Raw genomic sequence first — 57671 nt, 5'->3', positions numbered from 1 at the left:
CGCACCCTCAGCGTTGGACGATGTCCTAAGCTGCTCGCAATCGCGAGGCGGGATAGATTGCCAGAACGTTCTCTTTTAGAAAGGAGGTGATCCAGCCGCAGGTTCTCCTACGGCTACCTTGTTACGACTTCACCCCAATCATGAATTACACCTTGGGCGGCTGCTCCCTTGCGGTTAGCGCACCGACTTCTAGTGCAACCCACTTTCGTGATGTGACGGGCGGTGTGTACAAGGCCCGGGAACGTATTCACCGTGGCATGCTGATCCACGATTACTAGCGATTCCAGCTTCATGGAGTCGAGTTGCAGACTCCAATCCGAACTGAGGCCGGCTTTTTCCGATTAGCTCACCCTCGCGGGGTTGCAGCGGTTTGTACCGGCCATTGTAGCACGTGTGTAGCCCTGGACATAAAGGCCATGAGGACTTGACGTCATCCCCACCTTCCTCCCCGTTATCCGAGGCGGTTTCGCCAGAGTGCTCAACTAAATGGTAGCAACTGGAGATAAGGGTTGCGCTCGTTGCGGGACTTAACCCAACATCTCACGACACGAGCTGACGACAGCCATGCAGCACCTATATACAGACCCATTGCTGGGAGATCGTATTTCTACGACTGTCCTGTACATTTCGAGCCCAGGTAAGGTTCTTCGCGTTGCGTCGAATTAAACCACATGCTCCACCGCTTGTGCGGGCCCCCGTCAATTCCTTTGAGTTTCAGCCTTGCGACCGTACTCCCCAGGCGGATTGTTTATCGCGTTAGCTTCGACACGGGAGGATTGGGTACCCCCCACATCAAACAATCATCGTTTAGGGCTAGGACTACCAGGGTATCTAATCCTGTTTGCTCCCCTAGCTTTCGTGCATCAGCGTCAGTTATTGTCCAGTGAGCCGCTTTCGCCACAGGTGTTCCTTCCGATATCTACGCATTTCACCGCTACACCGGAAATTCCACTCACCTCTCCAATACTCAAGCCCGACAGTTTCCCATGCAGACTTCGGGTTGAGCCCGAAGATTTCACATAAGACTTGTCAAACCGCCTACGCACCCTTTACGCCCAATAATTCCGAACAACGCTTGCCCCCCTCGTATTACCGCGGCTGCTGGCACGAAGTTAGCCGGGGCTTCTTCTATAGGTACCGTCATTATCTTCCCTATCGAAAGGAGTTTACATCCCAAGGGATTTCATCCTCCACGCGGCGTTGCTGCGTCAGGGTTTCCCCCATTGCGCAAAATTCCCCACTGCTGCCTCCCGTAGGAGTCTGGACCGTGTTTCAGTTCCAGTGTGTCCGTGCGCCCTCTCAGGCCGGATACAGATCATCGTCTTGGTGGGCCATTACCCCGCCAACTAACTAATCTGCCGCGAACTCCTCTCCAAGCGCATTGCTGCTTTGACTCGTAAGTGTTATGCGGTATTAGCTAAGATTTCTCTCAGTTATTCCCCACTCGGAGGTAGATTATTCACGTGTTACTCACCCGTGCGCCACTGTACTCAGGACCGAAGTCCCTTTCTCGTGCGACTTGCATGTGTTAGGCACGCCGCCAGCGTTGATTCTGAGCCAGGATCAAACTCTCGTTTAATCTTGGTTTGGTTGCTCTTGTAGGACAGGGGTCCCAAGAGTCAACCGCCTCCGCCAGCTCGAAAAGCAGCGGAGGTTTAATACTAGTGAGAATGACACAACCAAACTTCACGTCATCTCACGACTGGCACGTTCAACTATGTTGTCAAAGATCCTGACTGTTCTCGCCTAAGCGGACAGTTTTGGATCAAGGACCAACACTGGGCAAAGCCACAGTATTTGTGTCCTCGAACTTGATTGCGCTGTTTGAACTGGGGGAGTGTCCGGGGATCGCTTGTCATCATCACAAGTCCTACTCGCCGGCCTCGCTGCAGTATTTTGCGCGAACTTACCAAGTCTATCGGAGTTCGCATCGCCTGTCAACAGAAATTCTCCAATTTCTTTCGGAGACCTCGTTTCGGGCTGCAACAGCGCAAAATGTCAAAACATCGGTACGACTCGAAATCGAATCGCGAAGCTCTAAGCTTCTGATTCCCTGAGACTTACGCCTCGGGATTTGATGCAGTGGCTTGGGCTTGGTTACGGTCGGCTTTAGAAGCTCTTACACCGCGTTCAAACGCTTGGACTGCGCTCCGGCTTGCCATCATCACCCTGCTTGAACTTTCCAAGCCGGCTCCGGCGCGAAGCTTTGTGCAACTCACCTAGAGTAACCCAATCGAATCGATTGTGCAAGCTCAGGGTGGTTATCGCATCCCGTACTGCAGTTGCGACTTCCTGAGACTAACAACCTAATGCCGGAAGCGCAACCCGTCCCCTGTGGACTGGCGGTGGAAAAGGAGAGAATTTCCAAGAAATTCTCCCCTCGCGTAGAATCCCTTCACGATGGAACCTACTGAAATACACGAGTTTTCGGAAGAGATGAAAGAGGCTGGCGAAAAAGGAATGCGCCACGTTTCTCTCGCGATCAGCGTACTTGCGGTACTCGTAGCCATGGTGACTGTGCTTGGGCATCGCTCGCATACCGAAGCCATCCTCATGCAAACGCGTGCAGCTGACCAATGGAATCAGTACCAGGCAAAGAAAATCCGCCAGGAACAAGTCAGCACGACAGCGGATCTTCTCTCGTTGCAACCCAGCTCAAATGACGAGGCTGTCCAGAAGAAGCTCGCGGAATATCGATCACACCTGCAGAAGTGGGACGGCGAGATCAACGAGGAACAAGAGGCAGCTCACGATCTTGAGCGTGAGGTAGCTGGCGCCGAACGCCGCGCGAACCGCTACGACCTCGGCGAGGCATTGCTGGAGATTTCTGTCGTTCTATCGTCGATCACGTTGTTGACGCGGCAGAGGCGCTTCTTCTTCTTCGGATTGTGCCTTGGACTCCTAGGCGTTATCGAGGGAGCAACCGCGTTACTGATGCATTAGTCGCGCTGTCAACACGATCCTATTGCGAGCGCTCGATGCAGCAGGAGCTCGCGCCTGCGAAATCAGCCGACACTTGGCCGGCTCAGCACGCCGAGATCGACAAAGCCGTTGACGAAATACTGCACGGCCAGCGCGACCAGCAGAAGCCCCATGACGCGGATCAGGATGCGAATGCCGGTCTCTCCGAGAGCAGTGGCAACGCGCGACGCACTAGCAAGGACCAGGAAGCAGATGGCGGCGGTCACTGCAATCGCCCCGAAGATCGCGGCCATCTGCCAGTAGCCTTCGGACTGATGCGCTTGTCCGACCAGCACCATCACGGACGTGATCGCGCCGGGACCCGCGAGCATGGGAATGCCCATGGGTACGATACCGACGTCGTCTTTGGTGGCAGCGGCGGCGGTTTCCCCGCTGGATTCCTGCGTAGGGGAACGTTTCGCGGCGAGCATATCCAGACCGATCAGCAGCAAAATGATACCGCCTGCGATCTCGAAAGCCGGAAGGGTGATTCCGAACAAACGGAAGATATAGGTACCGGCAAGTGCGAAGGCGCTAAGAATCACAAAGGCCGTCAGGGAGGCCTTGCGGGCGGTACGAACACGCCTGGCGTTGTCCTGGCCTTCGGTTACGGCGAGGAACGTGGGGAGAGCAGCAAAGGGGTCAACGAGAAAGAAGATCGAGCTAAGTGCAAGCAACGAGAATCGAACGTAGACCGACCCCTCCAGATGCGTGAGAGCTGTGGTGCTGGGACCAAACATCATGATTTGATTCTTTCACGCAGAGCGGGATGCAGCGAAGCGCCGTAAATACGCGCAGAATCCGCAAATCACGCGCATATCCGCTGCTCATCGGCTGCGACGGCAACGTATAATTTTGGAAAGCGAGGAAACGTATGCCGATCGAAGCAACCAAGAATATCTGGCACAATGGCCAGTTGATCCCCTGGGAGAAGGCCAATATCCATGTGATGAGTCACGTCATTCACTATGGGTCTTCGGTGTTTGAGGGCATTCGCTGTTATACGCAGCCCGGCGGCGCAGGAATCTTCCGGCTCACCGAGCACATGCAGCGGCTCATTCACTCGGCAAAGATCTACCGTATGCCGTTGGCCTATTCCGTCGAGCAGCTCAATGAGGCCGTGATCGACGTGGTGGAAGCCAACGGAGTCGCACCTTGTTATGTCCGTCCAATCGCCTTTCGTGGCTACGGAGAGATCGGCGTCAATCCGCTTCGTTCGCCGGTGGATGTATACATTGCGAACTTCCCTTGGGGCAAGTATGTTGCCGGCAACGACGGCGCGGATGTATGCATTTCCAGCTGGAATCGCCTCGCGCCGAACACGATGCCTTCGCTCGCCAAGGCTGGTGCGAACTATATGAACTCGCAGTTGATCCGCATGGAAGCCGAAGTCAATGGCTACGTAGAAGGCATCGCCCTCGACACCAACGGTTATCTCTCCGAAGGTTCGGGCGAGAACTTGTTCGTCATTCGCGGCGGAACAATTTATACCGCGCCCCTCGCTAACTCGGTGCTGAACGGAATCACGCGCGACTCTATCCTCGTGCTTGCGCGCCAGTTGGGGATTCCGGTCGTCGAGCAGGCGCTTCCACGCGAACTGCTCTACATTTGCGACGAGGCGTTCTTCACTGGGACGGCCGCCGAGGTTACGCATCTGCGCTCCGTCGACCGCATCATGATTGGCGACGGAACCATGGGTCCTGTGACCACGGCGCTGCATGATGCGTTCTTCAACATCGTGAATGGACTGGCCGAAGACCGCTACAACTGGCTTACCCCGGTCACCGTTCGCGAGACAGCTACCGTTTAGTCCCTTTGCCGGGTCATACCCATGCGGCAGTTTGCGACTGCCGCTCTCCCAGCCAGGATTAGGATGTACCCGGCTTATGCAACTAGACTGGTAGCTGTGCTTGCTCGCTTGCGAACAAGGCTCCAGGTTTATCTTTTGAGGATTGTTACTCGATGAAATTGCGGTTTCTTGTTCCAGCACTTGCTTTGGCACTTACGACCATCGCTGCTCATGCTCAGGTAGGCATCTACGTTAACCCGGTCGTCAGCCGCATCAGCAACAGTGTCGCCGATACCGGCCCATTTGCCTTTCTGGGCAGCGGCGAGACCGCGCAGACATTTGGCGGCGTCGACTTCGGCGCCTACTACGATCTTGCACACTTCTCAAAAGCCGATGTGGGCGTGGATCTGCGCGATGCGTTTGAGCACGGCAACAACGCTTCCCTGAACAGCTTTCTGGTGGGACTGCGCCTCGCCGCAAAGCCGATGTCCTTCGGTGGTCTGAAGCCATATGCGCAGTTCTCGGTTGGGGCTGGTCGCACGAAGGCGCCTAAAAGCAACGCAACTATCGAAAGACTGCAGTATGGCATCTTCGTTGGCGCCGACAAAGCGCTCGCCAAGCATGTGGACTGGCGCATCATTGAAGTTAGCTACGGTTCCGTCGATACCATCAGCAGTCATACCTTCGGCGGCCCAACCCCCATTCCGGCAGCTCGCATCCTTACGTTCAGCACGGGCTTCGTCTTCCGTTTCAAATAAGAATGAGCGCTCAGGTCTTACCCACTGGATGATTTTTGGCGGTACTGTCGTTACAGCGGCATCACCACAGTTTCGTTCTTCGGGATTTTCTTTAAAAAGTCATCGCCGGTGCGAAGGTGTTCATCCACCAGTCGCGTCGGCGTATGCGCAAGCCATTCGGCAGCCGAGATGTCCTGGTACGTTCCAATCGGAAACACTTCAAGGAACAGAAGATCTTCGTCGCCAGTGTTTTCGATGTAGTGTGGCCGCGAAACCTGGATGTACCCGACGTCTCCCGCTTGAAAGTCCATCGTCCTCGCCTTGCTGCCGGAGTCAAAGACGGTCATCCGGCCTTTGCCTGACACATAGTACTGCCACTCATCCGACATCGGATGCCAGTGCAACTCGCGCAGCCCGCCCGGCTTGAGCCGCACAATTGCTGCAGCAATATCGGTCACCGGGAAATTCTTGTTGTCGATGATCTTGACTTCACCACCCGCAGTCACCTTGCTGGGCTTCATGTCACCGGGGCGGAAGATAAACTTTTCGTCGATCGTTCCTGTTCCCATACCGGCCTGCTGTTGCTCCTCCGCGAGCGGTCGTGGCAGATCGCTTTGAAAGATGTACAGCTTCTCTTTGGGAATGTTGTCGAAGGTAGAGGCTGGCACACCGAAGTTCTTCGCCAGAACTTCCTTTGGAGTGTGCTTGAACCAATCACTCAAAAGGAATGTGCTGAACTCATCGAAATCTCCCTGGTTGAATACCAGCAAAAACTTGCAGCCGTTAGGCCCAAGGCCTTGGATGGAGTGCGGAACTCCGCCCGGAAACAGCCACAAGTCGCCAGCCTTCACATCGTTCACGAAACTCTTCCCATCCGAATCCACAGCCGTGATGCGGGCTGATCCGTAGATCATGTAGGCCCACTCACCCGATACGTGCCAATGAAGTTCGCGGATGCCTCCCGCCGTCAGTCGCATCTCCACGCCGGCCATTGTCTTCGAGATGGCGAGATCCCGCACCGTCACCTGGCGTGTCCAACCGCCCGAGTCGATCTCTTTGTGCGAGAGATCGAAAGAATACTTGAACGGCAACATCGTACCGTTGTCTGTTTCGGACGGCCACACCGAATCAGGATTGAGCGAATCGTTGACCGTGTTATTCGGCCCTGGCTGTTGCTCGTTTGGCAGGTGATGATCGCTCGATCGAATCTGCTGATTAGCCTGTTGCGCGGCCAGCGGAACAGCCGAAGCCGCCGCCAGGGCAGCTCCGCTTACGGACAGAAAATGCCGCCGGGTAACCGCGGCCGAGTTATTCGACTTGGACATTGGGTGAACTCCTAACTAATTCTTGGACGACCTTGCCACAGCGCGAGTCGCTGGAATCTTCCATTGACCGATCCCCCTGCTTAGTTCTTGTCGCTATTGTCCGTCGCTGCCAGCAGCTCCCAGCCGGGCAGGTTCTGCGATCCCACAATGAGCCGAACTCCATCTTGCTCAGTGATATAGGTAAATGCCCAGCTTAGAAAGACGGAGTAGCGATTACGGAAGCCGATAAGGAAAAAGATGTGAACAAACATCCAGGTCATCCACGCAATGAAGCCGCTCCAGTTCGCATGGAACGGCCAAACGATGCGGGCGACCGCTGCCTTGCGGCCGATGGTCGCCATGTCGCCCTTATCGAAATAACGAAATGGCTTCTGATAAGCCGCTTTGTCTGACCGTGCCGCAAGCAACCCAATCCGCTTGGCCGCATAGTCGCCCATCTGCATGGCGGGCTGCGCCACTCCGGGAACCTGTTTCCCATCCTGCTCGAAGTGCGCCAGATCGCCGCAGACAAAAATCTCGGGCCGATTCTTAGGGTTGAGGCGTTCATTCACCAGCACGCACCCCTTTTTGTCGAGCTCCACCCCGAGCATCTTCCCCAGGGGCGAAGGCGCCACACCCGCTGCCCATAACGTGCAAACGCTCTCAATGCGCTCCTCGCCCACCATCACGAAGCCGGGTTGAATGTCGGTAACGCGAGCGCCACAGCGAACTTCCACTCCGAGCCCGTGTAGCTGCTCAAGCGCCTTCTTCTGCAGATCTTCCGGATACATCCCCAGAATCTGCGGCCCGCCTTCGACGATCAGTACCTCGGCAGTCTTGGTGTCGATGTGCCGGAAATCTTTCGTCATATACAGCTTCGAGATGTCGGAGATTGCGCCCGCCAGTTCCACTCCCGTCGGCCCTCCTCCGACGACAACGAACCGCAGCGGTGGATGCGCACCAGTCTCGAGCATCTGTCGCTCGGCATACTCGAACGCGAGCAACACACGGCGGCGAATGTCGGTAGCATCTTCAATTGTCTTCAGGCCTGGCGCTATCTTCGCCCATTCCTCGTGACCGAAGTAGCTATGCGTCGACCCAGTGGCGACGATTAGATAGTCGTATGCCATGATCGCGCCGCTGGCCACCGAGACCTGCCTCGCTGTTGTGTCGATCGCAAGCACCTCGTCCATGACCACTTCAGTATTGCGATTTTTGTGCAGAATCGCACGGATTGGCTGGGCGATGTCGCCAGGCGAAAGCACCGCAAGTGCCACCTGGTACAAAAGAGGTTGAAACGTATGATGGTTTTTTCGATCAATGATCGTCACATCGACCGGAAGTTTTCCGAGCTTCTGCGCTGCCTTGATTCCGGCAAATCCCGCACCGATAATCACGACTCGCGATCGTTCGCGGTTTGGATTTGCAGCAGGCATCTCGGTCTAGCCTCCGTAACTCTATCGTTCGGAAAGTCTTTCAGTATTTTGATGCTTGATCGCGCGGATGGATATCGCTTTTTCAATCATACGGGCATTGATCTCATGAAGCCCCGGCCCGCTCCTGTGCATCCAAAATAGGTATGAGTTCATCATCTGCAACAGAATCTCGCGCTCACGTCCTGGGAAGCACCCGACAACTCGGAAACTCCGATCTGCAACTGACGGCCATCGGCTTTGGAGCCTGGGCCATTGGCGGCGGCGATTGGCAGTACGCCTGGGGACCGCAGGAGGATAGAAAGTCGATCGAAGCGATCCATCGTGCGCTTGACGCGGGGATCAACTGGATTGATACAGCCGCAGTTTATGGCCTGGGACACTCGGAAGAAGTTGTAGGCACCGCGCTAAAGTCCACCGGCGCCAAGCCGTTGATTTTTACCAAGTGCGCCATGACCTGGGGCGCCGACCGCAAGATCGTTCAAACGCTAAAGAAGATTCGCGAAGAAGTTGAGGGAAGCCTGCGGCGCCTGAAGGTCGACGTAATTGACCTCTACCAGATCCACTGGCCCGTCCCGGATGAGGAGATCGAAGAGGGCTGGACGACGATGGCTGACCTGCAGCGGGAGGGGAAGGTGCGCTACATCGGCGTGTCAAACTTCAGTGTGGCACAGATGGAACGCGCCTTGAAGATAGCGCCAATTACGTCTCTGCAACCGCCTTATTCGATGATCAACCGTTCGATCGAAGCGGAGATCCTGCCCTTCTGCCAGAAACACAACATCGGCGTGATCAACTATTCGCCGATGCAGTCAGGTCTACTCACGGGCGCCATGACAAAGGAACGCATCGCGAAAATGCCGCAGGACGACTTTCGCCGCAACTCGAAGCAGTTTCAAGAGCCACTCATTTCGCGCAATCTGGAGCTCGTAGAGCTGTTGCGCAGCATAGGCAAACGCCACAAAGTGGACCCCGGCGTTGTAGCAATTGCCTGGACGCTTCATAACCCAGCGATCACCGCGGCCATTGTTGGCGGACGCAGTGGCGAGCAGGTAGACGGCGTGCTTCCGGCGGCAACGTTTCGGCTGTCCGAAGACGAGTTCCGGGAGATCGGTGACTTTCTCGCAGAGCACGTTTAACTAAGTTTGCTTGGCGGCGCGGATGCTGGGTCGAGCATGTATTGGAGAAATACCAGGTCCAGGAATCGTCCAAACTTGTTCCCAACCTCGCGTAGATGGCCGACGCGTTCAAATCCTGACTGCTCAAGGAAACGCAGAGATGCGATGTTCGCCGAGTCAACTCCAGCCACCATTACATGCTTCCCGGCAATTCGCGCGCGCGCAATCAGCACCTCTAGCAGCGCGGCGCCGACGCCTTTGCGGCGTGCCGAAGAATCAATGTGAATAGTTCCCTCGACTGTAAATCGATATCCAGGCCACGGCCGGAAATCCCCAAAGGTTGCGAATCCCGCAATCCCGTTCTCATCGTTTGCTACCAGCACTGGATAGCCCTGCGCAGCGCGTGCCTTCCACCAGGCGACCCTATCCTCTACAGACACAGGAGCATCATTGAAGATCGCCGTTGAGGTCCGAATCACGTCGTTGTAAATTTCGGTGATTGCAGGAATGTCTGACTCGACCGCATCTGTTATTTCCATGTAGCTCTCACAATGGTTAAGCCAGGAGAAATTTGCTGCTGATTCCAAATCAACATCATCCATCCAACGAACTTTTCTAACGGGTGAGGATGACAGGGCCGTCTTTGGTGATAGCGACCGTGTGCTCGAAATGCGCGCTGATGCTGCCATCCACCGTGATCGCAGTCCAACCGTCCTCGAGCACCTTCACTTCGGCAGACCCGATGTTGATCATCGGCTCAATAGCCAGCACCATTCCCGCCTTCAGCCGCGGCCCTTTGCCAGCGTCGCCATAGTTCGGCACCTGCGGATCTTCATGCATGCTCTTGCCAATCCCATGACCGACGAATTCGCGCACCACACCATAGCCTTCAGCCTCGCAAATCGCCTGAACTGCGTGCGAGATATCGAAGAGCCGCCCCCCAACCAAAGCCTTATCAATCGCGGCATAGAGGGATGCCTCGGTAACGCGCAACAGCTTCTCAGCCGACGCTGAGATCTTCCCAACCGGATGCGTTACAGCAGCATCGGAGTAGTAGCCATCAACGATCACGCCACAGTCGACCGAGACCACATCTCCCTCGTGCAGCACGCGCTTGTCGTTGGGAATTCCGTGGATAACCTCGTTGTTCACGGATGTGCAGAGCACCGCCGGATATCCGTGATAGTCCAGAAACGCTGGCTTCACGCCCAGCTCTTTCACCTTGGCTACCGCGGCGCGCTCGAGATCCATCGTCGTCGCACCAACGCGCACAACACTCTTCACCGCGTCGTGCACCTTACGCAGCGCGACGCCTGAGATGCGCATCTTCTCAATCTCAGCCTCGGATTTGATCAGGATTGCCATAACTCAAAAGCCAAACCATTCGATGACCGAAGTCTCTCTACGACTCCGTATAGTGGCGCAACCGGAACAGCGTTGCGCGGATAGACTGCATTACCTCATCGACAGGAAGATTCCCATCAACCTCGGCAAAACGGCTGTCTTGGGCCCGATAGTACTCGATTACGTCTGAGGTCTTCGCCTCGAACGCCTTCATCCGTTCGTAGAACACCGGCTCAGTATCATCCGCTCGCTGCACAAGCTCTGCGCCCTCGCGATCGCAAATACCCGCCGCAAGCGGTGGTTCAGAGTATCGATTGTAGATGGTCCCGCAGACCGGGCAAGTCAGGCGTCCCGTAATGCGCTCCAGCAGAATGCGCTCCGGCACCACGATGCTCACGGCAACCACCGGCAAGGTCGAATTCGCAAGCTGTCCGTCCAGCCACTCTGCCTGGTTGAGCGTGCGCGGAAATCCGTCGAGGATGTAGCCGCGCCCTGTGTCCGGCTCCGTCAGTCGCGTCGCGACCATCTGGTTCACCAGGTCGTCCGGAACCAGCTGCCCCGTGGCCATCAACTCATCAGCCATCATGCCCAGCGGTGTATGGTTCCTGCGATGCTCGCGAAGCAGATCGCCGGTTGAAATCTGCGGAATGCCAAACTCATCCATCAGCCGCTTGGCCTGCGTTCCCTTTCCAACACCCGGCGCGCCAAGCAAAAGCACAGGTCCAGGCAAAAACGCGGTCGAGTTGGTCACAGGGTCGGTCATGCGAATCATCGATGCTTCCATTGCAACGTCCTACTGAAGCTCTCAGCAAAAATCTATTATCCAACCCTCAGTAAAAACCCAGGTCCGAGACTCCAGACCTGGGTACTTGCGTACTACAAGAGGCTGAGAGCGACTACCAGCTGCGGCGACCGCGAATGCGACCCGACTTCGGACTGAAGCCGTCATAGTGGCGCATGATCAGCTGCGCCTCTACCTGCTGCACCGTATCCATCGCGACACCCACGACGATCAGCAACGACGTGCCGCCGAAGTAGAAGTTAAGCCCAAGTCCATTGGTCACCCAAGTCGGCATGCGGTCAAAGATGCCGCCGATCAACCAGAGATGGTTGAAGTGAATACCCGACATCAGGAACATCGGGATAATCGAGATGGCGACGAGATAGAGAGCACCAACGAGCGTGATGCGAGTCAGCACGTCGTTGATGAAGTCGGAGGTCCGCTTGCCCGGTCGGATGCCTGGAATGAAGCTGCCATACTTCCGCATGTTGTCCGCGATGTCGTCGGGACGGAAAATGATGGAAATATAGAAGTAAGCAAAGAAGATGATCGCCAGCATGTAGAGCACGACATACCAGGGCTCGGCTGGCCCGAGAGCACGGAAGATCGGGCCAAGGAAGCTGGTGTCACGCAGAGGGCCAGAACCAAACAGGCTAACGTTCTGCAGCAACAACGGCGCCGACAGAATCGAAGCCGCAAAGATGACCGGCATCACGCCGCCCGAGTTCACCTTGAGCGGCAGGAAGCTATTGGAAGCCTGCGTCATGCGCCGGCCCACCATGCGCTTCGCAGATTGAATTGGAATTCGACGCTCAGAGCGCTCCACGAAGACGATGAACGCGACCACCGCGACCATGATGACGATCAACAGTACGATGGCAATCGGCGTGAAGCCGCCCCATGCCTGGGTCGCAGCTTTCTGATAGAGATCGGCGATGCCGCGTGGCAGACCAACTACAATGCCAGTAAAGATCAGCAGCGACATGCCGTTGCCAATGCCGCGTTCAGTGATCTGCTCACCCAGCCACATGATGAAGGCTGTTCCGGCGGTCAGCGTGATCACGCAGAGCGGCAGGAACTCGCCCTTGCTGAGAGTCACCATCGTCTCGCCGGTTGCGGTGCTGGTCAGCGTCAGGCCGATAAAGAAGCTCTGCACAACCGCAAGCAGAACCGTGACATAACGGGTCCACTGGGTGATCTTGCGACGGCCAAGCTCACCTTCCTTCTGCAGCTTCGCCAACGGCTCATAGATGACCGTGAGCAGCTGGAAGATGATGGATGCGGTGATGTACGGCATGATGCCCAGGGCAAACACCGTCAGCTTCCGCAGGTTGCCGCCGTTAAAAAGGTCTAGCAGGCCGAGAGCTCCGCCGGCGTTCTGATTAAAGAACTGCGAGAGCTTGGCGGCGTCGATGCCAGGCGTGGGAATATGTGCGCCCAGACGGTAGACCGCAAGCAGAAAGAGCGTGAAGCCGATGCGCTTGCGTAGATCCGGAATGCGGAAGATGTTGAGGAATTTCTCGAGCATCGAAGTTTGAGGCCTTGAACCGAAGATTTGGGAGCGGAGAGCCGCCGGCGTTATTTGCCTGATGCGACCACTCTGCTGGAGTGCTTGAACAATATTCTACGCGCAATATTTCGCGAACAGCGCAGAAGCAAAATTGGCCGGGGCGCTTGTCCCCGGCCCGATTCTTTACGCTGCCGGAGCAGCTTCGCCGCCGATGACGATGGCCTTGCCGCCGGCTGCCTCGATGGCCTTCTGGGCCGCCTTCGAGAACTTGTGCGCATGCACTGTAACGGCCGACTTCAACTCGCCGTTCGCCAGGACCTTCACTAAGCCGTTGCGCTTCTTCAAGATGCCGTGCTCGGTCAGCTTCTCGAGCGTCAACTCGCTCTCGTTGAGCTCGGCAATGGTATCGAGTCCAAGAACCGCATATTCCACGCGGAAGATGTTCGTAAAGCCACGCTTCGGCAGGCGGCGGTGCAGCGGCATCTGGCCGCCTTCGAACCCGCGCATCAGGCTTGAACCCGACCGCGAACCCTGGCCCTTGTGGCCACGCGTCGAGGTCTTACCCATACCCGAGCCCATACCGCGGCCAACGCGCTTCTTGTTTTCATTCGCCTTCTTGGGCGCCTTCAGATTGCTGAGATTCAGTGCCATGATTTCCTCGCTAACGCCAGGCTGCCGCCTGACTCGCATGTGGTGGCCTCGAAATGGAGGCGAAATAAACTAGTCGAGAATACGAACAAGGTGAGGAATCTTCTTCACCATGCCGCGGATCGACGCTGTGTCCTCGCGCTCGACAATCTGATTGAGGCGCGTAAAGCCCAGGCCCTTTACAACGAGCTTGTGCTTCACAGGCGTGCAGATCTGCGAACGGAAGTACTGGATCTTGATCTTGGCAATATCAGCCATAACGAACTCCTAAATAAACTTACGAATCTCTTGCACTCGGCGAAACTGGTTTACAGCTCGTCCACAGACTTGCCACGCAGCGCAGCAACTTCTGCCTTATCGCGCAGCTGCGTGAGTGCGTCGAACGTAGCCTTGATCACGTTGTGCGGATTGGCGGAGCCGAGGCTCTTGGTCAGCACATTCTGCACACCCGCGGCGGTCATCACGGCGCGAACAGTCTTGCCCGCGATGATGCCAGTACCTTCAGGAGCCGGCTTCAGCAGAACTTCACCAGCACCGTAGTGACCCAGCGCCACGTGCGGAATGGTGTAGCCGGTCAAGTTCACCTTGATCAAATTCTTCTTCGCCGCTTCGATGCCCTTGCGGATCGCCTGCGGAACTTCTTTCGCCTTACCTGAGCCGTAGCCAACCACGCCCTCAGCAGGATCGCCCACGATTACCAGCGCCGCAAACGACATGTTCTTGCCGCCCTTGACGACCTTGGTTACGCGATTGATGGACACAACCTCATCCTTCAGGTTCATCCGGTTTCCGTCGAGTCTCTTCTTCTGTATTGCCATCGTTATTTCCTCTATTTTTCTCCCCGGCACACCGGTCCGGAGGTTGCAGTCAGCGCTGCGTTTTTTGAACGTCTAACGCGTTCTATTGATCCTTACTAGAAATCCAAACCAGCTTCACGAGCAGCGTCGGCCAGTGCCTTGATGCGGCCGTGATACAGGTAGCCGCCGCGATCGAAGACCACCTTCTTGATGCCCTTTTCCTTAGCGCGCTCGGCAATCAACTTGCCCACAGCCTTCGCCGCTTCCACGTTGCCGCCGGCCTTACGCTCTGTGCTCTTGGGGGTCATGGTCGAAGCGGAAGCGATGGTGACACCATTCGCGTCGTCGATCAGCTGCGTATAGATGTGGTTGAGCGAACGATACACATTGAGGCGCGGACGCTCGGCAGTGCCCGACATCTTGGCGCGGATACGCGAGTGCACCGTCTGGCGAATGTTGTTGCGTTGGCGAAGATTGATCATCGTAGTTCTTCCTTCCTAAAGGCGTCGCCATAGCTTGACGACGTTCGGGGTAATCTTTGTGGGAGTCGGCGGACGGCATTCAAATGCCGCCCGCCGCTCAGTTTATTTAGCGCCCGTCTTGACGGCTACCGCCCGTCGAACCGGTACGCTCAAACTTTACTTAGCGCCCGTCTTTCCGACCTTCTTCTTGAGCTTCTCGTCGGAGTAACGAACACCCTTGTTCTTGTATGGATCCGGCTTGCGCAGTGACCGCATATCCGCCGCAACCTGGCCAACCTTCTGCCGGTCAATACCCGAGACCGTCACATGCGTCTGCTTCGGATCAATCGCAACTTCAATACCCGTCGGCAGCTGGAACTCGATGGGGTGAGAGTAGCCGAGCGTGAACACGACCGTATTCTTACCCTTCATCTCCACGCGGTATCCGATACCGACCACGTCGAGCTCCTTCTTCCAGCCATTCGTCACGCCTTCAACAGCGTTGAACACGAGAGCGCGCGCCAGTCCATGCACTGCCGCATGAGCGTTATCGGGACGCTCGACAGTCAGAACGCCGTCCTTCTCCGAGAAGGTGATGCCCGCGGGAATCAAGGCGTTCACCTTGCCCTTGGGGCCTTCGACGACGACGACGTTGCTCTGCACGGTGTACTTCACACCCTTGGGCAGCGTGATGGGCTTCTTGCCGATACGTGACATAACTTCAATCCTTGATGGCTTGCGAGTCCCTCACATCGTGTGAGTTCCACTGCAGCCGGCGGTTACCCGCTTGTTCTAATCCCAAAATCTACGTGCGCTTCTCTTACCAGACTTCGCAGAGAATCTCGCCGCCAACGCCCTCGCGGCGCGCCTGACGACCCGTCATCACACCCTTCGGCGTAGTCATGATCGAGATGCCCAAGCCGCCCTGCACGCGCTTGATCTCGTCCTTGCCGATATACACACGGCAGCCAGGACGCGAGACGCGCTTCAGGTCGCGGATCACAGCCTCGTTGTTCGGGCCGTACTTCAGGTACACGCGCAACACCTTCTGGCCATCTTCTTCAGCGGCCTTGTAGTTGGCAATGTAGCCCTCTTCCTTCAGGATGCGAGCAATCTCGGTCTTCAGCTTCGAAGCCGGAGCGTCGAGCTTCTGGTGGCGGGAACGGTGCGCGTTGCGAATACGTGTAAGAAAATCTGCTACCGGATCGGTGAGGTTCATCGTTTTCCTTTCATCCCCCGTTCGCTCCTGCCGACTATTTCAGCCAGCCTGGAGAACCTGCGGGAATGGTTGTGGCGCCGAAGCGCCGATCTTGACTACGCGCGAGTACCGCTAGCGAGCGGCCTGCAGCGTTTGGTGAAGCAGCCGCGAACGACTACCAGCTGGACTTGACGACGCCCGGAATCTCGCCCTTCAGCGCAAGACTGCGGAAGCACAGGCGGCAGATACCGAACTTGCGCAGAAAAGCGCGCGGACGGCCGCAGAGCTGGCAGCGGTTGTGCTGACGAGATTTGAACTTCGGCTTGCGTGCGTCTTTAACGCGTTTTGCTGTGGTTGCCATATCTCTTTATTCTCTCAATCTAACTGCGTTGAAACCCTGACGGTATGAATACCCGCCAAAAGTGTTGTCTTACGCGCCCACGCGGAACGGCATGCCGAAGCTCTTGAGCAGCTCGCGCGCACCGTTATCGTCCTTCGCCGTGGTCACGATCGTCACGTTCATACCCTTGATCTTGTCTACCTTCGCGTAGTCGATCTCCGGAAAGATCAGCTGGTCGCGCAGGCCGAGCGTGTAGTTGCCGCGCCCATCAAAACTCTTCGAACTAACGCCGCGGAAGTCGCGCACACGAGGCAGCGCCACCGAAATCAGGCGATCCAGGAACTCGTACATCTTGTCGCCGCGCAGCGTAACCATCGCGCCAATCGGCATGCCCTCGCGCAGCTTGAACGCCGCGATGGACTTCTTCGCCTTGGTAATAACCGGCTTCTGTCCGGCAATCGATCCCAGGTCAGCAAGCAGGGGATCCATGATCTTCACATTCTGGGTAGCCTCGCCCAGGCCCATGTTGATCACGATCTTCTCGAGCTTCGGAACCGCCATCGCGTTCTCGAGGCCGAGTTCCTTCTGAAGCGACTGCTTGATCTCGCCGTGATACTTCTCTTTCAAACGTGCTGCCATGATCTCTCTTCTCTTTCTCCACGGTTCCGGAGTAGCTTGCGCTGTATACCGTTTCGTGGGGTACTCAATTTACTTTCGACTCAACTTAGAGCCTGCGTCTGATCCAACTTACCCAACTACTTTTTGAACTTCTTCTCGGCAATCACGCCGCCGGTCGTACGGGCAATGCGTGTCTTCTTATCGCCTTCAACCTGGTACCCAACGCGCGTTCCCTTGCCTTCGGAGTCGACCAGCATCACGTTCGAGATGTGGATCGGCGCCTCCTGCTCCAGGATGCCGCCCGCCACGTTCTTCTGCGGATTCGGCTTCATGTGCTTCTTGATCATCCCAACGCCCTCGACCAGCACGCGCTGCTTGTCGACGATCACCCGCAGTACGCGGTGAGCCTTCGGTCCCTTATCCTTACCCGCAATCACCACAACCATATCGTTGCGCTTGATCCGGATCTTCGACTTGCTGCCTGCGGTCGGCTTGAACTTGTTCGGCATCTTTATTACCTTTCCCCGCTCTAGCGGGCTCGACCCTACGGAGTCGGAATCCGATTCACTAACAACTGAAAACTAACAACTGACAACTGCCTCTAGATAACTTCAGGCGCGAGCGAAACGATCTTCAGGAACTTCTTATCGCGCAACTCGCGTGCAACCGGTCCAAATACGCGCGTGCCAACGGGCTCCATCGCGTCATTGATGACGACCGCGGCATTCTCGTCGAAGCGGATGTACGTTCCATCCCGGCGGCGATACTCCTTGTGCGTCCGGACGATGACCGCCTTGACGACCTTGCCCTTCTTGACCGTGCCATCCGGCGACGCTTCTTTCACCGCTGCCGTAACCACATCGCCAAGGCCGGCCTTCTTGCCGAGACCGCCGCCGAGCGGCAGGATGACCTGGAGCTTGCGGGCGCCCGAATTATCGGCGACGGCAAGGATAGTGCGCATTTGAACTGCCATGATGATTCTCCTGGTTCAAGCTCTCGCCGAATACTGGTTCGAGAGGTGAAACTTGCTCGAGAGCTTGGCGGCGGGAAGCCGTTGCTATCTCGTGCTGCGCGGCCAAAACCTCAGCCGCAAAACCTTAAAACCGCTCAACTACTTTGCTACGACAACCGGCTTCTCATCCGGCAGCGCCGACAACGACGACCGGCGAATGATCTCTTCCAACGACCAGCGCTTCAGCTTCGATAGCGGACGCGTCTCGCGGATGCGAACCATGTCGCCAACGCGCGCCGAGTTCTGCTCGTCATGCGCATAAAACTTTTTGTTGGACTTCAGCACCCGCTTGTACTTCGGGTGAGCCTTGCGCATCTCGATCTCGACAACGATGGTCTTCTCCATCTTGGTCGAAACAACCAGGCCAACCTTCTCGGTACGACGCGGTGCAGCCTGCTCGGCGACGGGGGTAGTGACAGTGGTCTCAGCCATGATTATTCCTTCCCTGCCTTGGCAGCTGTTGTCTTCGTTCCAACCGCCGCGAGCGAACGCTCTTTGCTGATTGTTTTAAACTTTGCGATATCCAGCTTGAGGGACTTGATCTTGCCAATCCCCTCCTGCTTTCCGAGGCTCTTCGCGAAGCGAATGCGGAAGAGCTGCTCAGCGGCCTTCGCCTCTTCACTCTTCAACTCGTCATCGCTCATGTTGCGGATCTTGTCGATTTCCATAAATAACTTCTTTCTCGCCTGAACGGCTATTACTTAGCAGCCACTTCGACCTTGAGGCCGGGGCGTACAACGAACGTGGTCTTGAGCGGAAGCTTGTGAGCCGCGAGACGCATCGCCTCTTTGGCCAACTCAACGGGAACGCCTTCCATCTCGAACAAAATCTTGCCCGGACGAACGACAGCGACCCAGTGATCCGGAGCGCCCTTACCTTTACCCATACGGGTTTCGGCTGGCTTCTTCGTGATTGGCTTGTCCGGGAACAAACGCAGCCAAACCTTGCCGCCACGCTTGATGAACCGCGTCATGGCAATACGGCTGGCTTCGATCTGGCGGTCGGTAATGTAACCGCACTCCAGAACCTTCAAACCGTAGTCGCCGAACGAGATGTCGGAGCCACGCCACGCCTTGCCGCACATGCGACCGCGCTGCTGCTTGCGATACTTAACCTTCTTGGGTAAAAGCATGAGGAATTTCCTTTGAACAAACCTGTCAACTTCTCAGGGGAACGGCTTAGGTGCTGACCGGGGTCTCTGCCACAACATCTCCAGCTTTACGCCTTCGATACGGGCAGACTCGGGGCCAAACCTGTTAAGTATACCGGAAATCCGTGGAAAAAGCTCGCCACGGATTCCCGAAACACAAAGAAAAGTTAGAACGCGCCGGTGGTAATGACTGCCGGCTCGCGACGCTTCTTCTGCTCGTAGATATCGCCGCGATAAACCCAGGTCTTCACACCAATGATTCCATAGGTGGTGTGCGCCTCGGAGAACCCGTAGTCAATATCAGCGCGCAGCGTATGCAGCGGCAGACGTCCCTGCAGATACCACTCCGACCGAGCGATCTCGTTGCCATTCAGGCGGCCCGAAACGCGGACCTTGATGCCCTTGCAACCAAACCGCAGCGCCGAATCCACGCTCTTACGCATGGCGCGGCGGAAGCTGACGCGCTTCTCCAGCTGCAGGGCGATATTCTCGCTCACCAGCTGAGCGTCGAGCTCCGGCTTGTTGACCTCGAGGATGTCAATAAACACCTCGCGGCTGGTGCGCTTCTGGATATCGGCCTTGAGCTTGTCGATCTCCGCGCCCTTGCGCCCGATGATGATGCCCGGACGTGCGGTGCGGATGATCAGCCGCAACTTGTTGCCCGGCCGCTCAACTTCTACCGAGCTCACGCCGGCAGCCTTGAGCTTCTCGCGAAGCTCTGCCTTCAACTTCACGTCCTCGACCAGCAGCTTGTCGTAGCCGCGCTCGATAAACCAGCGTGACTTCCAGGGCTTGTTGACGCCGAGGCGGAATCCGTACGGATGGACTTTCTGTCCCATAGCTTCCCTATTCCTGAACCATAGCCGGTTGAGCCGGCGCGGTGATTGTTAAGATCCACTTACTGCAAAATCGTTGTAACTCCCGCCCAACTACTTGGCGACAGCCTTCTTCTTTGCCGGAGCCTTCTTCGCCGCGGCCTTCTTTGCTGGAGACTTCTTCGCCGCCGCCTTCTTCGCTGCGGGCTTGCCTGCGGTCGCCTTCACCGGCGCCGTCGTCGCCTCAACCTCAGCACCGGCAGCCTTCTTCTCTGCCACCGTGATGATGATGTGCGCGATGCGGCGCTGGTAACGGAACGCACGGCCCATTGGAGCAGGGCGGATGCGCTTCATCCGCGGTCCCTCGTTCGCGACCGCGGTCTTGACGTACAGGTTGTCGATGTCGATGTCGAGTCCACGCTCATCCGACAAATGCTGAGCATTCTGGACCGCCGAGCGCAGCACCTTCTCCACCACCGGCGCGATGCGCTTGTTGGTGAAGGCCACGGTGTTGATTGCCTTCTCCACGCGCAGACCTTTGATCAGGTCAAGCACCAGCTTGGCCTTCTGCGGGCTGCAGCGCTGGAAGCGGGCCTCAGCACGAAACTCGGTATTCTTTGTTTCAATTGCTTTATGCATTGCGATGTCCTTCAAACGTACAAATCTGTCGAATCCTAATCACTGCCTGCGACGGCTTACTTGCCCTTCGCCGTGTCGCCAGCCTTCGCCGAGTGGCCCTTGAACGTGCGCGTCGCCGAGAACTCTCCCAGCTTGTGGCCCACCATGTTCTCCGTGCAATAGACCGGGATGAACTTGCGGCCGTTGTGCACAGCAATCGTGTGACCCACCATATCCGGGTGGATCGTCGAGCGGCGCGACCAGGTGCGGATGACCTTCTTCTCGTTGGCGGTGTTCATCGCCTCGATCTTGATCATCAGGTGGGCGTCGATGAACGGGCCCTTCTTCGTTGAACGTGACATAACTCACTCCATACTGCGGTGCTGAATACGACGAATCTCTCAGGTACGAGACTTGGTGTAGCTTTTACTTCCCTAACTGCAAATGCTTACTTGCCCTTATTCCGGCGCGTCACGATAAACACATCGGTCCGCTTGTTATTACGAGTCTTATAGCCACGAGTCGGCTGACCCCACGGCGTCACTGGATGGCGTCCGCCCGAGGTCTTACCTTCACCACCACCGTGCGGGTGATCGACCGGGTTCATCGAAACGCCACGGTTGGCTGGGCGAATGCCCTTCCACCGGTTGCGTCCAGCCTTACCGATCGTGACGTTCTCGTGATCCGTATTGCCAACCTGGCCAATGGTCGCCATGCACTCCACGAGCACCTTGCGGGTCTCGCCAGAGGGCAGCTTCAGAAGTGCGTAGTCGCCTTCCTTGGCAATCAAATTAACCTGGGCACCAGCCGAACGCGCCATCTGCGCGCCCTTACCAGGACGCAGCTCGATGTTGTGCACGATCGTACCCGTCGGAATGTTCTTGAGCGGCAGAGCGTTGCCGACCAGGATATCGGCCTCAGGGCCGCTCATGATCTTCTGCCCCACCTTCAGCCCGATCGGCTGAATGATGTAGCGCTTCTCACCATCGGCGTAATGGACGAGCGCAATGCGCGAGCTACGGTTGGGATCGTACTCGATCGTAGCGACCGTGCCCGGAACACCGAACTTGTCGCGCTTGAAGTCGATGAGGCGCAACTTCTGCTTGTGCCCGCCGCCCTGGTGGCGAACAACCAGCTTGCCCATATTGTTGCGGCCGCCAGTGCGTGGCTTTACCGACAGCAGCGGCTTATGCGGCTTGTCGGTCGTAATGTCATCGTTGACCAGCTTCGTCTGAAAGCGAAGGGTCGGCGTGATCGGACGAAATGATTTAATCGGCATGTTGCTATTCCTTTGCCGCGCTAAGTGCTGACTTCTTGGTGAGCGCGATACATGGTGCTTTGGGTTCTTAGTTGTCAGTTCTCAGTTATCAGTAAATGCTTCTGCTGAGAACTAACAACTGAGAACTGACAACGTAGTACTAGATCTCTGCTGCGAAATCAGGAACTTTCTCGCCGGCCTTCAGGCGTACATACGCCTTCTTCCAGTCGGGCAGGAAACCTGCATAGCGTCCGCGCTTGCGCTCTTTGCCGACAACGCTAGCGGTGCGAATGCTCGCCACCTTCACATTGAACAGCGTTTCAACCGCTTGCTTGACTTCGGTCTTCGTTGCATTGGCAGCCACTTCGAATACCAACGAGCCTTCCACTTCACGCGTGGTCAGGGCCTTCTCGGTAATCAACGGGCGGCGAATTACGTTATATAGGGTAGGCATTTATGCAGCCTCCTTCTCGGCGTGCTGCCGCTTGGAAACACTCTTCTTCAGCGTCTCCGTCAGGGTCTCGAACGCAGCCTTCGAGAAAATAGCGTTCTCATACTTCAACAAGTCATACGGATGAACCTCAGAGGAGAGCACCAGCTCAACACCCTGCAGGTTCCGCGATCCGAGATACAGCTTCTCGTTCAACTGTTGCGAGGTCTCGACCAGCAGCGCCGTCTTCTTCGCATCCAACGTGTTCAACGCTTCGCGGTAGACCTTGGTCTTCGCCTCGACAACATCGAAGTTCTCAACGATCGTCAGCTTGCCGTCGTTGATCTTCGAAGCAATCGCCGAACGCAGCGCGCCCATCAGCTTCTTGCGCGGAAACTGGTATTCGTAGCTGCGCGGCTGAGGTCCGTGGACCGTACCGCCGCCACGCCAGAGAGGAGTACGAATCGAACCCACGCGAGCGCGGCCGGTTCCCTTTTGCTTCCAAAGCTTCTTGCCAGCACCCGAAACCGCCTTACGGTTCTTGGTCGCAGCTGTTCCCTGGCGCAGGCTCGCACGATAGTGCTTCACCGACTCCCAGAGCAATGCCTCATTTACCTCGCCCGCGAAGATCTCGTCGAGCTCAAATGTCCCGACTTCCTTCCCGCCGAGATTCACTACCTTGATGCTTGCCATCGCTATTCTCTCTTCTTGCCCGCGATCGTTGCCGCGGGCCTATCTCTTGTTCGTCTGCGTTCTCGGTCTGTTCCCCGCGCAGAGGTTGTTTCTATACTTCACTCGCTTCTGGCTTATGCGCCAAAGGCGCCTCTCGCCATCCGCGCAGGATCTTACTTCTTCTTGCCGCCGGCTGCTGCCTTCTTGGAAGCCTTCAACGCATCGCGCGTCTCAGCACCTGCAAATCCACGACGTTCTCTCGGTGGCGCCTTCGACTTGGAAACCAGGACGTAACCGTCCCGAGCTCCCGGAACCGCACCCTCAACCAGCAGAAGATTGTCTTCCACATCGATGCCGCGAATGCGCAGGTTGCGAACCGTCACCTGGTTAGTGCCCATGTGACCCGGCATACGCTGCCCAGGAAACACGCGCGAAGGAAACGACGAGGCGCCAATCGAACCCTGCACCTGGAACATATGTCCGTGCGACTTGGGACCGCCGCCGAATCCGTGACGGCGAACAACGCCCGCAAACCCGCGGCCCTTGGAGTTGCCAATCACGTCCACAAACTTCGTCTCGTTGAAGATCTCGACAGTAATGCGATCGCCAGCCTTGGCTGTCTGATCATCTTCGCCGCCAGTAACTGACTCCAACTGAACCTCACGGATCTCGCGAACCGGCGGCACATTCGACTTGGCAAAGTGGCCAGTCATCGCCTTGTTCACCTTCGACGCCTTGACGAACTCAACGAGACCAATCTGTGCGGCATCATAGCCGTCCTTGGCAACCGTCTTCAGCTGCGTGATCACGCACGGGCCAACCTTCAACACCGTGACGGGATGAATGTCGCCGCGGTCGTCGAACAGCTGCGTCATGCCAATCTTCTTACCCAGAATTCCTGTAACGCTCATAATTTCCTCTTCCTCATCATGCGTGGCGTTGAGCGCCTGCACTGTAGGTACTGCAATTTCCAACTTGCTACTTCAAACTCACGACCAGTTACTTGGTAACGGTCTTAATCTCGACGTCCACACCAGCCGGCAGATCAAGCTTCATCAGCGCATCGACCGTTTGCTGCGTCGGCTCGAGAATGTCGATCAAACGCTTGTGCGTGCGAATCTCGAAAGCCTCGCGCGACTTCTTATCGACGTGTGGCGAACGCAGAACGCAATACTTGTTCTTCATCGTCGGTAGGGGAATCGGTCCCGCAACCTGTGCGCCCGTGCGCTTTGCGGTCTCAACAATCTCGCTCGTGGAGACGTCGAGAACGCGGTAGTCATAAGCCTTCAGGCGGATACGAATGCGTTGCTGTGCCATGTCAAATCTCTTTCTTGGTACTCAAAGATCGTTTGGAGTGACTGCCGGCCGTCATACCTCTCGGCGAACCGGCAGCCCTCGTTAGTCGTTTCGAGATCGCTTACTTGATGATCTCGGAGATCGTACCCGCGCCCACAGTCCGGCCGCCTTCACGAATCGCGAAGCGCAGACCCTTCTCCATGGCAACCGGCGTGTGCAGCGTGATCTCAAGCGAGATGTTATCGCCCGGCATCACCATCTCGGTACCTTCCGGCAGCTTCGCCGATCCGGTCACGTCCGTGGTCCGGAAATAGAACTGAGGACGATAGCCGTTGAAGAACGGAGTGTGACGCCCGCCCTCTTCCTTGCTCAGAACGTAAACCTCGCCCTTGAACACGGTGTGCGGCGTAATCGAACCGGGCTTCGCCAACACCATCCCGCGCTCAACATCTTCCTTCGCGATACCGCGCAGAAGAAGACCAGCGTTATCGCCCGCCAGACCTTCATCCAGCTGCTTCTTGAACATCTCAACGCCGGTAACGACAGTCGCCTGCGTGTCGCGGAAGCCGACGATCGATGCAGCCTCGCCAACCTTGATCTTGCCGCGCTCGATACGGCCGGTAACCACCGTTCCACGGCCAGAGATCGAGAAGATATCCTCGATCGGCATCAGGAAGGGCAGATCCACCGCGCGCTCCGGCTGCGGAATGAACTTGTCCACCGCCGCCATCAGCTCGTCGATCTTCGCTTCCCACTGGGCTTCGCCATTGAGCGCACCAAGTGCAGAACCGCGGATGATCGGTGTATCGTCGCCCGGGTAATCGTACTTCGACAGCAGCTCGCGGACTTCCATCTCCACCAGCTCAATCAGCTCTTCGTCTTCAACCGCATCGCACTTGTTCAGGAACACGACGATGAACGGAACGCCAACCTGACGAGCAAGCAGCACATGCTCCTTGGTCTGGGGCATCGGGCCGTCGGTAGCGGCGACCACAAGAATCGCGCCATCCATCTGCGCTGCGCCGGTGATCATGTTCTTGATGTAATCCGCGTGGCCCGGGCAATCGACGTGCGCATAGTGGCGGTTCGGCGTCTCATACTCCACGTGCGAAGTCGAGATCGTGATGCCGCGCTCACGCTCTTCGGGAGCGTTGTCGATCGTGTCGAACGAGCGGAAGCTGTTCTTCGGATTATGCTTCGACAGCACCTTCGTAATCGCCGCCGTCAGCGTCGTTTTGCCATGATCGATGTGTCCGATCGTTCCAATGTTTACGTGCGGCTTGCTGCGATCAAATTTTTCCTTCGCCATGACTCTCTCCGTAGTACCAAAATTCAAAGGCCGTTACGTAGCGCCTGATTCCGTTTTGCGCGCGCCAGCTAAACTCGCTGGCTCCAGCGCGCGGCTGGTAGTTACTTGCTGTCCTTGCCCTGCACCTTCGCGATAATCTCTTCTGAGACCGAGCGGGGTGCTTCCTCGTACTGCTTGAACTCCATCGAGAAGTTGGCCCTGCCCTGCGTCGATCCGCGCATCGCGGTCGCATAACCAAACATCGTCGACAGCGGCACGGTTGCCTTGATTGCCTGCACGCCGCCAACCATCTCCATGCCTTCGATCCGGCCACGGCGGCTGTTCAAGTCGCCAATGATCGTACCCATGTACTCCTCGGGAACCGTGACTTCCACTGCCATCACCGGCTCGAGCAATACCGGCTTGGCCTTGCGCGCAGCTTCCTTGAACGCCATCGATCCGGCAATCTTGAACGCCATTTCGTTCGAGTCAACATCGTGATAGCTGCCGTCGTACAAGCTCACCTTGACGTCGACCATCTCGTAGCCGGCCAGGATTCCGCCCAGCAACGCTTCCTGAATGCCCTGGTCGATCGGCTTGATGTACTCCTTGGGAATCGTGCCGCCCTTGGTGTCATTCGAGAACTCGTAGCCCTTGCCCGGCTCATTCGGCGAGATGCGAATCTTCGCGTGGCCATAGTTACCCGAGCCACCCGTCTGCCGAATGTACTTGCCTTCCGCCTCAGCGTTCGCGCGGATCGTCTCGCGGTAGTTCACCTGCGGCTTGCCGACGTTCGCCTCGACCTTGTACTCGCGCATCATGCGGTCAACAATGATCTCGAGATGCAGCTCGCCCATACCCGAGATGATCGTCTGACCATTCGTGATATCGGTGCGAACCTTGAACGTAGGATCTTCCTGTGCGAGCTTCGCCAGAGCCATGCCCATCTTTTCCTGGTCAACCTTCGTCTTCGGCTCAACCGCAACTTCAATAACCGGCGCCGGGAAGTCAATCGACTCCAACAGAATCGGTGCCTTGTCGCTGCAGATCGTGTCGCCCGTGTTCAGATTCTTCAGACCCACGGCGGCGCAGATATCACCTGCCATGATCTCTGTAATCTCTTCGCGCTTGTTCGCATGCATCTTCAGCAAACGCCCAATGCGCTCCGTCTTGCCGGTGCGAGGATTCAACACCGAATCACCCGTCTTCAAAATTCCCGAGTAGATCCGGATGAAGATCAGCTGACCAACAAACGGGTCAGTCATGATCTTGAAACCCAACGCAGCGAGCGGCTCCGTATCGTCAGCATGACGAACGAGCTTCACTTCCGGCTCGCCTGGCTCGGTGCCCTCAATCGGAGGAACATCCAGCGGACTCGGCAGGTAATTGACAACCGCGTCCAACAGCGTCTGCACACCCTTGTTCTTGAAGGACGAACCACATAGCACCGGGAACACGTGCATCGCGATCGTAGCTTTGCGAATTGCCTTCTTCAGCTCCGGAATCGTGATCTCCTCGCCCTCGAGGTACTTGTGCATCACGTCTTCATCGGAGTCGGCAACGGCCTCGATCAACTCCGTGCGCAGCTTCTCAGCGTTCTCCCTCAGCGCCGCAGGAACTTCGGCGACGTCATACTTCGCGCCCATGGTCTCGTCGTGCCACAGAATCGCCTTCATCTCGACCAGGTCAACGACCCCAAGAAACTTGGCCTCTTCGCCAATCGGGATCTGAATCGGAATCGCCTTCGCACCAAGACGCGCTACCAAGGTCGACGTCGCGTACTCAAAGTTCGCGCCAGCCTTGTCCATCTTGTTGATGAAGCAAATGCGCGGAACCTTGTACTTGTTCGCCTGGCGCCAGACAGTCTCAGACTGCGGCTGTACACCCTGCACCGAATCAAAGCAAGCCACCGCGCCATCGAGCACGCGCAGCGAACGCTCAACCTCGGCCGTGAAATCCACGTGGCCCGGGGTATCAATGATGTTGATGCGAATGCCGTCCCACGTACAGGTTGTCGCAGCAGAGGTGATCGTGATGCCACGCTCCTGCTCCTGCTCCATCCAGTCCATCGTCGCGGTCCCCTCGTGCACTTCGCCGATACGGTGGTTGACACCCGTATAGAAGAGAATGCGCTCGGTCGTCGTCGTCTTGCCGGCGTCGATGTGAGCCATGATGCCAATGTTGCGGCATTTTTGTAGAGGTACTGTGCGAGCCACGGTGATTCCTTTTCTTTGTGCGCAAGCCGAAGCTTGCAGGTTCTTAGTTCTTAGTTGTCAGTTGTTAGTAAAGCCGTTCTAACTAACAACCGACATCTGACATCTAATAACTCTCTTTACCAGCGATAGTGCGCGAACGCCTTATTCGCCTCGGCCATACGATGAACGTCTTCCTTCTTCTTCATCGCGGCGCCGCGGCCATTGGCTGCGTCGAGCAGCTCAGCGGTGAGCTTCTCAACCATTCCCTTTTCGCCACGAGCGCGACCGTAAGTTACCAGCCAGCGAATCGCCAGCGACGTGCGCCGCTCCGGCAGCACTTCGATCGGCACCTGGTAGTTCGCACCGCCAACGCGGCGGCTCTTCACTTCCAGCATCGGCTTCACGTTCTCAACAGCCTTCTTGAACAGCTTCAGCGCCTCATCCCCACCCTTTGCCTCAAGGTTGGTCATGGCCTCATAGAAGATGCCCTGGGCAGTCGACTTCTTGCCGCCCCACATCATGCTGTTGACGAACTTCGTTACCAGCGTCGACCCATAGATCGGGTCAGCTGGAACTTCACGCTTGGCAATGTAACCTTTTCTCGGCATCTCTCTTCTTTCTCTTCTTCCCCCAGCGCGGTGAACCTCTCACGAGCTGGGCCTGTTGAAACGTTCTCAGTTGTTAGTTCTCAGTTGTTAGTTACGCCAGCTCTAACTGAGAACTGACAACTAAGAACTGAGAACCCAAATCTCTACTTGCTGCTAGCCTTCGGCCTCTTTGCGCCGTACTTCGAGCGGCTCTGCTTGCGATTAGCAACACCAACCGAATCCAGCGTTCCGCGAACCACGTGGTAACGAACACCCGGCAAATCCTTCACACGGCCGCCGCGGATCAGCACAATCGAGTGCTCCTGCAGGTTGTGGCCAATGCCCGGAATGTAGGTCGTAACTTCAATGCCGTTGGTCAAACGCACGCGCGCAACCTTGCGCAACGCCGAGTTCGGCTTCTTGGGGGTCTGCGTGTACACGCGAGTGCAAACACCGCGACGCTGCGGCGAGCCCTGCAGTGCAGGCGATGCGGTCTTGTAGCGGGTCGGCGTCCGGCCCTGCTTGACGAGCTGATGAAACGTAGGCACTTTACTGCTCCTTAGAACTTCAGAAGTCCAGCGACTTCCTGTTAGCAATCACCACCCTAAGGCAGTAACTACCCGAAACCATTTGTTCGGGCTCGGTGCAGGGCAGCGCCTCTCGCTCTTCTTCCCACACGCCAGAAATCCAACCCGGACGCACGGAAGGCGAAGCATGCATTTTCTCCATTCAAGAAGAAAAACACGCTTCGGCGAAGTTCTGAATCCTGCACACGGCCGTACGACTGACTGCGCGCACTACCAACAACAACTGCAAACCACTCAAATCAAACGAAATAACAGTCGACGGTGGCCGAGGTGCATCAGACCAGCTCTTTCAAGCCGCCCAACGACTCAACTCCGTTTCGCTGTTCCGGCCCACATAGCCCATCCCCATGGGGTCCCACCGTGGCACAGTGGGGAGGAGGGTGTCGCAGGCGCGATTAGATAGGCATTTCGCCAACCGCAGACTTACTGATCCACCCTCAACTTTCCTGGCGAATCCTGCGGTGAATCTCTTGTATCCAGTGTATCGCAGGCCAAAGCCCGCCGAGCCTCTTCGTGACGGCACGTTCCGGATACTCGCGGAACCTTCTAACTGTATCAAGTCGGCGCATTAGCGTCAACATTTCTCTCGCCCCGATATCAGCCGATCAGGCAACTCGGCATCCCTCCCGGCTTACCGCGAAAAGATCGACGTCAACTTGGTCAAATTCAGCAGATCGCTGATACGCGGCGACAGATTCACCAGCTCCAGCGTGCAATACCCCTTGCTCACCGCCGACACCTTCAGCCCCACCAGCACTCCCAGCCCCGAGCTATCCACAAACGGCACGTCCGCGCAGTCAATCAGGATGTGTCCGCCCTGCTCGATCAACCCTTTGATCTCGGTATGCAGGCTCTCGCCCGTTGCGCTGGTCAGCCTCCCATGGCACGTAACCGTAAACACGCGCCAGTCTTGATCGTCCCGCGTTTCCTGCACGTCAAAGTAGAACGAGGCATCCGAAGCAGTGGCCATCAACAATCTCCCTTTTTGCTCGATAGACGACATACTAGCGTTCGTTTTCCCGGGCCTTCATGAATTTCTGATGATTCCGCACCCTCCCTCCCCTCCCGGCCGCACCGCTTGACCTCAACCCATTGATGGATGTGCACGAGTCACTCCGAACGCTAGACTGCGCTCCATGGCTCTCCCGACCGAACCCATTGGCAGCATTCCCCGCCCACCCTCGCTCATCCAAGCCGTCGCTGCCTTCCAGGCCAATAAACTCAGCTCCGAAGCTCTCGAAGACGAGTACGCCGCAGCCCTCAAGGAAACCATCGCACGTCTGGAACAGACCGGTTCCCCCGTCATCTCCGACGGCGAGCAGACCAAGTCCAGCTTCGCCACCTACCCTCTCGCCGGCCTCACCAACCTCGCGCCCGACGGCGTAGTGATTCCCTTCGCCGACGGCCACACCCGCCAACTGCCGCGCCTCACCGCGCCCTTCAGATACGGCGTGCATGCAGCCAGCTACCTCAAGGCTGCCCGCGCCCACACCCAACGGCCCATCAAGCAAGCCGTCATCTCGGCCTCTGCCCTCAGTCTCCTCTACCCTGCGCAAGGCATCCCCGGCTACACTCGCGAAGCCTTTCTCTCCGACCTCATCGCTGAAGCCACAGAAGACATCCGCGGAGCCCTCGACGCCGGCGCCGCCAACGTCCAAATCGATTTCACCGAAGCCCGCCTCTCCCTCAAACTCGATCCCTCCGGCAACCTCCTCCGCAGCTTTGTAGCCCTCAACAACCAGGTCCTCGAAGCCTTCACCCCCGAACAACGCGAGCGCATCGGCATCCACGTCTGCCCCGGCGGCGATCGCGACTCCACCCACAGCGCGGACATCGACTACGCCTCCCTCATCCCCGAACTGTTCCAACTAAACGCAGGCCGCTTCTATCTGCAGATGGCCAGCGAGCCCGACCGCAAGCGCGTCCTCGGCATCATCAAACAGGCCCTCCAGCCGCAACACCTCGTCTTCATCGGTGTCATCGACCCCATCAACCCCGCAATCGAAACCCCAACCGAAGTGAAGACCCGCATCCTCGAAGCAGCCGCCATACTCCCCGTCGCCCAACTCGGCACCACCGACGACTGCGGCTTCGCACCCTTTGCAGACGACATCTCAACCGCCCGCGATATCGCCTTCAGCAAGATTCGCGCCCGCGTCGAAGGCAACGACCTGGCCTCCCATGAACTAGGCGTCTGACCACCTCGACGTCCGATACGCTTACGAGTTGTCATCCTTCGCGAAGCGGACCCCTGTATTTGCCTTTGCCTTTCTTAGACAATTTCTGAAAGAAATTGTCATTCCGAGCTAAACGAGGAACCTGCTTTTCTCCCGTTCTTGCCTTCCTTTCTCTCACCCCAGAAAATCTGCTGCCCAACCCCACCCCAAAAACGGGTACCCCATGTCCGGATTTTCGGACGTGGGAGAGCAACAACTCCGGCCTGAACAAGGCTCATCTCTTTCGTTCCCCCCACCACACCGCGATACCCTTTCAACATGGCCTCCCCCGACGACCCCTTCGCCAACGCCATTTGGAACGCCCTCCACACCACCCACCAGCACCTCGCCCTGTCTCACAACCTCGCCCTCAAATACCCAGCCGATATAGCCCCTTTCGCCTGCCTCGCGGAAAACACCCCAACCGCCCTCAGCGACCTCCACACCCTCATGGCTCCCGGCGAAACCACCTACATCCTCGGCGACGCACCACCACCCAGCGAAGCCCTCCTCTACCGCGGCGCAACCCCCTGCCTCCAGATGGCCATCCCCGAAGACGCATACCTTCCCACGATCAGCTCGGACCTCCCCATCGAAACGCTAACCTGCGCCGACGCACCCGCCATGGTCGCTCTCACCGACGTCGCCTTCCCCGGCTTCTTCCGCCTCCGCACCTGCGTCATGGGCAGCTACTTCGGCATCTGGAACCCTACTGACCCCGGCCAACTCATCGCCATGGCCGGCGAGCGCCTCATCCTCGATCCCACGCGCGAGGTCAGCGGCATCTGCACCCACCCCGACCACCGCGGCCAGGGCTACGCCGCCGCCCTCACCGCCCACGTCCTGCACCACCAGCGCAGCCTCCGCGCCCGCTCCGTCCTGCACGTAGTCTCCACCAACCACGCCGCCATCAGCATCTACCATCGCCTCGGCTTCGAGACCCTCCGCGAAGTTCACCTCCACCGTCTCAAGCGCCCGGCCTAGCATCCACACCACTCACGAGCATCGATCTGACTCCCGCTTGCGGAGCATCCCAAAAAGAAATCTCCTCCAAACACCCTCAAAAACAGCCCAAATTCCACGTGTCAACCCCCTAGTCATCCCCAAACTCCGCAAAACCCCCATGAACACTGGTGATTTCTCTCCGCCAATGTTGGCATACTTACCCCCGCCAACCCACTACAATAGAAATAACCCCCAAAATAAAACGTGGCCCCACCCAGCGCGCCCATCAGAAACAGGGGACACTTTGCCCCGTAAACCGTTTGAATGGACTACTTTGCAGCCAGAGACTGTCGCACCCAAGTCATACTTTCCCCTATAACTCGTTTCGCGAGACTACTTTAGGCCAAAAGTACCCCCTTAGGGGGAGGGGGGTACTCCTCCCCCATCGCTCGCCGTCCGCGCAGGACACCGATGTTACGCTTTTCAACATGACATTTCGTGTTCGACGCTCCCGCCTGGAGCTATTCGCCGCAGCCTCTTCCCTCCTATTCGTCTCCGTCCTCACCGCTCAAACGCCCGCCAAGCCGACGCTAACCGCAGCCCCCGACACGGCCAATCCCAATCAGCAGTTCACCCGCGCCCCCCAGCCCGGTGGCGTTGCCATCTCGCCCGACGGCTCCACCGTTGCCTGGACGCTCCGCGGCCACGCCGGCGCCGCCATTCACCTGACCGAGGTCGCCAACCCCGCCAACAACAAGCTGATCAAGCTCGAAGGCGCAACCGACTGCTCGGTCAACAATCCCACCTGGGCTCCCAACGGAGAGACCCTCGCGTTTCGCTCCACCTGCACAGGCGACAAATCCAAGCCCGACCAGGATCAAATCTTTCTCTGGTCCAAAGCTTCGGGAGACGTCAAGCAGCTCACCCATCTCACCGGAGACATGCAGGAGCCCGCATGGTCTCCTGACGGCAAATCGATCGCCTTCCTCTTCGTAGAAAACGCCACTCGCTCTGCCGGCGCACTCGACGCCATGAAGCCCTGGTCCGGCGTCATCGGCGAAGACGGCGTCGAGATTCAACGCGTCTATGCGGTCAACGCGGCTGATGGCACAGGCCATTGGCTCACTCCTGACCGCTTGCATGTATACGAATTCAGCTGGGCTCCGAACTCGAGTGAGATTGCATTTATCGCAGCCAATCCTCCTGGCGAAAACAACTGGTGGGTTGCCAAGCTCTACGCAGTGCCAGTCTCAGGAGGCAATCCTCGCGTCATCCTGGATCCAGTCACCGTTGCCGGCGCTCTCCATGGTCTCCAGATCGCTGTCCCCCGCTGGTCTCCCGACGGCAAGCGCCTCTCCGTCATCGGCGGCCTGATGTCCGACCAAGGCTCCACCGGCGGCGACATCTGGATCATCGACGCCGACGGCAAGCATCTCGTCGACGCCACACCAGGAATAGACGGCACGCCCACCTACGCCATCTGGACCGGCAACCACACGCTCGGCTTCATCGAAGATCGCCGCGGGCATTCGCTCGCCGTCGATTGGGACGCCGATAAACATTCCCTCCTGCCCGGTGGCGAAGTCGATCTCGGCGAGGTGTCGGTCACAGGCGGCGCCATCAAGAACGCCGTCGCGTATACCCCTGCCAATGGCGGCACGATTGCCTTCGTAAAATCAGGCTTCAGCGCTCAGCCCGAAGTCTGGACGCTGGACAGTCACAACAACCTGCGCCAACTCACCCACGTGAATGCCGGCCGCCCCGCTCCTTCCTACAAGTTCGAATCCATCGAATGGCAGAACGAAGGGTTTCACGTGCAGGGATGGTTGACGTACCCGAAAGACTACGATCCCAGCAAGAAGTACCCCATGATCGTGGAAGTTCACGGCGGCCCATCAGCCTCCGCCGGCCCGCGTGGTAGCGCGCAGTGGTCGGAACTCGGTTACTTCGTATTCGATCCCAACCCTCGCGGCTCCTTCGGCCAGGGTGAGGCGTTCACCGCCGCCAACCGTAAGGACTTCGGCTACGGCGATCTCCGGGACATCCTCAAGGGCATGGACGCCGTCGAGGCCAAAGTCTCCATCGACAAGAGCCGCGAAGGCCTCACCGGCTGGAGCTATGGCGGCTTCATGACCATGTTCGCCGTTACGCAAACTCATCGCTTCCGTGCCGCGGTCGCCGGCGCCGGTCTATCCGACTGGCTCTCCTACTACGGCGAAAACTCCATCGACCAGTGGATGACCCCGTTCTTCGGCGCCAGCGTCTATGACGATCCGGCCGTCTACGCCAAGTCCTCCGCCATGACCTTCATCAAGAACGTCAAAACTCCCACGCTGGTCATCGTCGGCGACCGCGACGGCGAGTGCCCTGCACCGCAATCCTTTGAGTTCTGGCACGCTCTCCGCGACCTCGGCGTCAAGACCCAGCTCGTCGTCTACCCCAACGAAGGCCATGGATTTACCAACCCCGAACACATCCACGACCGGACGGAACGCGAGGTGCGCTGGTTTGCGGAAAATATGCCGCCCAGCCAATAACGTCACCTTACAGCTCCAACGAAGTGCGGCCAGCTCTCCCATTCTGGAGGCTGGCCGCTTTGCTTTTCCAGTTTTCCCGCTCCCCCTTTGACGATTCCTGTACTCCCTATTTGCTCGCGGACCGTCCAACCCCTAAACTGGAGACTCGAAAGTTTTCGCAGTTGACGGTATTACCGTTCAGCTTTCGTTCTAGTTGAACGGGGAGGTTCTTAGTGCGGTTGGTTTTTTTGAATAAGGCGCGTCGGTTCGTTGGTCTGGTTGTTCTTCTGTTCTTCGCGCTTCCTTTGGGTCTGTCGGTGACCGGTTGCGGACATCACGCGGCCCCTGTCGTGTTTTGCTTCGCCGGTGACTCCGGTCCGGTGGTCGGCCAGGTAGCCACGATCACGCTGTCGTCAAGCCTTGCAACGACGGGCGAAAGCCTCAACTACGGGCAGATGGGCCAGGCGCTCTCGGCCTCGGCCATCGACTGCAAGGGCAATGCGGTCTCCGTCAAGTCGTTCACCTACGCCAGCACCAGCAGCTTCGGAGCAAACACCAACGGCGGCCCCGTCCTCGCAGATATCAACCCAGCGACTGGACAGGTCTGCGGTGGCACTTGGAACCGTAACACCGGCGGCGGCATTGCGGATTTCACCACCTGCACCCCGCCCTCGACGGCACCGCCTGCGCCGAAGCCAGTCGTCCTTAGCGTTCCCGCGACGCTCCCGCCTCCCACCACCACTGACGCCGGGGCGTCTCCTTATGCTTACGCAGTGTCGGCCGCAGGCCTGATCACCGTCCAGGGTCAGGGAATCTCCTCCATCACCACAACCCTCAACGGAGCGACCAACACAGTTTCGACCGGCGTCCCGTTCTTCGTTGTCCCGTCGGAAACCGTTACTGTCACCTACACGCCCGCGGCCCAGCTGCCGACCCTGACGTTCACGCCGGCTTATGCCTACACGGCGACTGCTCCAGGGGCGCTCCAGATACTGGGAGGAACCGTCTCTGCGATCTACACCTACGTGGCAACCAGTGGCGCGATGACACTGCAGCCGTCGCCATCTGGCATCTTTCCTGTGCAGGCGGGTGATATCGTCGCCGCGTTCTACACCGGAGCACCGACTGCCATTTTCACCTCCAACGGCGTCGCCGCCTTCGTCACCGCTTCAGCCAATGGCGCCACCAGCAATGCGATTCCCATCTTTGTTCACCCTGTCGCCACCGGCGTCATCCTTGGCCACGCCACGGCAAACTGTACCATCGATCCTGGTACAGACTGCTGCCCCAATAATACTGTCGGGACGCCTGTCATCGCACCGCCTTATAGCGGCACTTCCTGCCTGTCACAGAACCAGGTCGGCCAGCTCGTAGCGCGCGCCTATCAGAGTGGTGGCACTACGGGTGATGCTGCCCAGAACATCACCTGCCAGGTCGGCCACTTGACCTTCGGCGCCCAGACCGCGGGCATCGTGTCCATTGACCAGAACGGCGCCGCCACTGCGCAACAACCCGGTTCCACCACGATTACTGCGACAATCTCTCAATCCTCAACAGCAACCAATGCGGGATACTTCTCCACCTGCCCGCCAGCTTCTATCGTGCTCGCGGACCCAAGTTCTTCATCGAACCCCATCAACGTCGCGGTGAACACGCTTCAACCACTGACCGCTACCGTTCGGGACACGAATGGAAACGTCATCACGGGCCTTACGCTCGAGTACAACTCGACCACCCCGCAAACTATTCCTGCGGCCGTGGGTTCGGTAACGCCCCTCTTTCCGGGCTCTGCGGATATTACCGCCGTCTGCCAGCCGGCTACGTGCAATCCGTCGCCCTTCAATCAGATTGGCCTGTACGGAAACGGCAAGGCGATCACCTCGAATCCCATCACGATCAATACTCCGGGAACCAGCAGCACTGTGCTCTACATGGGAAGCACGTCTTCGGACTATCTAGCCTTCCGGGACTTCACCACCAACCAGACCAGTACCCTGATCAAGCTCCCCTTCGTTCCAAACTCCATGGTGATGAATCAGGCTGGGACAGAGATCTATCTGGGAAGCCCCCAGGGCCTGATGACGGTCGCCACAGCCAGCAACACGGTTTCGGCGGCAAATCAGCTGATCCCGGGCGTCGTTTTGTCCATCTCGCCAGACGGGAGCACCCTTGTAGTTACAGACCCAATCCGGCAAACGATCTCCCTGGTGGCCACCGCGAGCAACGCGGTGTCGACAAGCTATGGTGGCGTTGGCACCAGCGCTTCGTGGTCTCCGGATGACCAGGCTGTCTACATCACGACCACCACCGACACGGTTTTGACCCACTCCACGTTTACCGACTGGCAGACGTCAACGGCCGATGAGATCTATACGGGCGTCACGGTGACTGTGCCCAGCGTAGGAGCGTACTTCGCTGGACCCAAATTCACCGATGGTCGCAGCTATTGCCCGGCGAGCACCGTAACTGCCATCGGGGAACCACCGAACGTCAGCAATCAATTTATTCCGCTGGTTGACGAAAAGGCCGCCATGACTGACCAGGTCGCGGCGACTACGGACGGCAAGCACATCCTTGGAGCGCATGCGATCTTGGGTGGAACATCGACGTTGAGCGATCTCGTTGTCGTGCTTCCTACCAATTCAGGTTGTCCGATTCCTCCAGCGGCACAGCCGACGACTGGATACTTTACGAGCACGTTCACAGTGCAGCCGCTACCGGGTATTAATGCTGCTTCCATCACCGGCGTTCAACCGGCCAGCAACTCGGCAGCCGCCTTTGTTACCTACACTTTGCCTGTAGGTGCGACGACTGGCGGCGGATCGATTCCGCTTTACTTCCCCCCTGCCAGCGGTAGCGGAACAGTTCAAGTGGTTACGTTGGGCAACGGCGCTACCGTGGCGGCCGCGCCGGTTGCTGGAATCTTCAGCACGGATAACTTCACTTTTTACGTCGGTACGGGCGCCGCTGACGGAACCTCAGCCAACAACGATGTCCATTTGATTACAATGACTTACCCCACAAGTGGACAGCCGACAGCGACCGAAGCTACGGGGAGCGAAATCACTCCTCAGCTGCCGTTGTCGACGGGGACGGGCTTTGCGCCGGTCAATTTGATCGCACAGCATCCGAAGAAGACGACTACCTAGTGTTTTGAGCAGTTTAGGAACACAAAGGCCCTCGATTTCTCGAGGGCCTTTGTGTTGAAACTTGCTGATTGGCTACGGTTTCAGGCGTGCTTCCAGAAGTTCGCGCCCTACGGCGTCGAGGACGCCGTTGAGAAAGTGGATGCTTTCGGGCGCGGCATAACGGCGAGCTATCTCCAATGTTTCGTTGATGATGACTGCCCCAGGCGTCTTTGGATATCCCAGCATTTCCGCTATAGCTGCGCGCAAAAGGTTGCGATCGACGACCGGCATGCGTTCCAGGCGCCAGTTCTGAGCGTGCTTCTGGATGAGGGCGTCCACTTCGTCTTCCCGCTGCGTGGCGACGCGGTGAAGATCGTCTGCAAACCCTTTGGTTTCTTCATCTACGTCTTCGCGAGCGTCCCAGAAGAGGCGCTCAACTTCTTCCGGTTTTTGCTTGCCCAGGTCGCCTTGGAAGAGCATTTGCATGGCTAATTCGCGTGATTTCCGGCGGGTGCCCATTATGGCTTCCTTCCGGCAAGTTCGGCTGTCTGGGCGCCCAGTTTTTCCTGAATGGAGGCCATCTCGATGGCCGCGATGGCAGCCTCAAACCCTTTGTTTCCAGCCTTTAGGCCGGCTCGGTCGAGCGCCTGTTCTAATGTCTCGCAGGTGAGGACGCCGAAGGCGTGGGGGATGCCGGTCTCCTGCTGCGATTGGCCGATGGCTCTTGCTACCTCGTTGTAGATGGCTTCGTAGTGAGCGGTCTCGCCGCGGAGAAGCACGCCGAGCGCGATAACTCCTGCGTAATCTTTGGTTTCCGCGAGGGTGCGGGCGGCCGAGGGGATCTCCCAGGCACCGGGGACACGGACGATCTGGATGTCTTTCATGGCGCAGCCGCTGCGGGTGAGGGCGTCGAGAGAGCCTTGGAGGAGTCGGTCGGTGATGACTGCATTCCAGCGCGCTACCACGATCGCAAACCTTTTGCCTGCAGCAGATAGGTCGCCTTCGACGGCGATGGGTCGGTTGTGTACGGGGTTCTCTGACTGCCAGAAGCCAACGGTCAGATCCTTGGTTGGCTCTACCGTGAACAGGCGGGAGTTCCAGTCGGTGAGGGTGGGCTCAGAGAGTTTGGTAGCGGTGCCCTGGTGGGCCGAAATCCAGGTCTTGACCGCGGCGTGAACTTCGTCCAACTGCGTAACTTCAACCATTAGAGTGGGTTGCGTCGGCGGATAGCCGATGGCAAGCTCCAGGTTTCCGAGCGGAGCCAGGAAGGCTGCGCCCTTTCCGGTGCTATCATCCCAGCCTTTGCCGGGTTCGAATCCTAGTGTCTGGAATAGTTCAGAGAGCTGGGTGAAGGCTTCTTCCGACGCAACGCGCGCCACGGTGGTCAATCCCTTAATCATGAGTTTGATTGTATCGCCAGCCTGAAAAACCCGCGCGATTGCGGCAGACTTAGCCCGGTTTCGGGCTACAAATCGACTGCTTTAGCCTCGTTTCGGGTAGCGCACGCCGAGTTTTCAGTGACCGAAGTCAAGTGGACTTGAAGGAGCTACTGGAGCTTCTTCCGGGTGGCGACGGTCTCGGCGCGAAGGCTGCCGGAGGGACGGGTTCCGCCGAGGCGGGTTGACGCGAGGTTGATGGGTTGGAGGAGGGTGACGATGAGGGCGGTGGCGGGTTCGTCTCCCACGCAGGCGTAGCTGTGGATGGTGGAGGAGTCGAAGTAGACGGAGTCGCCGGTACGGAGCTCGTGGACGACTTCGCCGTGCTGGACGCTGAGGGTGCCGGCCATGACGTAGAGGAACTCGAAGCCGGCGTGCTGGTGGAAGTTGTCGTCGGGGAATTTGCCGGGCTGGAACTCGGCGAGGTAGGGATCGAGCTGGCGGTCGGGGACGAGGTAGCCGAGGCTCTCGAAGTAATAGCGGGGGTGCTCTACGCCGGACTGCGGGAGGCGCACGCGATCGGCGGCGCGGTGGACACGGAAGAGGGAGAGAGGGATGGGGCTGAAGAAGTAGTTGAGGTCCTTGCTGAAGACCATGGCGATGCGGGCGAGGTTACGCAGGGTAGGAACGACGCGGCCGGTTTCGAGTTGAGAGAGGAAGCTGGAGGAGAGGCCGGTATGGCGGCCAAGCTCTGCGAGCCCGAGGGAGGATTTCTGGCGGAGGGCGCGGATGCGGAGACCGATGCGCTTCTCGGCGATGAGAGATTCAACAGCGTCGCTGCCTACCTGGACGTTGGAGTGATCCTGCGGGAGGGCGGGCAGATCTTTCTCTTCGGGAAGAAGGACTACTTCGTCGAGAGGAGGAGGTATCGGAGCAGATGGCTTCGTGGCGTCTTGCTTATCTCGCATTGCGGGTCACCAGGGGACAGTTTGTTATTGACTCCTTGACTCGATGTATAGAATCGGCGTGGGGATGCCTCTGGGCGAGTGTGTTGGCCGATTAGTGGACGTTCGGGTGCCTTGGTTCTCCATTTTGAGTTCTTAGTTCTCAGTTGTCAGTTCTCAGTTTGCCTTCAACTAAGAACTGAGAACTAACAACTGAGAACTTCCTCCCGGCTATTGGATTTTGCCGCTGGAGAGGTCGTAGACGACGATGCCGAGGTCGTTGAGCTTGCTGATGGTGACTTCCATGTTGCGGCGAACAGCTGGTTCGGCTGAGGGTGGCGTCTTGTTGGCTTCTTCGATGGCGACGACGCGGCCGTAGGGCCAGGAGGAGTGGGGGATCGAGCTGATGGCGTCGCCGAGCGTGGACATGCTGATGTTGAGCTCCTGGCGGCGGGCGTTGACGGGGCGGAACATGCCACCGACGCCGATGGGCGTGGTGTTGGCGTCGGCGAGCAGGACGTGGAGCTCGAGCATGCTGGGCTGAATGGTGAGTACGGGATTCTGCCAACTGTCGTAGGTGTGGACGGTCATGAAGGTGCTTTTGGTGGGCGGCGGGATGAGGTCGAGCTGTTCACGCTGGGTCTCAAGCTGGGCACGGTCCTGCTGCAACTGGGCTCGGGCCTGCTGCGGGGAGACTGCAGAGGGCTGGGTGTGACAGCCCGAGAGGACGAGTAGAAGAGCGGGGATCAGGAGGGGCCTGCGGAGGCTGCGTGGGTTCAACACTCGAACAGGATATCAAGCAGCGGAGAGCCCTGGCGAAAAGACAGCGACGGAGCTGGTGGGCTCCGTCACTGAAGGATGATGGATGGCTGACGACTAGTGGGGCTTGCCGCCGCCGCTGGGCTTGCCGCTACCTCCGCCACTGGGAGGACGTCCGCCACCGCCGCTGGGAGGCTTACCACCGCCACCGCTGGGGGGACGACCTCCACCGCCACTGGGGGGCTTGCCGCCGCCGCCGCCGCTGGGGGGACGGCCTCCACCACCGCTGGGAGGCTTACCGCCGCCGCCGCTGGGGGGACGACCACCGCCGCCACTGGGGGGCTTACCGCCGCCACCGCTAGGCGGGCGACCGTTATTAGGAGGCTTGCCGCCATTGTTGGGCGGGCGTCCGTTGTTCGGAGGCTTGCCGCCGTTGTTAGGAGGGCGACCGTTATTCGGGGGCTTGCCGCCATTGTTGGGCGGACGATAGTTGGGCGGGTGACCGCCATTGTTGGGCGGACGATATCCCGGTGGATGGCTGGGAGGACGACCGTTGTAGCGATAGTGGTCGCCGCCGTGATAGCCGCCACCACGGCCATAGATATTGCCGTGGTAATACCCGCCGCCGGGGCCGTGATACCGGTAACTGCCCCAGCCGTGGTTATAGCCCCAGTACGCCCAGGGTCCGACGCCGAGGAAGATGCCGTTGTAGAAGTACCCGGAGCCGTAGTACCCATAGGGTGCGCAGCTGTAGGGGGAGTAGTCGTAGTAGCCATACGGGCAACTCGGAGGTCCGCCTCCGACGTTAATCCCAATGCTGACCTGCGCACTCGCCGTGGTTGGAGCGAGGGCCAAGCAGGTAAGCAACGCGCCTGCAGCTAACATCCATTTGAATCCACGCATTTTGAGACCTCACTGACAGTAGCTGCTGTTTGATGGAGTGAGCGGCACGTTTACACGGATTGGAATGCCTCGAAGATGCTGAAAATTCTAACCGCTTCGCGTTGGATGCCGAATGGCTATTCGGGGTGTGCCCGAGGGTATCGAAAAGATTGCAATTGCAGGGTTGTTGGCGTGAAGTTCGTTCTGTTTGCGCGGCGCGGCCTGCAATATCGTTGCTTTCGAGAGGCGGATTAAAGCAGCGCGGCGAGGCTTGTAGGCCTCGCCGCTGAAGTGCTGTGTTCGTCGCTGGTTTCGCGATGGTCGCTATCTAGTGATGTCCGCCACCACCACCGCCGCTGTGTCCACCACCACCGCTGGGATGACCGCCGCCACCACCCTGTGGGTGGCCGCCGCCGCCACCTTGGGGATGTCCGCCGCCGCCGTTGTTGGGATGGCCACCGCCGTTGCCGTGATAGCCATTGTCGCCGTGGTAGCCGCCACCACCGTGGTAGCCGTTGTCGCCGTGGTAGCCGCCGCCGTGATAGCCGTTGTCGCCATGGTAGCCGCCGCCGTGGTAGCCGTCGCCGCCGTGCCAGCCGCCGTTATGGCCGTAGATATCGCCACGGTAGTAACCGCCGCCACCGCCGTGAAAGCGGTAGTTGCCCCAGCCGTGGTGGTAGCCCCAATAAGCCCAGGGGCCTACGCCGAGGAAGATGCCGTTGTAGAAGTAGCCGGAACCGTAGTAGCCGTACGGTACGCAGGCATAGGGTGCGTAGTCGTAGTAGCCCCATTGGCACCCCGGAGGAGGGCCGCCAACGACTCCATACTGAGGGCCGCCGATGGCAACGCCAACTGAGACCTGTGCGCTAGCCGTTGTCGGGGCTAGTGCCAGACAAGCCAAGAGTGCGCCTGCACAAACCATCCATTTGAATCCACGCATTTTGATGCCTCGCTTGTTAATCGTACTTGAAGCTGATTTCGGTTTCGCGCACTGCACCTCTGCGTGCCGCGGGAAAGCGGTCATGTGCATTGGATGCAGAATGCGCAACCGATGCACGCTAATGCAATAGACACAGTTGTGCTCGACAAGTTGCGCAAGCGCGCAAGTGCTTGCCTGGCATGGGTTCGCCGGTGCTGACGATGGCCGCGTGGGAGGCGAGATTGCTCCTTGTTTGCCGATGAGGGCGGAGGCTGTGATGTCGGAGCAGAAAACCACGGATGAAACAGATATGCTCGAAGGATGCGATTGGTTCTAACCCTGCTTTGCTGCTTTCCTGTTTGCTTAATCTCTTCAGCGGGGGCACAACAGACTCCGGGCACGATTCCGGATGCACCCGCACCGGCTGGGATGCAGGTGCAGGGCGATGCGACGGCGGTGCGGACGCTGAGCGGCGTGGTGACGGATGTGGATGGGGCGCTGGTTCCAGGAGCGACGGTGACGTTGCTGGAGGCGGGGTCGACGAAGCGGCGGAGTACGGTGGCGGATGGGAATGGGCACTTCAGCTTCAGCAACGTGGCGGCGGGGCCTTACCTGCTGACGATTATCGCTAAGGGAATGCAGCCGACGACGCAGAAGGGGACGCTGAATGCGGATGAGTCGTTGGAGTTGCCACCGATTGCGCTGGGGGCGGCGACGAGCGAGGAGGTGGAGGTGTCGTCGCTGACGCAGGTGGAGATTGCCGAGATGCAGATGAAGCAGGAGGAGAAGCAGCGGCTGGTGGGGCTGGTGCCGAACTTCTACGTGAGCTACGTCTGGAAGGCGGCGCCGATGACGCCGAAGCAGAAGTTCAAGCTGGCGGCGCGGTCGATTATTGATCCGGCGACGTTTGTGATTGCGGCGGGGTTTGCGGGGCTTGAGCAATCGAGCGACGAGTACAGCGGCTTTGGCCCGGGATGGGAGGGCTATGGCAAGCGATATGGCGCGCTGCTGGCGGACGGGGCTATCGGTGGGATGCTGGGGGGAGCCGTGTTCCCGGTGCTGTTTCACCAGGATCCGCGGTACTTCTACATGGGCAAAGGAACGGTATGGCATCGGGCGCTGTATGCGATTTCGACGTCGGTGATTTCGCGCGGAGATAACGGCAAGCGGCAGCCTGCGTATGCAAGTGTGCTGGGTGATTTTGCTTCGGGGGCGATCTCGAATTTGTATTATCCGGCGGCCAATCGAAATGGGGCGGGGCTGACGATTGAGAATGGGTTTCTGGGGATCGCATCGGATGCGGCTACGAATTTGCTGCAGGAGTTTTTGCTGAAGAAGCTGAGTACCGGGGTAAAGAAGCCGACGACTACGCAGACGACGCCGTAGGGCATCAGCTCCCAGGTCCCAGAAGCGGGGCCCGGGGCACCCGGATTCGTGGACGGCTGAGGTGCGGGTCAACGGCCTTGCCAGGTGGCGGGGCGCTTGGCCAGGAAGGCCGTGACGCCTTCCTGCTTGTCGGCGGTGGCGCAGAGGCGGCCGAAGATGTGGGCTTCGACCGATAGGGCTTCGGGGAGGGGCTGGTCTTCGCCGCGGGCGACGGCTTCGAGGACGCCGGCGATGGCGAGGGGGGCCATGGAAGCGATGGTCTCGGCGAGGGCGTGGGCGCGGGTGAGGAGCTCGGCGGCGGGGGCGATGTCGTCGACGAGGCCGAGGCCGAGAGCTTCCAGGGCGTCGACGATCTGGGCGGAGAGCATGAGGCGGAGGGCGGCGCTGCGGCCGATGAGGCGGGTGAGGCGCTGGGTACCGCCGTAGCCGGGGATGAGGCCGAGTTTGACCTCGGGGAATCCGAGGCGGGCTTTGTCGCTGGCGATGCGGATCGTGCAGGCGAGGGCTAGCTCGCAGCCGCCGCCGAGGGCTACTCCGTTGACGGCGGCGATGACGGGCTTGCCTGCGGCTTCGAGGGTTGAGCTGATGAGGTCGAAGACTTGTTGGCCGCGTTGGGAGGCGGCGAGGCCTGTCGAGGCATCGGTTTCGGCCAGGGCACGGATGTCGGCGCCGGCGGCGAAGGCGCGTTCGCCCGAGCCGGTGAGAATCACGACGCGGATGGCGGGGTCGGCGGCGAGGGTGGTGAAGGCGAACTCGAGCTCGTCGAACATGACGCTGTTGAGGGCGTGGAGGACCTCGGGGCGGTCGAGGGTGAGGATGGCGACTGGGCCTTCGAGGATGCAATGGAGGGTGGTGAGGGTGGCTAGATCGGGCATGGTGTGTGCTTTCGAGGAGTGAGGCGGCAGGAGCCTGCGGGGTGCTGGGGATTCGTGCGATCCCAGGGGATTAGGTTAAGAAACGAGGCGAGTTGTTGGCACCGTTGCCAACGCTAACAGATAATCAAGGAAGTCGGCTTGGCTCCAAATTACGAGGAGTCGTAAAACGATGTTGTTAGGGTTGAGTAATTGATTGCTGGAGGTTTCTTGAGTCATGAACACTGAAGAATGGCATTGCCGGGCAATCGAAACTTTTTTTCAGGCTTAACCATCCATAGATGTAGAGAATCCATTGGCGCCTGGCGCCCCCAACACAAGACATTTAAGACGAATTGATCGAAGAGGATAAGAATGGCTCTGGAAGATAGCCGGGATAAGCGACCGCACGCTGATGATCTGGGCCAGTCGTTTGAAGCGCATAGCGGGAATGTTGGGTCGGCATTTGAAGAGCGGAACGCTTCGCCCGAGCTGCTGGTACACAAGAAGTCGCACACCGTGGTGTGGATCCTCCTGGTGGTGGTGGTCCTGCTGGCGGTGTTCCTGGTGTATTACTTCACCAAGCCGAAGACCGGCGGGGCGGATGCGGCGAAGGGCCGCGGACAAAATGGGCCGGCGGCGATCACGGTAGGGCAGACGACGTCGGGCAATATCAACGTCTATGTGAGCGCGCTGGGCACCGTGACGCCGGTGGCTACGGTGACTCTTTACAGCCAGATTACGGGCGTGGTGATGTCCGTGCACTATCGCGAGGGTCAGATTGTGCGCAAGGGCGATCCGCTGGTGGACATCGATCCGCGTCCTTATGAGGCGACACTGACGCAGGCAGAAGGAGTTCTGGAGCACGACCAGGGCGTGCTGGCGCAGGCGGAGATGGATCTGAAGCGCTACCAGGCAGCGTACGCACGCAACGCCATCGCCAAGCAGCAACTGGACGACCAGGAGAAAGCCGTGATTCAGTACCTGGGCACGGTGAAGGCCGACCAGGGAACGGTGGACTATGACACGGTTCAGCTGGGCTACTGCCACATTGTTGCGCCAATCAACGGGCGGGTGGGATTGCGGCTGGTGGATCCGGGGAACACGGTGTTTTCCGGCAGCAGCTCGACGCTGGTGGTGATCACGCAGTTGCAGCCGATCACGGTGGTCTTCAACGTGTCCGAGGATGATCTGCCGGGCGTACAGACGGAGTTGAAGGGCAATCGGGCGATGGAAGTAGACGCGTTCGATCGCGCGGACGAGAAGAATCTGGAGGCGGGCAAGCTGACGTCGCTGGACAACCAGATTGACACGACGACGGGCACAGTGAAGTTTCGGGCAAACTTTCCGAACAAGGACTTCGTTCTGTTCCCCAACCAGTTTGTGAATGCGCGGCTGCTGGAACGGACGCTGACCAATGCGACGCTGGCGCCGACCTCGGCGGTTCAATATAACGGCACGGCTGCATTTGTGTACATCGTGAATCCGAACAATACCGTTGCCGTGCATCCGGTACAGGTGCTGACCGGCAATGAAAAGGTTACGGCGGTGACGGGCGTGAACACCGGCGCATCGGTTGCGACCAGCGGCTTCGATCGGCTGGAGAATAACGCGCACGTGCAGGTACGGCAGAGCAAGCCGAAGACGAACACACAGTCAACGGGCATGGGCCCGACCGGTGGTAGCACAGCCCAATGAGTCCTTCGCGCCCATTTATTCTTCGTCCGGTTGCGACGGCACTACTGATGGCGGCAATCTTTCTGGCGGGTCTGGTTGCATGGACCCAGCTGCCGATTTCGGCGCTGCCTGAGGTGGATTACCCGACCATCGAGGTGATGACGTTCTATCCGGGTGCGAGCCCGGACGTGGTGGCGTCGGCGGTAACGGCGCCGCTGGAGCGGCAGTTTGGGCAGGTTGCCGGACTGAGCCAGATGACGTCGACGAGCTCGGGCGGGTCGTCGATCATCGTGATGCAGTTCCAGCTCAGCCTCAACATTGATATTGCTGAGCAGGAAGTGCAGGCGGCCATCAACGCGGGGCAGAGCTTTCTGCCGGCTGATCTGCCGGCGCCGCCGGTGTATAGCAAATCGAACCCGGCGGATGCACCGGTGCTGACGTTGGCGCTGCAATCTTCGACGATGCCGCTATCGAAGGTGGAAGATCTGGCGGACACGCAGCTGTCGCCGAAGATATCGCAGGTGTCGGGCGTAGGCCTGGTGAGCATCTCGGGCGGACAGAAGCCTGCGGTGCGCATCCAGGCGAATCCAACGGCGCTTTCGGCGTATGGCGTGAATCTGGAAGATGTTCGCAATGCGCTGACGGCGAATAGTCTGGACGCGGCGAAGGGAAACTTTGATGGACCTTCGCAGGACTACACGATCAACGCGAACGACCAGCTGATCAGCAGCGACGATTACAAGTCGGTGGTGGTGGCGTATCGCAATGGCGCGCCGGTGATGCTGACGGACGTGGCGCGGATTGTGGATGGAGTGGAGAACAACAAGCTGGCCGCGTGGAGTAATGAGACGCCGTCAGTGATTTTGAATATTCAGCGCCAGCCGGGAGCGAACACGATCCAGGTGGTGGACACGATTGAGAAGCTACTGCCGCAGCTGGAATCGACGCTGCCGGCATCGGTAAAGGTGCAGATCGTTACGGACCGGACGACGGATATTCGCGCGTCGGTGGCGGACGTTGAGTTTGAATTGTGCCTGGTCATCGGCCTGGTCATCCTGGTGATCTTCCTGTTCCTGCGCAGTTTGTCGGCGACGATTATTCCGGCCGCGGCTGTGCCGCTGTCGCTGATCGGCACGCTCGGGGTGATGTACCTCGCGGGCTACAGCCTGAATAATTTGACGATGATGGCGCTGACGATCTCCACGGGATTCGTGGTGGACGATGCCATCGTGATGATCGAAAACATCTCGCGGTATATCGAAGAGGGGATGGCGCCGATGGAAGCGGCGCTGATCGGCGCAGAGCAGATCGGGTTCACGATTCTGTCGTTGACCGTGTCGCTGATCGCTGTGCTGATTCCTCTGCTGTTCATGGGGGATGTGGCGGGGCGGCTGTTCCGGCAGTTTGCGGTCACGCTGGCCGTGACGATTGTGTTCTCGGCGTTCGTATCGCTGACGCTGACTCCGATGATGTCGGCGAGAATTTTGAAGCATACGCCGGTGAGCCAGCAGGGATGGTTTTACAAGAAGAGCGAGAAGGTCTTCGAAGATATCATCGCGTTTTACGGACGCACGCTGCGCTGGGTGCTGGGCTACCAGACGATCACGCTGCTGGTCGCCGTGGCGACACTGGTTTTGACGGTCTTCCTGTACATCGAGATTCCCAAGGGATTTTTCCCGACGCAGGATACGGGGATTATTCAAGGCATCACGCAGGCGTCGCCGTCGACTTCATTTACGGAGATGGCGCAGCGGCAGCAGGAGATTGCGAAGGTGCTGCTGGCGGATCCGGCGGTGTCGGGGATCTCGTCGTTCATCGGCGCGGATGGAACGAATACGACGCTCAACAGCGGGCGCGTGCAGATTAATTTGAAGGATCTGAAGGACCGTGGGCTGTCGGCGACCGAGGTGATCGACCGGCTTTCTCCGAAGCTGGAGAAGGTTGCCGGGATCAAGTTGTACATGCAGCCGGTACAGGATTTGACGGTCGATGACATGGTGAGCCGTACGGAATATCAGTACACGCTGGAGGATCCAAACCAGCAAGAGCTTAACCAGGTGGCGGCACAATTGGTGGCGAAGCTGAAGAAGCTGCCACAGCTTGCGGACGTGGTGACGGATCAGCAACTGGGTGCGGCGGCGGAGCAAGTGGAGATCGATCGCGCGACGGCCTCGCGTTTTGGCGTGACGACAACAACGATCGACAACACGCTGTATGACGCGTTCGGACAGCGGCAGATCAACACGATGTACACGCAGGTGAATCAGTATCACGTGATTCTGGAGGCGGATCCCCAGTTCCAGAAGGACCCGCACAAGTTGAACGACATTTATGTGCAGGCGACGACAACGGGGACGGTGGGAGCGCAAGCCTCCAATACGGCAGGATCGTCGTCGGGCGCGGGGTCGGGCGGAGGCGGGGCAACTACGTCGCTGTTGACGCCATCGGCGTCGTCGAGTGGAGTTTCCTCGGCGTCCTCGTCGACGTCTGCGTTGGCCTCGGGTAACACAACGACGACGTCGGCGGCGTCGCCTGTGAACTCGAGCTCGGCACTGTCAACGTCGTCGACGACGGGAACGACTTCGTCGGTACTTTCGACCACGAGCACAAGCACAGCGACGTCATCGAGTGCGACGACGTCGGCGAGTGGGACGTCGCGATCGCCTTCTACGGGGAGCTCGGCGGGCGGTGGAGGCGGGGGCGGGGGCGGATCGAGCAGCTCGAGCAGCAGCTCCGCGCTCCAGACACCGGTGCCGTTGAGCGCGTTTGCACACTTTGTGCCTACGAGCGAAGCGCTCTCGATCAATCACATGGGCCAGTTCCCTGCTGTCACGATCTCGTTCAATTTGAATACGGGCTACTCGCTGGGAGAGGCGCTGGATGCGATCAACAATGTGATCAAGAAGGATCAGCTGCCGACCAGCGTGGTTTCGAATTACCAGGGCACGGCGGCGGCGTTCGAGGGATCGCTTTCGAATGAAGGGCTGCTGATCCTGGCCGCGCTGGTGACGGTATATATCGTGCTGGGCGTGCTGTATGAGAGCTTCGTGCATCCGGTAACGATTCTTTCGACATTGCCGTCGGCGGGTGTGGGCGCGTTGCTGGCGCTGGAGCTGTTCCACCTTGATCTGGATATTGTCGCGATCATTGGCATCATTTTGCTGATTGGCATCGTTAAGAAGAACGGCATTATGATGGTGGACTTTGCGCTCGAAGCGGAGCGGCATCATGGGCTGGATGCTACGGAGGCGATTTACCAGGCATCGCTGCTGCGCTTCCGTCCGATTTTGATGACGACGATGTGCGCGCTGCTGAGCGGCATTCCGTTGGCGTTCGGAAGCGGAATCGGCTCCGAGCTGCGCAAGCCGCTGGGCGTGGCGATGGTCGGCGGATTGCTATTCAGCCAGGTGCTGACGCTGTATACCACGCCGGTAATTTATATCTTCTTCGACAACCTGGGTGGCTGGTTCTCACGACGCGGCGGCAAGGCGACGCACGGCGGACCTGAAACCGATGGAACCCACGAGGCAGCAGAGGCATGAACCCTTCACGCGTCTTCATTGAGCGGCCGGTAGCGACGACGCTGCTGACGATCGCGGTGGCGATTGCGGGCATCATTGCGTTTGGGGTGCTGCCGGTGTCGCCGCTGCCGCAGGTGGATTTTCCGACCATCACGGTGGCGGCGGGATTACCTGGGGCGAGTCCGGACATCATGGCGTCTTCGGTAGCGACACCGCTGGAGCGCCAGTTTGCGCACATTGCGGGCATCACGGAGATGACGTCGTCGAGTTCGTTGAGTACGACGAGCGTCACGCTGCAGTTCGATCTGAACCGCGACATCAACGGAGCGGCGCGGGATGTGGAGGCTGGCATCAATGCGGCGCGCACGTATCTGCCAGCGAACCTGCCGCAGAACCCGACGTACCGCAAGGTGAATCCTGCGGACTCACCGATCATGGTGATCGGGCTGCAGTCGGATGTTTACGATGTTCCTGCGATGTATGACGAGGCCTCGACGGTGATCGAGCAGCGCATCTCGCAGATCTCAGGTGTGGGCCAGGTATCCGCCGTGGGCGCTTCCCTGCCGGCAGTTCGGGTGGAGTTGAATCCGCAGCAGCTGAATAGCTACGGCATTGGGCTGCCGGCGGTGCAGCAGGTGATCGCAGGACAAAACGCGGACATTGCCAAGGGCCAGCTATCGAATGGCAATACGACCGCGGACATTCTCACCAACGATCAGATCTCGAAGGCGGCGCTGTATAGGCCGCTGGTGGTGGGATATCACAACGGCGGAGCGGTGCGGTTGCAGGACGTTGCCGATGTGATCGACTCGCAACAGTCGGTGCGGCAGGCAGGATATCTGAACGGCAAACCGTCGGTCGATTTGATCATCTTCCGACAGCCGGGCGCCAACATTATCACGACGGTGGACGCGATCAAGGCGGCGCTTCCTTCGCTGCAGGCCTCGATTCCAGCAGGCATGCACATCTTCACGATCCTCGATCGAACGCTGACCATCCGGGCCTCCGTACACGATATTGAACGGACCTTGGTCATCTCGGTTGTGCTGGTGATCCTCGTGGTCTTCCTCTTCCTGCGTAATATTCCTGCGACGCTGGTGCCTGCGGTGGCGGTTCCGGTGTCACTGATCGGGACCTGCGTGGTGATGTATTTGTGCGGGTTCTCGCTGGACAACTTATCGCTGATGGCGCTGGCGATTGCGAGTGGATTCGTGGTGGACGATGCCATCGTGGTGATGGAGAATATTTCGCGCCACATTGAGGATGGGATGACGCCGATGCAGGCGTCGTTGAGGGGCGCCCAGGAGATTGGGTTCACGGTGTTCTCGATCAGCATCTCGCTGATTGCGGTGTTCATTCCGCTGTTGATGATGGGCGGCATTATCGGTCGGCTGTTCCGCGAGTTTGCCATCACGCTGTCAACGGCAATCCTGGTGTCGATGGTGATCTCCCTGACCACCACGCCGATGATGTGTTCGCGGGTGATGCGCTCCGAGGCGGATGTAAAACATGGCCGACTGTTCCAGTGGAGCGAAGAGTTTTTCGATGGCCTGCTGGCCGGGTATCGAAGGTCGCTGACGTGGGTGCTGGACCGCCCGGCACTGATGCTGCTGGTGTTTGTGGCGACCGTTGCGGCAACGGGTTATCTGGCAGTCACCGTGCCGCTTGGCTTTTTCCCGCAGCAGGACACGGGCGTTCTAAACGGCGGCATGCAGGGGGCACAAGACACATCGTTCTACGCGATGAATAGAGCGGTGCATGCGGCGAATGAGATCATCAAGAGCTATCCGGGTGTCCAGAATGCGATGGCCTTTACGGGCGGCCAAGGCGCGACCAACGGAGGGTTTACGTTTATTGCGTTGAAGCCGTTGAATGAGCGAACACAGAGTGCCGCGGAGATCATCAACGGACTGCGGCCGCTTCTGGCGAAGGTTCCGGGCGCCGCAACCTATCTTCAGCCGGTGCAGGATATTCGGATTGGTGGAAGGCAGTCGAGCGCGCAGTATCAATACACGCTGCAGGCAGAGACAACGGCGGACCTGCAACTGTATGGCCCGCAGCTGCTGACTGCGCTGCGCAAGGCGCCGGGGATTCAGGATGCCAACACCGACCAACAGAACAATGGATTGCAGGCGCTGTTGACGTATGATCGCCCAACGGCGGCGCGGCTGGGCATTACACCGCAAACGATCGATTCGACGCTGTACGCCGCGTTCGGACAGATGGAAGCGTCGGTGATCAATACGGAGTTGAATCAGTACTACGTGGTGATGGAAGTGGCGCCGAAGTACTGGCAGTCTCCGCAGGGTTTGAAGGACGTGTACCTGATCCAAAAGAGCGGAGGAGGAGCGATACCGCTGAATGCCGTGATGCACTATGCTCCGTCGACGTCGGCGCTGTCGGTGAATCATACGGGGCTGTTTCCGTCGGTGACGGTGAACTTCAATTTAAGTCCGGGCGTGTCGCTGGGGCAGGCGACGAAAGAGATCACCGATATTCAACAGAAGCTGGGCGTTCCGGCATCGGTGCATGGAGAGTATGCAGGAACGCTGCAGGCATTCCAGCAATCCCTGGGCAACGAAAAGTGGCTGATTCTGACGGCGATTGGGGCGGTGTATATCGTGCTGGGCATTCTGTATGAGAGCCTGGTGCATCCTATTACTATTCTGTCGACGCTGCCGTCGGCGAGCCTGGGAGCGTTGCTGGCGCTGCGGCTTACGGGAACGGAGCTGGATGTGATGTCGATCATCGGCATCATTCTGCTGATCGGGATTGTGAAGAAGAACGCGATTATGATGATCGACTTCGCGCTGAATGCCGAGCGTATTGAGGGCAAGGATACGCGGGACTCGATCTTTGAGGCGTCCATGCTGCGGTTTCGTCCGATTTTGATGACGACCATGGCTGCGCTGTTTGGCGCGGTGCCGCTGGCGCTGGGAACCGGTATGGGATCGGAGCTGCGGCGGCCGCTGGGCATCACGATCATCGGCGGATTGCTGGTGAGCCAGGTGCTGACGCTGTATACGACACCGGTGATTTACCTGTTCATGGATAACTTGCGTCTGAAGATCCAGGGAGATAAGCGGGCAAGGCTCTTTACCGCTACTCCGGCGACGGCGCGATGAAAGCAGGCCCAATGAGAATGGGAATGAAGAGAAGGAAGACGTTGGAAGAGATGACGGCAGGCGCTTCCCGCTTCGCTGGCGCGAAGAACTTGGCGTGTGCGGCCGCATGCGCGACGGTGTTGCTGAGCGGATGCAATGTTGGACCGAAGTATGTGAAGCCGACCGCGACGGCGGTGGCGCCGGAATTCAAAGAGTCGGCACCAGCCGCGTATACGAATCCGCCTGAGGGAACTACTCCGGACGGAACGTGGCGGCCTGCGCAGCCACAGGATGCGGCGCTTAAGGGCAAGTGGTGGGAGATCTTCAACGAGCCTGAATTGAATGCGCTTGAAGAACAGCTCAATATCAACAACCAGAACATCGCGGTGTTCTTCCAGAACTTCATGGCTGCGCGTGCGCAGGTGCTGGAGGCGAAGTCGCAGTTCTATCCGACCGTGACGACGGACCCTTCGTATAACCGCACAAAAACCCCCGCGGCCTTGCACGGGGCCGCTGCATCTGGGGCCGCTGGCGTCACTTCGAACGAATTAGCGCTGCCGTTCGACGTGTCGTGGGAGCCGGACTTGTGGGGCAAGATTCGGAATACAGTGCGCGAGTTTCAATATGCCTCGCAGGTGAGTGCGGCGGACCTGGAGAACGAGCGGCTGACTGAGCAGGCAGCGTTGGCGGAGTTTTATTTCCAGCTGCGAGGACAGGATGCGCTACAGGATTTGTACGACGAGACGGTGGAGGCCGATAAAAAATCGCTGGAGCTGACCAGGTCGCTGTACGAGACGGGCATCGACAGCGATGAGTCGGTGGCACAGGCAGAGGTGACGCTGCAAGGCGCGCAGGAGATCGCGACGGGCATTGCGACGAATCGTGCAATCTACGAGCATGCCATTGCGACGCTGATCGGCAAACCGGCCTCGAACTTTTCGATGCCGGTGAAGTCGTTGACGACGCCCGTGCCGGCCATACCGGTGGGAGTGCCCTCGCAATTGCTGGAGCGGCGGCCGGATATTGCTGGCGCGGAACGCACGATGGCGGAGGCCAATGCGCTGATCGGCGTGGAGAAGGCGGCATACTATCCGACGCTGAGTCTGACTGGCGGAGGCGGCCTGGAGTCGTCGACGATTATGTCGCTGTTCTCGGCGCCGGCGCTGTTCTGGTCAGTGGGCGCTTCGGCGGCGGAGACGATCTTCGATGCGGGCCTGCGGAAGGCGACGGTCGCTCAGTACACCGCGACGTATAACGCGGATGTTGCGACGTACCGGCAGACGGTGCTGACGGCTTTCCAGCAGACGGAAGACTATATTGCTACGCTGCGTGTGACCTCGCAGCAGATTCAACAGGAAGATACGGCGGTGAAGTCGGCGCAGCGGTATCTGGATATTGCGAACGCTCGCTACGAGACGGGTCTCGATCCGTATCTGAACGTAATTAGCGCGCAGACGACGCTGCTGAGCAATCAGCAAACTCAGATTACGCTGCGCGTGAGCGAGATGACGGCGGCGGTGCAGCTGGTGCAGGCGCTGGGCGGAGGATGGGACACTACGCAGCTTCCGGCGGCGAAGTCGGTGAACACCAATGCGGCCGTGAAGCAGGTTGCGGGCACTCCGTAGATGCGGAGTTGGGGCGCGCAGGAGTGAAGCTTAGCGGACAAGCAAAAGCGGCATCCTGAGAAAGGATGCCGCTTTTGTTTGGAAGTATGGGGCTACTGGGGGCTGAGTTCGCTCAGCAGCTTGGGGTTGGCTTCATCGACGGCTAGCAGGTTATGGCAGGCGGCGCAGTCGTTGTTGATGGTCTTCGCGTCCTTCGACGTGTGGTTTCCATCATGGCACCGGAAGCAACCGGGAGAGTCAGTATGGCCGATGTTGTTCGGGTAGGTGCCCCAGGCTACCTTCATCTCCGGGGAGACGTTTGTCGCGTAAATGGCGGTGAGGGTTGTGGCGGCCTGTTCGATCTTGCCGTGCTGGCTGCTCCAGATTGCAGGGTACTGCGAGCGATAGAAGTCTTCGAGACCGGTTTTGATTTTAGCGGCGGCTTCGGTCTGCGAGATGTACTTGCCCTGAATCAGGGCTAAGCCTTGCTTATGGACGAAGGGCAGTGAGGGATCGGGAGCGCCGGTGGCCATGGATTCATCGAGTGCAGCCTCCGCGGTTTTGTGAGCGTGGGCGGCCTGGTTATGGCAGTCCATGCAATCCATGGTGCGACGGATACCCTTGACAGGACCTTTCCAGTCGGAGCTGAGGTACTCAACCTTCTTGCCGTCGGGACCGGTGGCGTCAACGGCGATGATGGTCTGGTTGGTGGCGTCGGTGGCGACAAACTCGATGTTGGAGAGGTGAGCACCGTGGATGCCGCTGATGCGGGAGAGGGAGTCGACGCCGCCGACGTGGAGGGAGAGCATCGTCTTGGTCGCCGAGTTCTTTTCGTCTTCACCGAAGGTGGTCTTGACGAGAAGGCGATCGCCGATGAAGCGAGCGGGAGCGTGGCACTGCTCGCAGGTTTCGCTGGCGGGATTAAGCTCAGAGAGGGTCGCGACGATGGGGCGCGGGAAGGTGTTGAACGCGACGGCGTAGAGCTGCCGGGTGCCAGCCATCTTGGCGTGGATGAAGTTTTTGGCACCGCTGCCGATGTGGCACTCCGTGCATTCGACGTTGGAGTGCGGCGAGTGCGGGTAGGCGGCCCACTGGGGCTGCATGGGGACGTGGCAGGCTGTGCCGCAAAAGCCTGGGGTGTCCATGTAGGCGACGCCGCGGTAGCTGGCGACGCCGGCGATCACGAAGTTGACGAACGTGGCGATAATGACAAAGTTGAGCGCGTGGCGAAAGACGGGCTCATTGAGGTTGATCTCGGGATAGATCGATGGCAGGGCACCCTTGGCAAGTAGTTTCCGCCGTTGGAAGAAAATTCCGATCGGGATTAGGATGAGGCCGATGAGGAAGAAGGCGGGCAGGAACAGGAAGAGGATCAGGCCGATGTAGGGATTCGATGAGCCGCCATGCCCAAGGACGTCGACCATCCAGAAGCCAACCAGAACGAAGGCGCAGGCGGTGGTAATGGCGCCCCCGATTAGACTGAGACGGTTCTTGCCCAGATAGACGAAGGGTTGCAGCCACTGCTCTTTGAAGTTCTTGAATACGGACACGAAGGACGCCTCATCGCTGAATTTTTGTTCTTCCGGGCCCTGATTCCTGGCAATTTGCACGGGATGAACAGGGGCCGGGAGCCCGGGGAAAGCTTTGTGATTCCCGGGGAGATGCATTCACTGTCCCTAGCAGTAACACGGTGCAGAGGAGCAAAGCTGTGAGGCTGGTCACTGCACTGATGTTGGGAGTCCTGTGATTGCCCAGAGCGAGTGGTTGCTCCAGTTTTTCGTTTGCTTTTCAGACTGCGGCGGGCCGTTCGCGCTGGCCGACGTGGCAGGTGGAGCGAGGCACAGCCGTGTGGGCGCAAGTCCGGGGAGCGATCCGGGCGCTAGCTCGAGAGTTACTGCGGGAAGGAGGGCGGCTTAGCCCTTCTCTCCGGGCGGTACCCGACGTGACTACCTCTCTACACTGTGGCTACTGCAGCGTGCGAGTGTATTCCACGACTTCCTTGATCTGGGCGTCGGTGAGCTTCCCTGCGTACGCCGGCATTTTGTTTTTGCCATTGGTTACCGAAGCGATTAGCGAAGCGGTCGACGCCTTCTTCAGCTCAGGCGAGTTGAGGGGCAGCGCTTTCATGGACTTGCCAGCCGCGGTTGGCTGGCCGTCGGCACCGTGACACATCTGACACTTTGCCTTGTAGGTTGCGGCGCCTGCTCCCTGAGCCAGGGCAGGGGTGGCAAAGGATGCGGCTAGAAGTGAAGCTGCTGCGATCGTCAGAAGGACTTTCATGATTGCTCCTGTTTCGTATTTTTGAGACGCTCGGGACCCAGGATCTGTGCCCGTCGTGCGCTCCATGGTAACGAATAAAATCACGCGGTACTGTACCAAACAGACCTATCTCCGTCGAGGAGATAGGTCTGCCTGGTATTGATGCTCCTGCTATTTCTGCAAGGTTCGTACATGAGCAATGACGTCTTTGATCTCCGCATCGGTGAGTTTGCTGCCATACGCCGGCATCTTCCCTTTACCGTTCTTTGTTACCGCGATGAGATCGGCATTTGATTCCTTTACGGTGGCCGGGGAGAGGAAAGACGGAACCTTCATAGCCTTTCCGGCAGGAGTATTGCCCGTTCCATCTGCGCCGTGACACATCTGGCACTTGGAGGTGTAGGTGGTCGCACCGGTGTTCTGGGCGAAGGTGGGGAGCGTGCATGCTGCTATTGCGAACACCATGGCAAGTCTTAGTTGTGTTTTCATGGCCGATCTCCTTTTTGGTTATGAATTAGCTTCTGGTTTGATCCTTCGCTTAGAACTCGTAGTGCATGGAGAGGGTGACGAGGTTGGCGTGGAAGTTTCTGGGGGCTGTTAGGCCGGAGGGAGGTTCGGTGAGGCCGGTGGGATAGGG

The 57671-nt window shown here is 58.6% G+C and carries 56 protein-coding genes and 1 rRNA gene; 13 read left to right on the top strand and 44 right to left on the bottom strand.

Annotated features, from left to right (window positions below):
• Positions 1-79: 79 nt before the first annotated feature.
• Positions 80-1579 (bottom strand): 16S ribosomal RNA (locus GSQ80_RS04345).
• Between the two features lie 821 nt (positions 1580-2400).
• Here GSQ80_RS04345 and GSQ80_RS04340 point away from each other — a divergent pair.
• Positions 2401-2943: a DUF4337 domain-containing protein gene (locus tag GSQ80_RS04340; protein WP_158786295.1), complete on the top strand. Its 543-nt coding sequence runs from the start codon at positions 2401-2403 to the stop codon at positions 2941-2943.
• 62 nt (positions 2944-3005) lie between these two features.
• Here the strand turns inward: GSQ80_RS04340 and GSQ80_RS04335 are convergent, their stop codons facing one another.
• The gene (locus tag GSQ80_RS04335) at positions 3006-3704 is read right to left on the bottom strand and encodes a MarC family protein (RefSeq protein WP_254059433.1); all 699 of its coding nucleotides are present in this window, start codon (positions 3702-3704) and stop codon (positions 3006-3008) included.
• 131 nt (positions 3705-3835) lie between these two features.
• Between GSQ80_RS04335 and GSQ80_RS04330 the strand changes: the two genes are divergently transcribed.
• Together GSQ80_RS04330 and GSQ80_RS04325 are read left to right on the top strand one after the other, a co-directional pair.
• Positions 3836-4771, top strand: a complete 936-nt coding sequence (locus GSQ80_RS04330) for a branched-chain amino acid transaminase (protein WP_158786294.1) — start codon at positions 3836-3838, stop codon at positions 4769-4771.
• 152 nt (positions 4772-4923) lie between these two features.
• A complete protein-coding gene (locus tag GSQ80_RS04325; RefSeq protein ID WP_158786293.1) occupies positions 4924-5508 on the top strand; it encodes a hypothetical protein in 585 nt (194 codons plus the stop codon).
• 50 nt (positions 5509-5558) lie between these two features.
• On the opposite strand, the gene GSQ80_RS04320 is transcribed toward GSQ80_RS04325, so the two are convergent.
• Both GSQ80_RS04320 and GSQ80_RS04315 read right to left on the bottom strand, forming a co-directional pair.
• Complete coding sequence (locus GSQ80_RS04320; protein ID WP_158786292.1) at positions 5559-6812, bottom strand: cupin domain-containing protein; 1254 nt, start codon at positions 6810-6812, stop codon at positions 5559-5561.
• An 80-nt stretch (positions 6813-6892) separates the two neighbouring features.
• A complete protein-coding gene (locus tag GSQ80_RS04315; protein ID WP_158786291.1) occupies positions 6893-8227 on the bottom strand; it encodes an NAD(P)/FAD-dependent oxidoreductase in 1335 nt (444 codons plus the stop codon).
• A 143-nt stretch (positions 8228-8370) separates the two neighbouring features.
• On the opposite strand from GSQ80_RS04315, the gene GSQ80_RS04310 reads away from it, so the two are divergent.
• Positions 8371-9363, top strand: coding sequence for an aldo/keto reductase (locus tag GSQ80_RS04310; RefSeq protein WP_158786290.1), 993 nt, complete (start codon positions 8371-8373; stop codon positions 9361-9363).
• Here the strand turns inward: GSQ80_RS04310 and GSQ80_RS04305 are convergent.
• The 30 genes from GSQ80_RS04305 to GSQ80_RS04160 form a co-directional block, all read right to left on the bottom strand.
• Entirely contained in the window at positions 9360-9881 is a 522-nt protein-coding gene (locus GSQ80_RS04305; RefSeq protein WP_158786289.1) for a GNAT family N-acetyltransferase, read from the bottom strand. The genes GSQ80_RS04310 and GSQ80_RS04305 overlap by 4 nt on opposite strands.
• Positions 9882-9957: 76 nt before the next feature.
• On the bottom strand, positions 9958-10707 hold the full coding sequence (gene map, locus GSQ80_RS04300; RefSeq protein ID WP_158786288.1) for a type I methionyl aminopeptidase: 750 nt from the start codon (positions 10705-10707) through the stop codon (positions 9958-9960).
• Between the two features lie 37 nt (positions 10708-10744).
• Entirely contained in the window at positions 10745-11470 is a 726-nt protein-coding gene (locus GSQ80_RS04295) for an adenylate kinase (protein WP_254059432.1), read from the bottom strand.
• Between the two features lie 112 nt (positions 11471-11582).
• Complete coding sequence (gene secY / locus GSQ80_RS04290; RefSeq protein ID WP_158786287.1) at positions 11583-12995, bottom strand: preprotein translocase subunit SecY; 1413 nt, start codon at positions 12993-12995, stop codon at positions 11583-11585.
• Positions 12996-13160: 165 nt separating this feature from the next.
• Positions 13161-13622 (bottom strand): 50S ribosomal protein L15, encoded by a 462-nt coding sequence (gene rplO, locus GSQ80_RS04285; RefSeq protein WP_174241307.1) that lies wholly within the window; start codon positions 13620-13622, stop codon positions 13161-13163.
• Positions 13623-13697: 75 nt separating this feature from the next.
• A complete protein-coding gene (gene rpmD, locus GSQ80_RS04280) occupies positions 13698-13883 on the bottom strand; it encodes a 50S ribosomal protein L30 (RefSeq protein ID WP_158786285.1) in 186 nt (61 codons plus the stop codon).
• Positions 13884-13933: 50 nt separating this feature from the next.
• The gene (gene rpsE / locus GSQ80_RS04275) at positions 13934-14443 is read right to left on the bottom strand and encodes a 30S ribosomal protein S5 (protein WP_158786284.1); all 510 of its coding nucleotides are present in this window, start codon (positions 14441-14443) and stop codon (positions 13934-13936) included.
• Positions 14444-14538: 95 nt separating this feature from the next.
• Complete coding sequence (gene rplR, locus GSQ80_RS04270; protein ID WP_158786283.1) at positions 14539-14904, bottom strand: 50S ribosomal protein L18; 366 nt, start codon at positions 14902-14904, stop codon at positions 14539-14541.
• 156 nt (positions 14905-15060) lie between these two features.
• Positions 15061-15600: a 50S ribosomal protein L6 gene (gene rplF, locus GSQ80_RS04265; RefSeq protein ID WP_158786282.1), complete on the bottom strand. Its 540-nt coding sequence runs from the start codon at positions 15598-15600 to the stop codon at positions 15061-15063.
• Between the two features lie 103 nt (positions 15601-15703).
• Positions 15704-16102, bottom strand: coding sequence for a 30S ribosomal protein S8 (rpsH, locus tag GSQ80_RS04260; RefSeq protein WP_158786281.1), 399 nt, complete (start codon positions 16100-16102; stop codon positions 15704-15706).
• Between the two features lie 154 nt (positions 16103-16256).
• Positions 16257-16442: a type Z 30S ribosomal protein S14 gene (locus GSQ80_RS04255; RefSeq protein WP_158786280.1), complete on the bottom strand. Its 186-nt coding sequence runs from the start codon at positions 16440-16442 to the stop codon at positions 16257-16259.
• Positions 16443-16511: 69 nt separating this feature from the next.
• Positions 16512-17060, bottom strand: coding sequence for a 50S ribosomal protein L5 (rplE, locus tag GSQ80_RS04250; RefSeq protein WP_158786279.1), 549 nt, complete (start codon positions 17058-17060; stop codon positions 16512-16514).
• A gap of 116 nt (positions 17061-17176) precedes the next feature.
• Positions 17177-17506, bottom strand: a complete 330-nt coding sequence (gene rplX, locus GSQ80_RS04245; RefSeq protein WP_158786533.1) for a 50S ribosomal protein L24 — start codon at positions 17504-17506, stop codon at positions 17177-17179.
• A gap of 134 nt (positions 17507-17640) precedes the next feature.
• Positions 17641-18012 (bottom strand): 50S ribosomal protein L14, encoded by a 372-nt coding sequence (gene rplN / locus GSQ80_RS04240; protein ID WP_158786278.1) that lies wholly within the window; start codon positions 18010-18012, stop codon positions 17641-17643.
• A gap of 138 nt (positions 18013-18150) precedes the next feature.
• Positions 18151-18483: a 30S ribosomal protein S17 gene (gene rpsQ, locus GSQ80_RS04235; protein WP_158786277.1), complete on the bottom strand. Its 333-nt coding sequence runs from the start codon at positions 18481-18483 to the stop codon at positions 18151-18153.
• Positions 18484-18485: 2 nt separating this feature from the next.
• Positions 18486-18719, bottom strand: a complete 234-nt coding sequence (gene rpmC, locus GSQ80_RS04230; RefSeq protein ID WP_158786276.1) for a 50S ribosomal protein L29 — start codon at positions 18717-18719, stop codon at positions 18486-18488.
• A 29-nt stretch (positions 18720-18748) separates the two neighbouring features.
• Positions 18749-19183, bottom strand: a complete 435-nt coding sequence (gene rplP, locus GSQ80_RS04225; RefSeq protein ID WP_158786275.1) for a 50S ribosomal protein L16 — start codon at positions 19181-19183, stop codon at positions 18749-18751.
• A 185-nt stretch (positions 19184-19368) separates the two neighbouring features.
• On the bottom strand, positions 19369-20040 hold the full coding sequence (rpsC, locus tag GSQ80_RS04220; protein WP_158786274.1) for a 30S ribosomal protein S3: 672 nt from the start codon (positions 20038-20040) through the stop codon (positions 19369-19371).
• Between the two features lie 90 nt (positions 20041-20130).
• Positions 20131-20655: a 50S ribosomal protein L22 gene (rplV, locus tag GSQ80_RS04215; protein WP_158786273.1), complete on the bottom strand. Its 525-nt coding sequence runs from the start codon at positions 20653-20655 to the stop codon at positions 20131-20133.
• 56 nt (positions 20656-20711) lie between these two features.
• The gene (gene rpsS / locus GSQ80_RS04210) at positions 20712-20996 is read right to left on the bottom strand and encodes a 30S ribosomal protein S19 (RefSeq protein ID WP_158786272.1); all 285 of its coding nucleotides are present in this window, start codon (positions 20994-20996) and stop codon (positions 20712-20714) included.
• An 86-nt stretch (positions 20997-21082) separates the two neighbouring features.
• Positions 21083-21913, bottom strand: coding sequence for a 50S ribosomal protein L2 (gene rplB / locus GSQ80_RS04205; RefSeq protein ID WP_158786271.1), 831 nt, complete (start codon positions 21911-21913; stop codon positions 21083-21085).
• A gap of 139 nt (positions 21914-22052) precedes the next feature.
• Complete coding sequence (locus GSQ80_RS04200) at positions 22053-22346, bottom strand: 50S ribosomal protein L23 (RefSeq protein ID WP_158786270.1); 294 nt, start codon at positions 22344-22346, stop codon at positions 22053-22055.
• Positions 22347-23015: a 50S ribosomal protein L4 gene (rplD, locus tag GSQ80_RS04195; RefSeq protein WP_158786269.1), complete on the bottom strand. Its 669-nt coding sequence runs from the start codon at positions 23013-23015 to the stop codon at positions 22347-22349.
• 152 nt (positions 23016-23167) lie between these two features.
• Positions 23168-23905, bottom strand: a complete 738-nt coding sequence (gene rplC / locus GSQ80_RS04190) for a 50S ribosomal protein L3 (protein WP_158786531.1) — start codon at positions 23903-23905, stop codon at positions 23168-23170.
• Between the two features lie 88 nt (positions 23906-23993).
• A complete protein-coding gene (gene rpsJ, locus GSQ80_RS04185; protein WP_014263806.1) occupies positions 23994-24311 on the bottom strand; it encodes a 30S ribosomal protein S10 in 318 nt (105 codons plus the stop codon).
• A gap of 100 nt (positions 24312-24411) precedes the next feature.
• Positions 24412-25599 carry an elongation factor Tu gene (gene tuf, locus GSQ80_RS04180; RefSeq protein ID WP_158786268.1) on the bottom strand — a complete coding sequence of 396 codons (1188 nt, stop codon included), beginning with the start codon at positions 25597-25599 and terminating at the stop codon, positions 24412-24414.
• 101 nt (positions 25600-25700) lie between these two features.
• Positions 25701-27794, bottom strand: a complete 2094-nt coding sequence (gene fusA / locus GSQ80_RS04175) for an elongation factor G (RefSeq protein WP_158786267.1) — start codon at positions 27792-27794, stop codon at positions 25701-25703.
• 116 nt (positions 27795-27910) lie between these two features.
• Positions 27911-28381, bottom strand: coding sequence for a 30S ribosomal protein S7 (gene rpsG, locus GSQ80_RS04170; RefSeq protein WP_158786266.1), 471 nt, complete (start codon positions 28379-28381; stop codon positions 27911-27913).
• Between the two features lie 143 nt (positions 28382-28524).
• Positions 28525-28908: a 30S ribosomal protein S12 gene (rpsL, locus tag GSQ80_RS04165; RefSeq protein ID WP_103934159.1), complete on the bottom strand. Its 384-nt coding sequence runs from the start codon at positions 28906-28908 to the stop codon at positions 28525-28527.
• 670 nt (positions 28909-29578) lie between these two features.
• Entirely contained in the window at positions 29579-29917 is a 339-nt protein-coding gene (locus tag GSQ80_RS04160; protein ID WP_158786265.1) for an STAS domain-containing protein, read from the bottom strand.
• Between the two features lie 166 nt (positions 29918-30083).
• On the opposite strand from GSQ80_RS04160, the gene GSQ80_RS04155 reads away from it, so the two are divergent.
• The 4 genes from GSQ80_RS04155 to GSQ80_RS04140 all read left to right on the top strand — a co-directional run bounded on the left by GSQ80_RS04155 (position 30084) and on the right by GSQ80_RS04140 (position 37773).
• Entirely contained in the window at positions 30084-31145 is a 1062-nt protein-coding gene (locus tag GSQ80_RS04155; RefSeq protein WP_158786264.1) for a cobalamin-independent methionine synthase II family protein, read from the top strand.
• 297 nt (positions 31146-31442) lie between these two features.
• The gene (locus GSQ80_RS04150; RefSeq protein WP_158786263.1) at positions 31443-32147 is read left to right on the top strand and encodes a GNAT family N-acetyltransferase; all 705 of its coding nucleotides are present in this window, start codon (positions 31443-31445) and stop codon (positions 32145-32147) included.
• A 449-nt stretch (positions 32148-32596) separates the two neighbouring features.
• Positions 32597-34645 carry a S9 family peptidase gene (locus tag GSQ80_RS04145; RefSeq protein ID WP_158786262.1) on the top strand — a complete coding sequence of 683 codons (2049 nt, stop codon included), beginning with the start codon at positions 32597-32599 and terminating at the stop codon, positions 34643-34645.
• A 212-nt stretch (positions 34646-34857) separates the two neighbouring features.
• Positions 34858-37773, top strand: coding sequence for a hypothetical protein (locus GSQ80_RS04140; protein WP_158786261.1), 2916 nt, complete (start codon positions 34858-34860; stop codon positions 37771-37773).
• A 72-nt stretch (positions 37774-37845) separates the two neighbouring features.
• On the opposite strand, the gene nusB is transcribed toward GSQ80_RS04140, so the two are convergent.
• From nusB to GSQ80_RS04110, 6 genes are all read right to left on the bottom strand, one after another.
• Complete coding sequence (nusB, locus tag GSQ80_RS04135) at positions 37846-38271, bottom strand: transcription antitermination factor NusB (RefSeq protein WP_158786260.1); 426 nt, start codon at positions 38269-38271, stop codon at positions 37846-37848.
• A complete protein-coding gene (ribH, locus tag GSQ80_RS04130; protein WP_158786259.1) occupies positions 38271-39152 on the bottom strand; it encodes a 6,7-dimethyl-8-ribityllumazine synthase in 882 nt (293 codons plus the stop codon). Before ribH ends, nusB begins: the two co-directional genes overlap by 1 nt.
• A gap of 146 nt (positions 39153-39298) precedes the next feature.
• Positions 39299-40096: a helix-turn-helix domain-containing protein gene (locus tag GSQ80_RS04125; RefSeq protein ID WP_158786258.1), complete on the bottom strand. Its 798-nt coding sequence runs from the start codon at positions 40094-40096 to the stop codon at positions 39299-39301.
• Positions 40097-40303: 207 nt separating this feature from the next.
• Positions 40304-40855, bottom strand: a complete 552-nt coding sequence (locus GSQ80_RS04120; protein WP_254059431.1) for a hypothetical protein — start codon at positions 40853-40855, stop codon at positions 40304-40306.
• Positions 40856-40948: 93 nt separating this feature from the next.
• Positions 40949-41734, bottom strand: a complete 786-nt coding sequence (locus GSQ80_RS04115) for a hypothetical protein (protein ID WP_158786256.1) — start codon at positions 41732-41734, stop codon at positions 40949-40951.
• 307 nt (positions 41735-42041) lie between these two features.
• A complete protein-coding gene (locus tag GSQ80_RS04110) occupies positions 42042-42653 on the bottom strand; it encodes a hypothetical protein (protein WP_158786255.1) in 612 nt (203 codons plus the stop codon).
• Between the two features lie 300 nt (positions 42654-42953).
• Here GSQ80_RS04110 and GSQ80_RS04105 point away from each other — a divergent pair, with 300 nt between their 5' ends.
• Positions 42954-44018, top strand: a complete 1065-nt coding sequence (locus GSQ80_RS04105) for a carboxypeptidase-like regulatory domain-containing protein (protein ID WP_158786254.1) — start codon at positions 42954-42956, stop codon at positions 44016-44018.
• Between the two features lie 68 nt (positions 44019-44086).
• Here GSQ80_RS04105 and GSQ80_RS04100 read toward each other — a convergent pair whose 3' ends face one another.
• Positions 44087-44893: an enoyl-CoA hydratase/isomerase family protein gene (locus tag GSQ80_RS04100; protein ID WP_158786253.1), complete on the bottom strand. Its 807-nt coding sequence runs from the start codon at positions 44891-44893 to the stop codon at positions 44087-44089.
• Positions 44894-45244: 351 nt separating this feature from the next.
• On the opposite strand from GSQ80_RS04100, the gene GSQ80_RS04095 reads away from it, so the two are divergent.
• Genes GSQ80_RS04095 through GSQ80_RS04080 form a run of 4 tightly spaced genes read left to right on the top strand, consistent with a single transcriptional unit; the run spans position 45245 to position 54796 of the window.
• Positions 45245-46567 carry an efflux RND transporter periplasmic adaptor subunit gene (locus GSQ80_RS04095; protein ID WP_254059430.1) on the top strand — a complete coding sequence of 441 codons (1323 nt, stop codon included), beginning with the start codon at positions 45245-45247 and terminating at the stop codon, positions 46565-46567.
• The gene (locus GSQ80_RS04090; RefSeq protein WP_158786252.1) at positions 46564-50088 is read left to right on the top strand and encodes an efflux RND transporter permease subunit; all 3525 of its coding nucleotides are present in this window, start codon (positions 46564-46566) and stop codon (positions 50086-50088) included. The genes GSQ80_RS04095 and GSQ80_RS04090 overlap by 4 nt, the downstream gene beginning before the upstream one ends.
• The gene (locus tag GSQ80_RS04085) at positions 50085-53192 is read left to right on the top strand and encodes an efflux RND transporter permease subunit (protein WP_158786251.1); all 3108 of its coding nucleotides are present in this window, start codon (positions 50085-50087) and stop codon (positions 53190-53192) included. Before GSQ80_RS04090 ends, GSQ80_RS04085 begins: the two co-directional genes overlap by 4 nt.
• 23 nt (positions 53193-53215) lie before the next feature.
• A complete protein-coding gene (locus tag GSQ80_RS04080; RefSeq protein ID WP_254059429.1) occupies positions 53216-54796 on the top strand; it encodes an efflux transporter outer membrane subunit in 1581 nt (526 codons plus the stop codon).
• A 92-nt stretch (positions 54797-54888) separates the two neighbouring features.
• Here GSQ80_RS04080 and GSQ80_RS04075 read toward each other — a convergent pair whose 3' ends face one another.
• The 3 genes from GSQ80_RS04075 to GSQ80_RS04065 form a co-directional block, all read right to left on the bottom strand.
• Positions 54889-56325, bottom strand: coding sequence for a NapC/NirT family cytochrome c (locus tag GSQ80_RS04075; protein ID WP_254059428.1), 1437 nt, complete (start codon positions 56323-56325; stop codon positions 54889-54891).
• Positions 56326-56740: 415 nt separating this feature from the next.
• Entirely contained in the window at positions 56741-57055 is a 315-nt protein-coding gene (locus GSQ80_RS04070; protein ID WP_216850136.1) for a cytochrome c, read from the bottom strand.
• 150 nt (positions 57056-57205) lie between these two features.
• Positions 57206-57523, bottom strand: coding sequence for a cytochrome c (locus GSQ80_RS04065; protein WP_158786249.1), 318 nt, complete (start codon positions 57521-57523; stop codon positions 57206-57208).
• Positions 57524-57671 lie beyond the last annotated feature (148 nt).

Origin of the sequence: Granulicella sp. L46 (assembly GCF_009765785.1) — a bacterium.
GTDB lineage: Bacteria > Acidobacteriota > Terriglobia > Terriglobales > Acidobacteriaceae > Granulicella.
Note: the sequence above shows the minus strand (reverse complement) of the source record. Positions and strands in the feature narration are given on the sequence as shown.

Excerpts from the sequence above, each read along its gene's own strand:
- GSQ80_RS04340 (WP_158786295.1), top strand. The coding sequence starts at position 2,401 with ATGGAACCTACTGAAATACACGAGTTTTCGGAAGAGATGAAAGAGGCT.
- GSQ80_RS04335 (WP_254059433.1), bottom strand. The coding sequence starts at position 3,704 with ATGATGTTTGGTCCCAGCACCACAGCTCTCACGCATCTGGAGGGGTCG.
- GSQ80_RS04330 (WP_158786294.1), top strand. The coding sequence starts at position 3,836 with ATGCCGATCGAAGCAACCAAGAATATCTGGCACAATGGCCAGTTGATC.
- GSQ80_RS04325 (WP_158786293.1), top strand. The coding sequence starts at position 4,924 with ATGAAATTGCGGTTTCTTGTTCCAGCACTTGCTTTGGCACTTACGACC.
- GSQ80_RS04320 (WP_158786292.1), bottom strand. The coding sequence starts at position 6,812 with ATGTCCAAGTCGAATAACTCGGCCGCGGTTACCCGGCGGCATTTTCTG.
- GSQ80_RS04315 (WP_158786291.1), bottom strand. The coding sequence starts at position 8,227 with ATGCCTGCTGCAAATCCAAACCGCGAACGATCGCGAGTCGTGATTATC.
- GSQ80_RS04310 (WP_158786290.1), top strand. The coding sequence starts at position 8,371 with ATGAGTTCATCATCTGCAACAGAATCTCGCGCTCACGTCCTGGGAAGC.
- GSQ80_RS04305 (WP_158786289.1), bottom strand. The coding sequence starts at position 9,881 with ATGGAAATAACAGATGCGGTCGAGTCAGACATTCCTGCAATCACCGAA.
- map (WP_158786288.1), bottom strand. The coding sequence starts at position 10,707 with ATGGCAATCCTGATCAAATCCGAGGCTGAGATTGAGAAGATGCGCATC.
- GSQ80_RS04295 (WP_254059432.1), bottom strand. The coding sequence starts at position 11,470 with ATGGAAGCATCGATGATTCGCATGACCGACCCTGTGACCAACTCGACC.
- secY (WP_158786287.1), bottom strand. The coding sequence starts at position 12,995 with ATGCTCGAGAAATTCCTCAACATCTTCCGCATTCCGGATCTACGCAAG.
- rpmD (WP_158786285.1), bottom strand. The coding sequence starts at position 13,883 with ATGGCTGATATTGCCAAGATCAAGATCCAGTACTTCCGTTCGCAGATC.
- rpsE (WP_158786284.1), bottom strand. The coding sequence starts at position 14,443 with ATGGCAATACAGAAGAAGAGACTCGACGGAAACCGGATGAACCTGAAG.
- rplR (WP_158786283.1), bottom strand. The coding sequence starts at position 14,904 with ATGATCAATCTTCGCCAACGCAACAACATTCGCCAGACGGTGCACTCG.
- rplF (WP_158786282.1), bottom strand. The coding sequence starts at position 15,600 with ATGTCACGTATCGGCAAGAAGCCCATCACGCTGCCCAAGGGTGTGAAG.
- rpsH (WP_158786281.1), bottom strand. The coding sequence starts at position 16,102 with ATGAACCTCACCGATCCGGTAGCAGATTTTCTTACACGTATTCGCAAC.
- GSQ80_RS04255 (WP_158786280.1), bottom strand. The coding sequence starts at position 16,442 with ATGGCAACCACAGCAAAACGCGTTAAAGACGCACGCAAGCCGAAGTTC.
- rplE (WP_158786279.1), bottom strand. The coding sequence starts at position 17,060 with ATGGCAGCACGTTTGAAAGAGAAGTATCACGGCGAGATCAAGCAGTCG.
- rplN (WP_158786278.1), bottom strand. The coding sequence starts at position 18,012 with ATGGCAGTTCAAATGCGCACTATCCTTGCCGTCGCCGATAATTCGGGC.
- rpsQ (WP_158786277.1), bottom strand. The coding sequence starts at position 18,483 with ATGGCTGAGACCACTGTCACTACCCCCGTCGCCGAGCAGGCTGCACCG.
- rpmC (WP_158786276.1), bottom strand. The coding sequence starts at position 18,719 with ATGGAAATCGACAAGATCCGCAACATGAGCGATGACGAGTTGAAGAGT.
- rplP (WP_158786275.1), bottom strand. The coding sequence starts at position 19,183 with ATGCTTTTACCCAAGAAGGTTAAGTATCGCAAGCAGCAGCGCGGTCGC.
- rpsC (WP_158786274.1), bottom strand. The coding sequence starts at position 20,040 with ATGGGACAGAAAGTCCATCCGTACGGATTCCGCCTCGGCGTCAACAAG.
- rplV (WP_158786273.1), bottom strand. The coding sequence starts at position 20,655 with ATGCATAAAGCAATTGAAACAAAGAATACCGAGTTTCGTGCTGAGGCC.
- rpsS (WP_158786272.1), bottom strand. The coding sequence starts at position 20,996 with ATGTCACGTTCAACGAAGAAGGGCCCGTTCATCGACGCCCACCTGATG.
- rplB (WP_158786271.1), bottom strand. The coding sequence starts at position 21,913 with ATGCCGATTAAATCATTTCGTCCGATCACGCCGACCCTTCGCTTTCAG.
- GSQ80_RS04200 (WP_158786270.1), bottom strand. The coding sequence starts at position 22,346 with ATGCCTACCCTATATAACGTAATTCGCCGCCCGTTGATTACCGAGAAG.
- rplD (WP_158786269.1), bottom strand. The coding sequence starts at position 23,015 with ATGGCAAGCATCAAGGTAGTGAATCTCGGCGGGAAGGAAGTCGGGACA.
- rplC (WP_158786531.1), bottom strand. The coding sequence starts at position 23,905 with ATGAGCGTTACAGGAATTCTGGGTAAGAAGATTGGCATGACGCAGCTG.
- rpsJ (WP_014263806.1), bottom strand. The coding sequence starts at position 24,311 with ATGGCACAGCAACGCATTCGTATCCGCCTGAAGGCTTATGACTACCGC.
- tuf (WP_158786268.1), bottom strand. The coding sequence starts at position 25,599 with ATGGCGAAGGAAAAATTTGATCGCAGCAAGCCGCACGTAAACATTGGA.
- rpsG (WP_158786266.1), bottom strand. The coding sequence starts at position 28,381 with ATGCCGAGAAAAGGTTACATTGCCAAGCGTGAAGTTCCAGCTGACCCG.
- GSQ80_RS04160 (WP_158786265.1), bottom strand. The coding sequence starts at position 29,917 with ATGGCCACTGCTTCGGATGCCTCGTTCTACTTTGACGTGCAGGAAACG.
- GSQ80_RS04155 (WP_158786264.1), top strand. The coding sequence starts at position 30,084 with ATGGCTCTCCCGACCGAACCCATTGGCAGCATTCCCCGCCCACCCTCG.
- GSQ80_RS04150 (WP_158786263.1), top strand. The coding sequence starts at position 31,443 with ATGGCCTCCCCCGACGACCCCTTCGCCAACGCCATTTGGAACGCCCTC.
- GSQ80_RS04145 (WP_158786262.1), top strand. The coding sequence starts at position 32,597 with ATGACATTTCGTGTTCGACGCTCCCGCCTGGAGCTATTCGCCGCAGCC.
- nusB (WP_158786260.1), bottom strand. The coding sequence starts at position 38,271 with ATGGGCACCCGCCGGAAATCACGCGAATTAGCCATGCAAATGCTCTTC.
- ribH (WP_158786259.1), bottom strand. The coding sequence starts at position 39,152 with ATGATTAAGGGATTGACCACCGTGGCGCGCGTTGCGTCGGAAGAAGCC.
- GSQ80_RS04125 (WP_158786258.1), bottom strand. The coding sequence starts at position 40,096 with ATGCGAGATAAGCAAGACGCCACGAAGCCATCTGCTCCGATACCTCCT.
- GSQ80_RS04115 (WP_158786256.1), bottom strand. The coding sequence starts at position 41,734 with ATGCGTGGATTCAAATGGATGTTAGCTGCAGGCGCGTTGCTTACCTGC.
- GSQ80_RS04110 (WP_158786255.1), bottom strand. The coding sequence starts at position 42,653 with ATGCGTGGATTCAAATGGATGGTTTGTGCAGGCGCACTCTTGGCTTGT.
- GSQ80_RS04105 (WP_158786254.1), top strand. The coding sequence starts at position 42,954 with ATGCGATTGGTTCTAACCCTGCTTTGCTGCTTTCCTGTTTGCTTAATC.
- GSQ80_RS04100 (WP_158786253.1), bottom strand. The coding sequence starts at position 44,893 with ATGCCCGATCTAGCCACCCTCACCACCCTCCATTGCATCCTCGAAGGC.
- GSQ80_RS04095 (WP_254059430.1), top strand. The coding sequence starts at position 45,245 with ATGGCTCTGGAAGATAGCCGGGATAAGCGACCGCACGCTGATGATCTG.
- GSQ80_RS04090 (WP_158786252.1), top strand. The coding sequence starts at position 46,564 with ATGAGTCCTTCGCGCCCATTTATTCTTCGTCCGGTTGCGACGGCACTA.
- GSQ80_RS04085 (WP_158786251.1), top strand. The coding sequence starts at position 50,085 with ATGAACCCTTCACGCGTCTTCATTGAGCGGCCGGTAGCGACGACGCTG.
- GSQ80_RS04080 (WP_254059429.1), top strand. The coding sequence starts at position 53,216 with ATGAAGAGAAGGAAGACGTTGGAAGAGATGACGGCAGGCGCTTCCCGC.
- GSQ80_RS04070 (WP_216850136.1), bottom strand. The coding sequence starts at position 57,055 with ATGAAAGTCCTTCTGACGATCGCAGCAGCTTCACTTCTAGCCGCATCC.
- GSQ80_RS04065 (WP_158786249.1), bottom strand. The coding sequence starts at position 57,523 with ATGAAAACACAACTAAGACTTGCCATGGTGTTCGCAATAGCAGCATGC.